At 56.1% G+C, this 57,671-nt stretch carries 52 protein-coding genes, 2 tRNA genes and 2 pseudogenes (1 of these 56 running past the window's edge); 25 read left to right on the top strand and 31 right to left on the bottom strand.

Going from position 1 to position 57,671, the window contains the following annotated elements; translation table 11 throughout:
• The 4 genes from Q0N43_RS08995 to Q0N43_RS08980 form a co-directional block, all read left to right on the top strand.
• On the top strand, positions 1–220 hold the final stretch of the coding sequence (locus Q0N43_RS08995) for a protease modulator HflK (protein WP_295445555.1). It extends 899 nt beyond the left edge of the window; only the last 220 of its 1,119 coding nucleotides appear in the window; its start codon lies off the left edge, out of view; its stop codon occupies positions 218–220.
• Complete coding sequence (locus Q0N43_RS08990; RefSeq protein WP_295445553.1) at positions 217–1,062, top strand: protease modulator HflC; 846 nt, start codon at positions 217–219, stop codon at positions 1,060–1,062. Before Q0N43_RS08995 ends, Q0N43_RS08990 begins: the two co-directional genes overlap by 4 nt.
• Before the next feature lie 116 nt (positions 1,063–1,178).
• The gene (locus tag Q0N43_RS08985; protein WP_366845959.1) at positions 1,179–2,675 is read left to right on the top strand and encodes a trypsin-like peptidase domain-containing protein; all 1,497 of its coding nucleotides are present in this window, start codon (positions 1,179–1,181) and stop codon (positions 2,673–2,675) included.
• A gap of 39 nt (positions 2,676–2,714) precedes the next feature.
• Positions 2,715–3,920 carry a M20 family metallopeptidase gene (locus Q0N43_RS08980; protein ID WP_295445550.1) on the top strand — a complete coding sequence of 402 codons (1,206 nt, stop codon included), beginning with the start codon at positions 2,715–2,717 and terminating at the stop codon, positions 3,918–3,920.
• A 1-nt stretch (position 3,921) separates the two neighbouring features.
• Here the strand turns inward: Q0N43_RS08980 and Q0N43_RS08975 are convergent, their stop codons facing one another.
• The 3 genes from Q0N43_RS08975 to Q0N43_RS08965 all read right to left on the bottom strand — a co-directional run bounded on the left by Q0N43_RS08975 (position 3,922) and on the right by Q0N43_RS08965 (position 7,721).
• On the bottom strand, positions 3,922–5,130 hold the full coding sequence (locus Q0N43_RS08975) for a dipeptidase (protein ID WP_295445548.1): 1,209 nt from the start codon (positions 5,128–5,130) through the stop codon (positions 3,922–3,924).
• 99 nt (positions 5,131–5,229) lie between these two features.
• Entirely contained in the window at positions 5,230–6,804 is a 1,575-nt protein-coding gene (gene nadB, locus Q0N43_RS08970) for an L-aspartate oxidase (protein ID WP_295445545.1), read from the bottom strand.
• Positions 6,804–7,721 carry an ABC transporter ATP-binding protein gene (locus Q0N43_RS08965; protein WP_295445543.1) on the bottom strand — a complete coding sequence of 306 codons (918 nt, stop codon included), beginning with the start codon at positions 7,719–7,721 and terminating at the stop codon, positions 6,804–6,806. Before Q0N43_RS08965 ends, nadB begins: the two co-directional genes overlap by 1 nt.
• A 138-nt stretch (positions 7,722–7,859) precedes the next feature.
• Between Q0N43_RS08965 and Q0N43_RS08960 the strand changes: the two genes are divergently transcribed.
• On the top strand, positions 7,860–8,054 hold the full coding sequence (locus Q0N43_RS08960) for a zinc-finger domain-containing protein (protein ID WP_295445541.1): 195 nt from the start codon (positions 7,860–7,862) through the stop codon (positions 8,052–8,054).
• Positions 8,055–8,084: 30 nt separating this feature from the next.
• Here the strand turns inward: Q0N43_RS08960 and Q0N43_RS08955 are convergent, their stop codons facing one another.
• From Q0N43_RS08955 to Q0N43_RS08925, 7 genes are all read right to left on the bottom strand, one after another.
• On the bottom strand, positions 8,085–8,786 hold the full coding sequence (locus Q0N43_RS08955; RefSeq protein WP_295445539.1) for a helix-turn-helix domain-containing protein: 702 nt from the start codon (positions 8,784–8,786) through the stop codon (positions 8,085–8,087).
• A gap of 93 nt (positions 8,787–8,879) precedes the next feature.
• Positions 8,880–8,956, bottom strand: a tRNA-Met gene (locus Q0N43_RS08950).
• A 76-nt stretch (positions 8,957–9,032) separates the two neighbouring features.
• On the bottom strand, positions 9,033–9,539 hold the full coding sequence (locus Q0N43_RS08945) for a 2'-5' RNA ligase family protein (RefSeq protein ID WP_295445537.1): 507 nt from the start codon (positions 9,537–9,539) through the stop codon (positions 9,033–9,035).
• A gap of 215 nt (positions 9,540–9,754) precedes the next feature.
• Positions 9,755–10,432 carry a 50S ribosomal protein L9 gene (gene rplI / locus Q0N43_RS08940; protein WP_295445535.1) on the bottom strand — a complete coding sequence of 226 codons (678 nt, stop codon included), beginning with the start codon at positions 10,430–10,432 and terminating at the stop codon, positions 9,755–9,757.
• A gap of 11 nt (positions 10,433–10,443) precedes the next feature.
• Complete coding sequence (gene rpsR / locus Q0N43_RS08935) at positions 10,444–10,668, bottom strand: 30S ribosomal protein S18 (protein WP_125229746.1); 225 nt, start codon at positions 10,666–10,668, stop codon at positions 10,444–10,446.
• Between the two features lie 3 nt (positions 10,669–10,671).
• Positions 10,672–11,121, bottom strand: a complete 450-nt coding sequence (rpsF, locus tag Q0N43_RS08930) for a 30S ribosomal protein S6 (RefSeq protein ID WP_295445533.1) — start codon at positions 11,119–11,121, stop codon at positions 10,672–10,674.
• Positions 11,122–11,282: 161 nt separating this feature from the next.
• Positions 11,283–12,677 carry a Mur ligase family protein gene (locus tag Q0N43_RS08925; RefSeq protein ID WP_295445531.1) on the bottom strand — a complete coding sequence of 465 codons (1,395 nt, stop codon included), beginning with the start codon at positions 12,675–12,677 and terminating at the stop codon, positions 11,283–11,285.
• Positions 12,678–12,845: 168 nt separating this feature from the next.
• Between Q0N43_RS08925 and Q0N43_RS08920 the strand changes: the two genes are divergently transcribed.
• The 7 genes from Q0N43_RS08920 (at position 12,846) to mltG (ending at position 19,015) form a co-directional block, all read left to right on the top strand.
• The gene (locus Q0N43_RS08920) at positions 12,846–13,682 is read left to right on the top strand and encodes an LD-carboxypeptidase (RefSeq protein ID WP_295445529.1); all 837 of its coding nucleotides are present in this window, start codon (positions 12,846–12,848) and stop codon (positions 13,680–13,682) included.
• A gap of 35 nt (positions 13,683–13,717) precedes the next feature.
• Positions 13,718–14,656, top strand: coding sequence for an ACP S-malonyltransferase (gene fabD, locus Q0N43_RS08915; RefSeq protein ID WP_295445527.1), 939 nt, complete (start codon positions 13,718–13,720; stop codon positions 14,654–14,656).
• Positions 14,656–15,459: a crotonase/enoyl-CoA hydratase family protein gene (locus Q0N43_RS08910; protein ID WP_295445525.1), complete on the top strand. Its 804-nt coding sequence runs from the start codon at positions 14,656–14,658 to the stop codon at positions 15,457–15,459. Before fabD ends, Q0N43_RS08910 begins: the two co-directional genes overlap by 1 nt.
• A gap of 1 nt (position 15,460) precedes the next feature.
• Entirely contained in the window at positions 15,461–16,198 is a 738-nt protein-coding gene (gene fabG / locus Q0N43_RS08905; RefSeq protein ID WP_295445523.1) for a 3-oxoacyl-[acyl-carrier-protein] reductase, read from the top strand.
• A gap of 92 nt (positions 16,199–16,290) precedes the next feature.
• Positions 16,291–16,524 (top strand): acyl carrier protein, encoded by a 234-nt coding sequence (locus Q0N43_RS08900; RefSeq protein ID WP_125229739.1) that lies wholly within the window; start codon positions 16,291–16,293, stop codon positions 16,522–16,524.
• A 146-nt stretch (positions 16,525–16,670) separates the two neighbouring features.
• Positions 16,671–17,930: a beta-ketoacyl-ACP synthase II gene (gene fabF / locus Q0N43_RS08895; protein WP_295445519.1), complete on the top strand. Its 1,260-nt coding sequence runs from the start codon at positions 16,671–16,673 to the stop codon at positions 17,928–17,930.
• Between the two features lie 86 nt (positions 17,931–18,016).
• Positions 18,017–19,015 carry an endolytic transglycosylase MltG gene (mltG, locus tag Q0N43_RS08890; protein ID WP_295445517.1) on the top strand — a complete coding sequence of 333 codons (999 nt, stop codon included), beginning with the start codon at positions 18,017–18,019 and terminating at the stop codon, positions 19,013–19,015.
• A gap of 5 nt (positions 19,016–19,020) precedes the next feature.
• Here mltG and Q0N43_RS08885 read toward each other — a convergent pair whose 3' ends face one another.
• Both Q0N43_RS08885 and Q0N43_RS08880 read right to left on the bottom strand, forming a co-directional pair.
• Positions 19,021–20,967, bottom strand: a complete 1,947-nt coding sequence (locus Q0N43_RS08885; RefSeq protein WP_295445514.1) for an alkyl sulfatase dimerization domain-containing protein — start codon at positions 20,965–20,967, stop codon at positions 19,021–19,023.
• Positions 20,968–21,050: 83 nt separating this feature from the next.
• On the bottom strand, positions 21,051–23,228 hold the full coding sequence (locus Q0N43_RS08880; protein ID WP_295445563.1) for a primosomal protein N': 2,178 nt from the start codon (positions 23,226–23,228) through the stop codon (positions 21,051–21,053).
• 147 nt (positions 23,229–23,375) lie between these two features.
• On the opposite strand from Q0N43_RS08880, the gene fsa reads away from it, so the two are divergent.
• From fsa to Q0N43_RS11525, 4 genes and pseudogenes are all read left to right on the top strand, one after another.
• The gene (gene fsa, locus Q0N43_RS08875; protein ID WP_125229735.1) at positions 23,376–24,029 is read left to right on the top strand and encodes a fructose-6-phosphate aldolase; all 654 of its coding nucleotides are present in this window, start codon (positions 23,376–23,378) and stop codon (positions 24,027–24,029) included.
• 183 nt (positions 24,030–24,212) lie between these two features.
• Positions 24,213–24,821 carry a GTP cyclohydrolase I FolE gene (gene folE, locus Q0N43_RS08870; RefSeq protein ID WP_295445561.1) on the top strand — a complete coding sequence of 203 codons (609 nt, stop codon included), beginning with the start codon at positions 24,213–24,215 and terminating at the stop codon, positions 24,819–24,821.
• A gap of 97 nt (positions 24,822–24,918) precedes the next feature.
• Positions 24,919–25,767 (top strand): carboxylating nicotinate-nucleotide diphosphorylase, encoded by an 849-nt coding sequence (gene nadC, locus Q0N43_RS08865; RefSeq protein WP_295445559.1) that lies wholly within the window; start codon positions 24,919–24,921, stop codon positions 25,765–25,767.
• Between the two features lie 232 nt (positions 25,768–25,999).
• Positions 26,000–26,413 (top strand): annotated as a pseudogene (locus Q0N43_RS11525) (ribonuclease T); the annotation flags it as partial.
• Positions 26,414–26,491: 78 nt separating this feature from the next.
• On the opposite strand, the gene Q0N43_RS08860 reads toward Q0N43_RS11525, so the two are convergent.
• The 10 genes from Q0N43_RS08860 to Q0N43_RS08820 form a co-directional block, all read right to left on the bottom strand.
• Entirely contained in the window at positions 26,492–26,914 is a 423-nt protein-coding gene (locus tag Q0N43_RS08860; RefSeq protein ID WP_295445511.1) for a DUF4112 domain-containing protein, read from the bottom strand.
• A 19-nt stretch (positions 26,915–26,933) separates the two neighbouring features.
• Positions 26,934–28,388 (bottom strand): ABC transporter substrate-binding protein, encoded by a 1,455-nt coding sequence (locus Q0N43_RS08855; RefSeq protein WP_295445509.1) that lies wholly within the window; start codon positions 28,386–28,388, stop codon positions 26,934–26,936.
• 42 nt (positions 28,389–28,430) lie between these two features.
• Positions 28,431–29,990: a serine protease gene (locus tag Q0N43_RS08850; RefSeq protein ID WP_295445507.1), complete on the bottom strand. Its 1,560-nt coding sequence runs from the start codon at positions 29,988–29,990 to the stop codon at positions 28,431–28,433.
• A 5-nt stretch (positions 29,991–29,995) separates the two neighbouring features.
• Positions 29,996–32,101 carry a transglycosylase domain-containing protein gene (locus Q0N43_RS08845; protein ID WP_295445505.1) on the bottom strand — a complete coding sequence of 702 codons (2,106 nt, stop codon included), beginning with the start codon at positions 32,099–32,101 and terminating at the stop codon, positions 29,996–29,998.
• Between the two features lie 103 nt (positions 32,102–32,204).
• A complete protein-coding gene (locus Q0N43_RS08840; RefSeq protein ID WP_295445504.1) occupies positions 32,205–32,969 on the bottom strand; it encodes an ATP-grasp fold amidoligase family protein in 765 nt (254 codons plus the stop codon).
• Between the two features lie 199 nt (positions 32,970–33,168).
• Positions 33,169–34,161: a quinolinate synthase NadA gene (gene nadA, locus Q0N43_RS08835; RefSeq protein WP_295445502.1), complete on the bottom strand. Its 993-nt coding sequence runs from the start codon at positions 34,159–34,161 to the stop codon at positions 33,169–33,171.
• A 154-nt stretch (positions 34,162–34,315) separates the two neighbouring features.
• Complete coding sequence (locus Q0N43_RS08830; protein ID WP_295445500.1) at positions 34,316–35,230, bottom strand: MBL fold metallo-hydrolase; 915 nt, start codon at positions 35,228–35,230, stop codon at positions 34,316–34,318.
• A 218-nt stretch (positions 35,231–35,448) separates the two neighbouring features.
• Positions 35,449–35,721 (bottom strand): hypothetical protein, encoded by a 273-nt coding sequence (locus Q0N43_RS11520; protein ID WP_366845958.1) that lies wholly within the window; start codon positions 35,719–35,721, stop codon positions 35,449–35,451.
• Between the two features lie 75 nt (positions 35,722–35,796).
• Positions 35,797–36,648 carry a TonB-dependent receptor gene (locus tag Q0N43_RS08825; RefSeq protein ID WP_366845957.1) on the bottom strand — a complete coding sequence of 284 codons (852 nt, stop codon included), beginning with the start codon at positions 36,646–36,648 and terminating at the stop codon, positions 35,797–35,799.
• 164 nt (positions 36,649–36,812) lie between these two features.
• Entirely contained in the window at positions 36,813–36,956 is a 144-nt protein-coding gene (locus tag Q0N43_RS08820) for a hypothetical protein (protein WP_295445498.1), read from the bottom strand.
• 211 nt (positions 36,957–37,167) lie between these two features.
• Between Q0N43_RS08820 and Q0N43_RS08815 the strand changes: the two genes are divergently transcribed.
• Genes Q0N43_RS08815 through Q0N43_RS08800 form a run of 4 tightly spaced genes read left to right on the top strand, consistent with a single transcriptional unit; the run spans position 37,168 to position 42,171 of the window.
• Entirely contained in the window at positions 37,168–39,180 is a 2,013-nt protein-coding gene (locus tag Q0N43_RS08815) for an alpha-glucosidase (RefSeq protein WP_295445496.1), read from the top strand.
• Complete coding sequence (locus Q0N43_RS08810) at positions 39,177–40,208, top strand: LacI family DNA-binding transcriptional regulator (protein ID WP_295445494.1); 1,032 nt, start codon at positions 39,177–39,179, stop codon at positions 40,206–40,208. Before Q0N43_RS08815 ends, Q0N43_RS08810 begins: the two co-directional genes overlap by 4 nt.
• Complete coding sequence (locus Q0N43_RS08805; protein WP_295445493.1) at positions 40,205–41,107, top strand: aldo/keto reductase; 903 nt, start codon at positions 40,205–40,207, stop codon at positions 41,105–41,107. The genes Q0N43_RS08810 and Q0N43_RS08805 overlap by 4 nt, the downstream gene beginning before the upstream one ends.
• The gene (locus tag Q0N43_RS08800; RefSeq protein ID WP_295445491.1) at positions 41,104–42,171 is read left to right on the top strand and encodes an LLM class flavin-dependent oxidoreductase; all 1,068 of its coding nucleotides are present in this window, start codon (positions 41,104–41,106) and stop codon (positions 42,169–42,171) included. The genes Q0N43_RS08805 and Q0N43_RS08800 overlap by 4 nt, the downstream gene beginning before the upstream one ends.
• Positions 42,172–42,360: 189 nt before the next feature.
• On the opposite strand, the gene prfA is transcribed toward Q0N43_RS08800, so the two are convergent.
• On the bottom strand, positions 42,361–43,437 hold the full coding sequence (gene prfA / locus Q0N43_RS08795; RefSeq protein ID WP_295445488.1) for a peptide chain release factor 1: 1,077 nt from the start codon (positions 43,435–43,437) through the stop codon (positions 42,361–42,363).
• A 361-nt stretch (positions 43,438–43,798) separates the two neighbouring features.
• Entirely contained in the window at positions 43,799–45,067 is a 1,269-nt protein-coding gene (gene hisS, locus Q0N43_RS08790; RefSeq protein WP_295445487.1) for a histidine--tRNA ligase, read from the bottom strand.
• A gap of 201 nt (positions 45,068–45,268) precedes the next feature.
• Between hisS and ppa the strand changes: the two genes are divergently transcribed.
• Both ppa and Q0N43_RS08780 read left to right on the top strand, forming a co-directional pair.
• Complete coding sequence (gene ppa, locus Q0N43_RS08785; RefSeq protein ID WP_295445485.1) at positions 45,269–45,805, top strand: inorganic diphosphatase; 537 nt, start codon at positions 45,269–45,271, stop codon at positions 45,803–45,805.
• Positions 45,802–46,113, top strand: a complete 312-nt coding sequence (locus tag Q0N43_RS08780) for a hypothetical protein (protein WP_295445482.1) — start codon at positions 45,802–45,804, stop codon at positions 46,111–46,113. Before ppa ends, Q0N43_RS08780 begins: the two co-directional genes overlap by 4 nt.
• Before the next feature lie 14 nt (positions 46,114–46,127).
• On the opposite strand, the gene sppA is transcribed toward Q0N43_RS08780, so the two are convergent.
• Both sppA and Q0N43_RS08770 read right to left on the bottom strand, forming a co-directional pair.
• Positions 46,128–48,002, bottom strand: a complete 1,875-nt coding sequence (gene sppA, locus Q0N43_RS08775) for a signal peptide peptidase SppA (RefSeq protein WP_295445480.1) — start codon at positions 48,000–48,002, stop codon at positions 46,128–46,130.
• 437 nt (positions 48,003–48,439) lie between these two features.
• Entirely contained in the window at positions 48,440–48,985 is a 546-nt protein-coding gene (locus tag Q0N43_RS08770) for a hypothetical protein (RefSeq protein ID WP_295445477.1), read from the bottom strand.
• A gap of 49 nt (positions 48,986–49,034) precedes the next feature.
• Between Q0N43_RS08770 and Q0N43_RS08765 the strand changes: the two genes are divergently transcribed.
• Positions 49,035–49,775 (top strand): TlyA family RNA methyltransferase, encoded by a 741-nt coding sequence (locus Q0N43_RS08765; protein ID WP_295445474.1) that lies wholly within the window; start codon positions 49,035–49,037, stop codon positions 49,773–49,775.
• A gap of 42 nt (positions 49,776–49,817) precedes the next feature.
• Here the strand turns inward: Q0N43_RS08765 and Q0N43_RS08760 are convergent, their stop codons facing one another.
• The 4 genes from Q0N43_RS08760 to Q0N43_RS08745 all read right to left on the bottom strand — a co-directional run bounded on the left by Q0N43_RS08760 (position 49,818) and on the right by Q0N43_RS08745 (position 54,756).
• Positions 49,818–51,629, bottom strand: coding sequence for a long-chain fatty acid--CoA ligase (locus Q0N43_RS08760; RefSeq protein WP_295445471.1), 1,812 nt, complete (start codon positions 51,627–51,629; stop codon positions 49,818–49,820).
• Between the two features lie 95 nt (positions 51,630–51,724).
• On the bottom strand, positions 51,725–53,470 hold the full coding sequence (gene ggt, locus Q0N43_RS08755; RefSeq protein WP_295445468.1) for a gamma-glutamyltransferase: 1,746 nt from the start codon (positions 53,468–53,470) through the stop codon (positions 51,725–51,727).
• 44 nt (positions 53,471–53,514) lie between these two features.
• On the bottom strand, positions 53,515–54,552 hold the full coding sequence (locus tag Q0N43_RS08750; RefSeq protein WP_295445466.1) for a quinone-dependent dihydroorotate dehydrogenase: 1,038 nt from the start codon (positions 54,550–54,552) through the stop codon (positions 53,515–53,517).
• Positions 54,553–54,597: 45 nt separating this feature from the next.
• Positions 54,598–54,756, bottom strand: coding sequence for a hypothetical protein (locus tag Q0N43_RS08745; RefSeq protein ID WP_295445463.1), 159 nt, complete (start codon positions 54,754–54,756; stop codon positions 54,598–54,600).
• Between the two features lie 115 nt (positions 54,757–54,871).
• Here Q0N43_RS08745 and Q0N43_RS08740 point away from each other — a divergent pair.
• Together Q0N43_RS08740 and Q0N43_RS08735 are read left to right on the top strand one after the other, a co-directional pair.
• Positions 54,872–54,946 (top strand) — tRNA-Thr (locus Q0N43_RS08740).
• 117 nt (positions 54,947–55,063) lie between these two features.
• Positions 55,064–55,174, top strand: a pseudogene (locus Q0N43_RS08735) (pyruvate, phosphate dikinase); the annotation flags it as partial.
• Positions 55,175–55,440: 266 nt separating this feature from the next.
• Here the strand turns inward: Q0N43_RS08735 and Q0N43_RS08730 are convergent.
• A partial coding sequence (locus Q0N43_RS08730; RefSeq protein WP_295445460.1) for a glycosyltransferase family 41 protein occupies positions 55,441–57,671 on the bottom strand: 2,231 nt, incomplete at its 5' end.

Below are 57,671 nucleotides of genomic sequence, written 5' to 3'. Positions count from 1 at the left end.
TGAAACCGCCGAGTTCGATAAAATCTATGTGCAATATCGTGCCGCACCCGAGGTGACGAAGCGCCGGTTATACTATGAAACCATGGAGCAAGTGCTGGGTAAGGTCGACAAGACGATTGTCGAAACGGGCGGCGTAACGCCTTACCTTCCTATTCCCGAATTCCAGAAAAGATCGGCTCCAAAAGCCGAACCCTTGACCGTTACAGGGACAAAGCAATGACCAGCAGCCTCCTTCGCAACCCGATTTATCTCGCTTTTGGCGCAATAGGCGCGCTCATATTGATGAGCATGTCGGTGAATGTCGTTCCCGAAACTCAGCAGGCCATTATCAGCAGCTATGGTAAGGTCGACCGGATCGTGAACCCCTATAAGCCCGGCGAGAAATTCGGCGAGACACGCGCTGGACTTACCTTCCGCATTCCCTTTGTTGAACAGATCCAGATGATCGACAAGCGCGTCTTAAGCGTTCAGATGGAACAGCAGGAAGTGCTTTCCACCGACCAGTTGCGCTTGCAGGTGGATGCCTTTGCCCGGTTCCGCATTACCCAGCCCGCTGTAATGTACCGCACAATCCGAACCGAGGATCGCCTGCGTGACCAATTGCGGACGATTTTGGGTTCATCGCTGCGCAACGAGCTCGGCAAGCGGACCTTTGCCGCCTTGTTGAGCGCCGAACGCGGCGAAGTGATGGAGAATATCCAGACTGCGTTAAACCGCGAAGCGCGCAAATATGGAGCCGAAGTCATTGACGTGCGCATCAAGCGTGCCGACTTGCCAGCCGCAACATTACAGTCGGCTTATAACCGTATGCGCAGCGCGAGAAACCAGGAGGCCATCGCCATCGACGCAGAAGGCCAAAAGGAAGCGCAAATTATCCGCGCTGACGCTGAAGCCGAAGCCGCCCGCATCTACGCCATAAGCTATGGCAAGGACCCGGGTTTCTATGATTTCTATCGCGCGATGCAGAGCTATCGTCAGACGTTCCAGAATGGTGAAGGTGCAAGCAATATCATCTTGTCACCGCAAAACGCCTATCTGGAAAAATTCCGTAAAGGCATTTAATCGAAGGACAAATGCTGTTGGTCGGAGGAATGGCATCCATTCAATCGGCGTTCAGCTTTACCGGGTCAAAGATGAACAGAATTTCTGGGCGTTGCCCAATTGAATAAACGAGAGGAATGATATCCGTGCATTACGCTTATGCAGTTACCACCGCGCTTTTGATGGCTGGCGGCACAGTTGCTATAGTCAATGGCAACCCCGTGACCGCGCAAACCGGACTGGCTGTTTCGGAACAGGTCAATCTTGCCCCCGGCGGCGCGCCGTCGAGCTTTGCGGATCTTGCCGCGCAATTGCAGCCAGCAGTCGTCAACATCGCCACACGTCAAAAGGTGCAGGTAGCCACCAGCCTGAACCCGCTGACGGGCGAACGCCGCCCCGTCACGCAGGAACAAGCCAGTGGCGGCTCAGGCTTTCTTATCTCAAGCGATGGTTACATCGTCACAAATAACCATGTGGTTGCCGGTGGCCCGGCTGGCGAAGCTGTTGACCGTGTCACGGTAACGCTTTTCGACGGCAAGGAATTTGAGGCCGAAATCGTAGGTCGCGACCCATCCTCAGATATTGCTTTGCTAAAAATTCGTGCTTCCGACCTGCCCTTTGTTAAAATGTCAGAATCCCGGAAAAGCCGCGTGGGTGATTGGGTGATCGCCATTGGGAACCCGCTTGGCCTTGGCAACACAGTAACCGCGGGGATCATTTCAGCGCTGCAGCGTAACATCGGCGCGGGCGGCGCCTATGACCGCTTCATTCAGACCGACGCCGCCATCAACCCCGGCAATTCCGGTGGTCCTTTGTTTAACCTGAAGGGTGAAGTTGTTGGCATCAACAACCGCCTGATTTCGCCCGTTGGCGCGAATATCGGCGTTGGCTTTGCCATCCCGGCTGAAGAAGCTATCCCCGTTGTTGAGTCGCTTAAAAAGGGTGTTCGGCCAGAGCGTGGTTATCTTGGCATCAGCATCCAGCCGGTGAGCGAACAGGTTGCCGACGCCCTTGGTCTTGAAAAGAACCGTGGCGAGTTTGTTGCACGCGTCGTCCCCGAGGAGGCCGCAGACAAAGCTGGCCTGAAAGAAGGTGACATTATCCTTCGCGTCAATGACCGTGAAGTAACGCCTGAAGTGACCTTGTCCTATATTGTCGCCAACATCAAACCCGGCACGCGTATACCGCTCGACATTTTGCGCGAAGGCAAGCCTATGAAGCTGACGGCTACGGTTGGCGCGCGTCCACCCGAAGAGAAGCTGGCGCAACGCAACTTCAACCCGGAAGAAAATAAAGACTTCGACAAGCAAGTTGATACGCCCGATTCCAAAGTCATTCGTGATGCGCTTGGTCTCAGCGTCATCCCGCTCGACGCCGAAATCGGGCGTGCGCTTGGCGTGACAGCCGACGTAAAGGGGGTTGTCATCGACGTTCCGGGTGCTGGCACTGGTGCGCAGGTTGGTTTGCGGCGCGGTGACATCATCGTGTCCGCAAATTATCGCGAGTTGAATACAGCCGCCGAACTCGCCGCTGCCGTTAAGGAGGCAAAGACAGCCGGTCGCAGCGCGATCCTGCTGGGCGTAAAACGGCGTGGAGCGGCAACGCAATATGTCGCTGTGCGTTTGGAAGATTAAGACTGTTGTCGGTCGCGCCAGGCTGGTGCTAGTTAAGCTATGGACTTAATCAGCACAGACTGGCGCGCCGACGCCGAAAATATCCTTCCCGACCTTATTGACCTCCGCCGGGCCATTCATGCCGAGCCGGAATTGGGTCTGCAAAATCCCAAGACATTGGCAAAAATAAAGGCCGCGCTTGCCGGCCTTCCGCTGGAGCTGCGTGAGGGGCCGTCAACCACTGGGCTCATTGCGACCCTCAAAGGCCCTGCCAATGGCCGTAATGTGCTTCTGCGTGGCGATATGGACGCCTTACCGCTCCATGAAGATACGGGCCTTGAATATAGCTCGCAAACCGACGGCGCGATGCATGCGTGCGGGCATGATACCCATGTTGCGATGCTCGTTGGCGCGGCAAAGATGCTGTGCGCCAAGCGCGACCAATTGGCGGGCACGGTCCAGTTCATGTTTCAACCGGGTGAAGAGGGCTATCATGGCGCACGCTTCATGCTCGACGACGGTTTGATTGATCCGCTACCCGATGCCGCCTTTGCCTTGCACACCATGCCCAACGCGCCGCGCGGGGTGTTTAGTGGGCGAAGTGGTCCGTTACTGGCATCTTCGGACGTGCTGACTATTACCGTGAAGGGCGCTGGCGGCCACGCCTCCATGCCGCATGACGCCATTGACCCAATCCCCGTCGCTTGCGAAATCGTATCGGCGATCCAAACGATGGTGACCCGCAAGATTTCGGTGTTCAATCCTGCCGTTGTCACCATCGCCAAAATCTCAGCGGGCACCACCAACAATATCATTCCCGAAACAGCAGTTTTGCTGGGTACTATCCGCACATTGTCCCCACAATCGCGCGCACGCGTGGCCGAGGAGCTGCACCGCCTTGCCCCCGGCATCGCCGCCGCCCATGATTGCAGCGCGGAGGTGCATATCGAACAGGGCTTCCCCGTCACCGTCTGCGACGACCGCGCCGTTCAGTTCGGCAAGGCGGTTGTCGAGGATATGTTCGGCCCCGAAAGCTGGATCACGCTCGACACGCCCATCATGGGCGCAGAGGACTTTGCCTATGTCCTCGAAAAAGTCCCCGGCGCGATGTTCTTCTTAGGCGCGTCACACGAAGGCGACGACTGGCGCACCTGCTGTGGCCTGCACTCCAACCGCATGGTCCTCGACGACAGCATTATGGCAAAAGGCGCCGCCCTTCACGCCGCCATCGCGGAACGTTTTCTGGCCGACGGGTTTGCTTCCTAAACTACGAACCCGCCGCCTTCTCCACACCGCGCATCACGCGAAGGACATTTCCTTGCGCGATTCTGGTGAGGTCCGCCTTCGAATAGCCACGACGGACGAGCTCGGCGAATAAGGCGGGATAGGTTGAGACATTTTCCAGGCCAACTGGCAGTTCGTCCACGCCGCCAAAGTCACCGCCAATGCCGATATGGTCAACCCCTGCCACCTTGCGGATATGGTCGATATGGTCGGCCACTTGCGCCAGTCTTGCCTTGGGTTGGGGGTTGGCGGCAATCCATGCCTCAACAGTGGCCTTTTCGCCAACTGGATTTCCAGAAAATTCAGTCTTAGCGCGCCCTGCAACGGCGGAGCGTGCATATTCCCACTGACGCCGCTCGGCCGAGGTAAAGCCCGGCACGAAGGTAACCATCACCACACCGCCATTTTCCGGCAAGCGCTTCAAGACCGAATCGGGCACGTTGCGCGGGTGCGGTGTGATGGCGCGGGCGTTGCTGTGCGTGAACAAAACAGGCGCCGTGCTCTTATCCAACACATCGTGCATCGTTGCCTCTGACACATGGCTGATGTCGGCAATCATCCCTAAATGGTTCATTTCCGCGAGTACTTCAAAGCCAAAGGGCGACAATCCGTCATGCTTTGGCGCGTCGGTAGAGCTGTCCGCCCAATCGGTGGTCAGGCTATGTGTGAGGGTCATGTAACGCGCGCCAAGCGCATAAGTCTGCCGCAGGATTTCCAGCGAACTGCCAATGGAATGGCCACCTTCCATACCAACAAGCGATGCGATTTTGCCCTTTTTCATCGCCGCCTCAACCTCTGCCGCCGTTGCGGCATACGTAAATGTTTCGGGATATCGCGCCATCATTTGCCGGACGACATCAATTTGCTGGATGGTTCGTGTTACCGCCTCATGCTTGGGCAAAGCAGCGTCGACATAAACCGACCAATATTGCCCGCCCAAAAATCCGGCGCGCGCCGTTTTTATGTCGGTGTGGGTTTTGGCGAGCACGTCCGCTGGTAATGCAGTCAAGTCGAATTTCGAAAAATCGCGGTCAAACAACTCGGCAATCTGGTGCGGTGTGTCATTATGGCCGTCGATGATAGGCGATTGGGCCAGCACCTCGCGTGCGGTTTCCTCAGGCGTTGCGGCGGCGGCAGGTGTCGTTATTGCTCCCAGCAGCGCCAACACCGAGTAGTGCAAAAATTTAACCATGTGAACAGCCGCAACTTGATTTCGAACGTCCATAACAGCCTCCAAATAACCAGCAGCGACTCCGCCTGAAGTTACTATCAGTAGGAAAGTGTTTTGTGGCTAGGGCAGCAAAATCGTGTCGCGCGCTTCGTCGGCCATTTTGGGAAAATCGAGCGTAAAGTGCAGCCCCCGGCTCTCATGCCGGGCCAGCGCCGACCGGATAATCAAGGCGGCAACCTCGACCAAGTTGCGCAGTTCAATCAAGTCAGGCGTGACGCGGAAATGGCTGTAATAATCCTCTACCTCATGGCGCAGCAAATCGATGCGATGCTGCGCCCGCTCCAACCGCTTGGTCGTGCGCACAATGCCTACAAAGTTCCACATGAACTGCCGGATTTCGCGCCAGCATTGGGCAATCACAACCTCTTCGTCGCTGTCGGTCACCCGGCTTTCGTCCCACTGCCGAATCGGCGGCGGCGGCGGCAGTCTGTCCCAATTGGCGTCGATATGGCGGGCGCACGCATCCCCGAAGACGAAGCATTCAAGTAAGGAGTTGGATGCCAGACGGTTTGCACCATGCAGGCCGCTTTGCGTCACCTCGCCTGCGGCATATAGGCCAGGCGCGTCGGTTCGGCCGTCGAGATCCACAATCACACCGCCGCAGGTATAATGCTGCGCTGGCACCACCGGAATTGGCTCGCGCGTGATGTCGATACCAAGCCCCATGAGCTTTTCATAAATATTCGGGAAATGCGCTTTTACAAATTCCGGTGGCTTATGGCTGATGTCCAGATGGACATAATCCAGACCGTCGCGCTTGATTTCGGCGTCATTGGCGCGGGCAACAATGTCACGCGGCGCAAGTTCTGCACGATCGTCATAATCGGGCATGTAACGATGCCCCGTTTTCGGATTTTTCAGGATACCACCCTCTCCGCGCACCGCCTCTGTTATCAAGAAATTCTTGACCTCAAGATTATAGAGGCAGGTCGGGTGGAATTGCATGAATTCCATATTCGACACGCGGCATCCGGCGCGCCACGCCATGGCAATGCCGTCACCAGTCGCACCGCGCGGAGCCGTGGAATAGAGATATGTCCGGCCAGCGCCGCCACTCGCAAGAATGGTTGCGCGCGCAGTGTAGGTCTCGACGCGGCCCGTTTTGCGGTTGAGCGCATAAACGCCGTGAATACGGCCTGAGGTTGAAAAGCGTTCCTGATGCCGGCCCAAAATCAAGTCAACGGCGACCATGTCCGGAACCAAACTGATGTTCGGATGCGCTCTGGCGGCTGCTTCCAACGCTTGTTGGACAGCCCAACCGGTGGCGTCGTCAACATGGACGATACGCCGGTGGCTATGTCCGCCTTCGCGGGTCAAGTGCCAGTCATTGCCCTCCAAATTGAACGGCACGCCAAGCTTTGCCAGCCGTTCAATCGCGAGCGGCGCATTCTCCACGACAAATTCAACCGTGGCGCGGTTATTCAGACCTGCGCCTGCAACCATCGTATCCTCGATATGGTTTGCAAAATTGTCACCGGGTTCAAGCACGGCGGCAATCCCGCCCTGCGCCCATGCTGTTGCGCCGTCGGAAATGGAACCCTTGGCCAGCACCGCAACCTTGCGCGTCGCCGCCAATTGCAACGCCGCGGTCAAGCCCGCAGCGCCCGACCCAATGATCAGAACATCGACTTCCATCAAGCGGCGCTGGTCAGGCGGAGGAAGACGTCTTCGAGGTCGGCCTCCTTGGTGGTTACGTCGACAATGCCCAACCCAAGGCCTTGGATCACTAAAAGCACTTCGCCTGCATTCATGCGGTCTTTGTTGTACGTAATCTCAATTGTGCGCTCGCCAAGCAGTTCCGTTTTTTCAAAGGCTTCATGCGTTGGCGCGCTGGTTACATCGCGGTCGAGCGTTAATAATACTGCCTTCTCGCGCGCCATGCCGACCAATTCGCGCGTCGGCTTGTTGGCAATCAACTGCCCATGGTTGATAATCGCAATACGGTCGCACAACTGCTCGGCTTCTTCGAGATAATGGGTGGTGAGCACAACCGTTACGCCTTGGCGGTTCAGTTCCTGCACATAATCCCATAATTGCTGACGCAGTTCGATATCGACACCAGCCGTCGGTTCATCAAGCACGATGACGGGCGGCGCATGCACCATGGCTTTGGCGACCAGCAAGCGACGCTTCATCCCGCCCGACAGTGTCCGCGCATAGGCATCGGCTTTGTCCTCCAACCTTACGGCTTTCAACAATTCCATCGTCCGCCGTTTCGACTTGGGCACACCATACAGACCCGCTTGCAATTCAAGCGCTTCTTTCGGTGTAAAAAATGGGTCGAACATAATCTCCTGCGGCACAATGCCGATGGACGCCTTGGCGTTGCGCGGATGGGCGTCGATGTCGAACCCCCATATAGACGCGCTGCCCGATGTCTTCATCACCAGCCCGGCCAAGATGTTAATCAACGTGGATTTGCCCGCGCCATTGGGGCCAAGAAGGCCGAAAATCGATCCTTGCGCAACGTCAAAACTAACATCGCTTAACGCTTGTTTGCCACCTGCATATTTTTTGGAGAGGTTTTGGATCGAGATAGCTTGTTCAGACATGTCGGTGCGATAGCGAACGCATGGTGTCAGCGCAATGACGTGGAATCCATCCGCTGGTATTTAGTGACCGCGCGATTATCCTTAGTTCCCTATTTTTCAGCCGTTGCAGCCACGTTGCGGCTTTGCTAAGCGGCGCACATGAAAAACAGCGACCCCGAAACAATCCGAGTCCGCGAACCGCGCGTCGCTTGCGACGGCAGTGGAGATATTCCCGCCGCATTGGGCCACCCGCGAGTCTGGCTTCAAATCGATGAAAAAGGCTATGTCGATTGCGGCTATTGCGACCGGCATTTTGTGCTCATCGGCAGCCCTGCGGATAATATTCCCGGCTAAGCCACACCCAAGGCGTTCGTAAACTACCGTTCAGGCAGCAGCCGACAGGTACTGGAGCCGCGCCCGGTCGCGTATGGCGACGGTCCGGCGATCTGGCAGATGGATAACACCATCGGCTTTCAATCGAGAAAGCTGACGGCTTACGGTTTCAATCGTTAGCCCTAGAACGTCGCCAATTTGCTGGCGATCAAGCGGCAATTCAAATGCGTCCAATGCGCCATTGTCAACCGTGCAGCCCGTTTCGCCGAGCCGAACAGACATTTCGAGCAACAAAGTCGCGATCCGTTCGGTCGCGGTTTTCTTTCCGAGCCGCAACATCCATTCATGCGCACGATCAAGTTCATTCAACGTCCGGCGCAGCAGCTTGTGTTCCAGCTCGGGATGCTGGCGCGCGAAGTTGTTAAAGGTGGATCGCGAAAATATGCACAATTCGGCATCAGTCAGCGCAGTCACGCTATGCAGGCTTTGCTGGCCAAAGGGCCGGCCAATAAAGTCCGATGAAAAAACGATGCCGACAATCTGCTCCCGGCCATCGGACATGCTCATCGAAACCTTCAGCACGCCTTCAATGACATTGGCGACGACGACGGCGTCGTCACCTTCCCAAAATATAGTTTGCCCCTTGGAAAATTTTTGCTTGCGGCCAAGCCGCCCCAGCACCGCAAGCTCGTCTGTTTCGAGCCCGACGCAAACTGCACGGTTACGTATAATGCATTGGGTGCAATCCTTCATGCCTTAAGTGTAGCCGACGCTGCAAAGCGCGGCAACCGCACAAAGCGCGGCATGGCGCCACCGACCAACCAGTGAGATCACCCACTTTGCCGATGGTAGCGAAGGAGGGACTTGAACCCCCGACCTATGGATTATGATTCCACCGCTCTAACCAGCTGAGCTACTTCGCCATCCAAGCGTGAACCCCACCATTTGTGGGGAAGCACTGGGCGCTATAAGCGCGGGGGTCATAGGGGTCAAGCATTGTCAGCCACGAAATGACCATCTGCCAATATGCTCCCACGGCCCGCCGCGATAATAATGCGCAGATAGGCCCGAAATGGCGAGCGGACGCGGACGGAAGCTGTTCAACAGATGCGCGTGCAGTGCCTTGGCGGTGGCTTGCTCCACCTTGTTCTGGACCGTTATGTGCAATCGGGGCTGGGCCTGATCTTGCGGGATCAATAGCCCGCGAAAACTGTCGGCCAACTCCTCGCGCAGCCCGAGCAGTTCAGGGCTGTCCACGCGGAACGCCACGGCTTTGCCCAGCAACATAACATCCCTGAGATGCGCCACAGGCGCTGGATAGTCCTGAACCAACGCCGCAAGTCGCGATTTTATCTCTGGTAAATGGCTTGGCGGCAAATGGTGAAACAGTGTAATATGCGCATCGACAAAATTACGCTCCGCGGGGAAATGCGCGCGGCGTAGGCCATTGGCCCATGCTTGATCCGTTTTGCCCATGTCGGCGGTGATGATGATGGGTGCGTTCATGGGGTGGGTGCTAGCACGTGTTCCTCACAATGAAACAGCACATTAAAACCAGACGTCAACCTGAACTTGTTTCAGGGTCCATCGCGCCCCATCGCCCATCGGTTGAGGCGCATGAATGGATCCTGAAACAAGTGCAGGTTGACGTGCAGTAGAGGCACAAAAAAGCCGCCCTGTCTTGCAACAAGGCGGCGTTTTGTATGCAGCACTCGAGCACTTTATGCGTCGTCGCTTGCCTCAGCTGAAAGGCCGGCGGCTTCAGCAGCAGCCTTGGCAGCAGCTTGATCTTCGCGGCGCTTTGCGTTGGCAGCAGCTTCGGCAGCATCGGCTGCGTCGGATGCGACTTCGGCTTCAACCTGCGCTTCAATGACTTCAGCAGCGATCTCGGCCTGTTCGGCTTCGAACATCTGGTCAAGAACGTTAACGCCGTCCTTCTGCAACTCGGCTTCGTCGTCCGAACGGGCCACATTGACCTGAACATTGACGGTAACTTCGGGGTGCAGAACAACCTTGACGCCAAATACGCCAAGCGTTTTGATTGGGCGTTCAAGCACGATCATGTTCTTGGAAACCTTGGCGTCCTGGGCGACCAGACCGTCAACGATATCCTTGACCGAGACCGAACCGTAAAGCTGGCCAGTTTGCGAAGCCGCACGGATCAGAATGATCTGCTTGCCTTCGACACTGCCCGAAGCTTTTTGCGCTTCATCACGGCGGCTTGCGTTATCGCTTTCGATTTTTGCGCGGTTGGCTTCGAAAACCTTGCGGTTCGCGTCGTTTGCACGGAGCGCTTTTTTGTTTGGCAGCAAGAAGTTACGGGCATAGCCATCCTTCACGGTGACAACGTCACCAATTGCACCAAGCTTTTCAACGCGTTCGAGAAGTATGATATCCATGTTTCGGCTCCTTACTTCACGATGTACGGCAGAAGGCCGATGTGACGAGCGCGCTTGATAGCTTGGCCCAGCTCACGCTGCTTCTTTGCCGAAACGGCGGTAATGCGAGATGGGACAATCTTGCCGCGCTCTGAGATATAGCCTTGAAGCAGGCGTACATCTTTATAATCGATTTGCGGCGCGTCTTTACCCTGAAATGGGCAGGACTTGCGGCGACGGAAAAACGGACGTGCCATGTGTTAAGCCTCCTGCTCTGCGCGCGGTGCGCGGTCTGGACGGTCGCCACGATCTGGACGAGGGGCACCGCGATCACGGTCACCACCACCAAAGCCGCCACGCTCACCGCGTTCGCTGCGCTCTGGACGGTCGCTCTTGCGCATCATGACCGACGGGCCGGCTTCATGCGCGTCCACGCGGACAGTCATGTAACGAATGATATCTTCGTTCATGCGTGTCTGACGCTCAAGCTCAGCAATCGTGTCGCCCGAAGCATCAATGTCGAGCATCACGAAATGCGCTTTGCGGTTCTTTTGAATTTTGTATGTCAATGTCCGAAGACCCCAGGTTTCGGTCTTTACGACCTTGCCTTTATTGTCTTCTACAATCTTGGTGGCGTTTTCAGCCAGCGCATCAACTTGGGCCTGTGAAAGGTCCTGACGCGCCAAAAATACATGCTCGTACAGAGACATGGGCGTTTCCTTGTTCCTACCGATCGCTGACGCAGCACCATGCATACGCCCCTCCGGCCTTCTTCGATTTCAGTCAGGCGGGCCTGAGCAAAGCGGAGCGCTTAGGGGGAATTGGTGCGGAATGCAAGCGATTCGCAGGATTGCGAATGGGGTCGGACGCCTTAGCCCACCAGTCGCTGCAATATGTTTACCGCAAACGCGCTCAACGTATCATCCCGCGCGCCCATTATGACGATGCGGTCGCCTCGCCGCGCTAACTCCACAATACGGTTGCCGCATTCTTCGCGGCTGGGGATATATTCGGCGTTGCGGTCAGCGGCGGTGACCGCGTCGGTGATGCTTTGGCTGCCGATGCTTTTGTCCACGGTGCCGCCGAAATAGACGGGGTCGCAGAGGATCAGATGGTCGTCCGCGCCAAGCATGTCCGCAAACACGTCCGCGAGTTCAGCGCCCATGACGCGGATGGGGCCGTAGCCATGGGGTTGGAAGAAGGCGATGATGCGGCCGGGAAACGCCTTCATCGTCGCGAGCGTTGCGGCGATCTTGTCGGGGTTATGGCCGAAATCGTCGATGACCGTTATGTCATTGGCGGTGCCGACAATGTCGAAACGGCGGGCGAGGCCACAAAAGCTTTCAATGCTGTGCGCGGCTTGCGCAACGGACACGCCAAGTGCGACGCTGGAAGCAATCGCAGCAAGCGCGTTGGCGATATTGTGCCTGCCGGGGACGATCAAGGTGACGGGGTAAGCTTCGCCCATCGCATGCAGCGTAAAGCGGCTGCCGAGCGGGAGGTCGGTAATGTCTGTTGCACGGAAATTTGCGTCAGCGGAAAAGCCAAAATTAATGGCGTCCGCCAACGCCATCGGCGCGACCAACGCCACAGTCTCCGCATCATCGGCGTTCCAGACACAGACTTTTGCCTTGCGCGCAAAGTCGCCGAACAACTGCCGCAGTTCTTCTAGGCTTCTGTGATCAAGGCTGACATTGTTGAGCACCGCGACTTCGGGCGTGAACAGGGCGATTGAGCCGTCACTTTCATCGACTTCGCTGACGAACACGTCACCCTGCCCCACACGCGCGCTGGCAAAGGGCGCGTCATCAGCGACGAAATTCTTCATCACCGCGCCGTTCATGATCGTTGGGTCATGTCCAGAATCGGTCAATATCCAGCCGATCATGCCCGTTACGGTTGACTTGCCGCTCGTCCCGCCAACCGCAACGCTGCGCGGGGCAGCGTTGAACAAATCGGCGAGCAATTGCGCGCGCGTCATGCGGGTGCAGCCAAGCGCGATGGCTTTGGCAATATCGGGCACGCTGTCCTCAATGGCCGCAGAGGCAATGAGTATCTGGTCGCCGCTGACAAGGCCGCTGCCGTCTTGTGAAAACAGGTCAATGCCAAGGCTTTGCAGCCATGCGAATTTCGGTCCCAACCGGCCTTGGTCCAGCGCGCGGTCGGAACCGGCGACACTTGCGCCTGCATCATGGACGATATTGGCCAAGGGCAACATGCCCGATCCACCAATGCCGCAGAAGAAATAGGATTTGTTTTTGTGCATCAGTGGCGGTTATGGCCGGAAGATGATTTTGGCAATGGTCCTGTATATACAAAACTGCGTCACCCCCGCGAAGGCGGGGGCCCAATACCCGACTCGTAGAAACATCACGGCCCGGAGTTGGATTCCCGCCCGCGCGGGAATGACGAATTTTGCGGAAGCGCGTGAAATATGCGGATAGCCATCTGCGCGCCATCGACGCCATTTACGCGGGAGGACGCGGCGCGGGTTATCGCGCTTGCCGCCACTACACACCCGACGGCTGAACTCATCTTTCACGACCAATGCTTTGCGGAGGTTGGCCATTTTGCCGGGCTAGACGATATGCGCTGCGCCGCGTTTGTGGACCTTGCCAATGACCCAAGTTTTGATGCGATCTGGTTTGTGCGTGGTGGCTATGGGGCTTGCCGGATCGCACAAGACGCCGTGGCCGCACTCACATCGGCGGCGGGGGACAAAATCTACATGGGATATAGCGACGCCGGCAATCTGCTTGGCGCTTTGTACGCCGCAAAAATCGGCCGCGTGTGCCATGGGCCGATGCCAGCCGATATCCGGCGCGAGGGCGGTGAGGCCGCCGTCCTGCGCGCGCTCGACTGGATGCTGCACGCGTCGCCACAGGTGCTTGAACCACAACTGCAAGCAGGCGGCAAATATGCGGCGTTCAATCTGATGACCTTGGCGATGATGGTCGGCACGCCGTTAATGCCGGACCTGAAAGACCATGTGTTGCTATTGGAGGAAATCAGCGAATATCTCTATGGTTACGACCGCGCGTTTTTCCACGTCACCAGCCATTTGCAAACCGCAGGGCTGGCCGGATTGCGGCTTGGTCGCGTCAGCGATGTGCCTGTCAATCACCGCCCCTTTGGCGAAGATGCCGAGGAGATTGCTCGGCGCTGGTGCGCAAAAACGGGGATCAATTATCTGGGCCGCGCGGATATTGGCCATGATGCTGACAATCGCATCGTGCCGTTCGGGCTTGCAACATTCAGCGCTGCGCCATAGGCGAATTGCCAGAACACGGACGAACAGGAGCAGTTATGCGCGCATTTATATTCCCCGGGCAAGGCAGCCAAGCCGTTGGCATGGGCAAAGCGCTCGCCGAAGCCAGCCCGATTGCGCGCGCCGTGTTTGAGGAAGTCGATGAGGCGTTGGGCCAGCATCTTTTCCGCCTGATGTGCGAAGGACCCGAGAGCGACCTCATACTGACCGAAAATGCGCAGCCCGCGATCATGGCCAATGCCATCGCCACCTTGCGCGTTTTGGAAAAGGAAGGCGGCGTTCGGTTATCGGAGAAATGCAATTTCGTCGCTGGCCATTCCTTGGGCGAATATACCGCGCTCTGCGCCGCAGGCGCTTTGCCTTTGTCGGTGACCGCTGCGCTGCTGAAGCTGCGCGGGCGCGCGATGCAGGCGGCTGTGCCCGTCGGCGTCGGCGCGATGGCCGCGTTGCTTGGGGCAGACATCGAGAAAGCCGAAGCATTGGCGGCGGCGGCGGCTGAGGGCGAAACCTGCACCGTCGCAAATGACAATGACCCCTCGCAGGTCGTCATTTCAGGGCATAAAGGCGCGATTGAGCGCGCAATTGAGCTTGCAAAGGACCATGGCATCAAGCGCGGAATATTGTTGCCAGTGTCCGCACCGTTTCACTGTCCATTGATGCAACCCGCCGCCGATGAGATGCAAAGCGCGCTTGGCACGACGACCATTCATGCGCCGCTGGTTACCCTTTTTGCGAACGTCACGGCAGCGCCGGTATCCGATCCCTACATCATCGCCGCGCAATTGGTGCAGCAAGTGACTGGCCGCGTGCGCTGGCGCGAGTCCGCAATCGCGATGGCGGAGACTGGCGTTACCCATTTCGTTGAATTCGGCGGCAAAGTGCTATCACCCATGGTGAAGCGCAGCACGCATGAAGACATCACCACATCAACCGTCATCAGCATGGATGACATCGAAGCCTTGTTGAAAGCGATTTAATGAACGACCAAATTCTCCAGTCGCGCGATGGCGGCATACTGACCATCACGCTGAATATGCCCGAAAAACGTAACCCGATCTCGGATGTGTCTGTCGTCGAACAGTTGTGCGATGCATTCATGGCAGCGGATCAAGATATGTCGGTGCGCTGCGTCATCCTGACCGGCGCAGGGACGGTGTTTTCCTCCGGCGGTGACTTAAAACAAATGCGTCCGGATAGTGGTGGCCTGCGCGCAGGATTGCCCGCAGAAACCCGGCGCAACTACAAATATGGTATCCAGCGTCTGCCGCTGATGTTCCAAGCGCTAGAGGTTCCGGTCATCGCGGCGGTTAACGGTGCGGCCATTGGCGCAGGGCTTGACCTTAGCACGATGTGCGACATTCGGATTGCAGCGTCTTCGGCCAAATTTGCGGAGAGCTTCGTTCGGCTCGGCATTACGCCGGGCGACGGCGGCGCATGGCTGTTGCCGCGCATCGTCGGTTTTTCAAAAGCGACCGAACTTGCCTTAACCGGCGAAACCATCGACGCTGCCGAAGCGTTGCGTATCGGGCTGGTTACGCAAGTGGTGGATGATGCCGACCTGATGACCGCCGCGCGCATGATTGCGGACAAAATCGCCGCAAACCCGCCACATGCCGTCCGTATGACGAAGCGCCTATTGCGCGAAGGGCAGACGGCGGACCTTAAAAATATCCTCGAAATGTCCGCCGCGATGCAAAGCCTTGCCCACGCCACTGCGGACAATGACGAAGCGATCACCGCGTTTCTGGAAAAGCGCGCACCCGAATTTAAGGGAGAATGATATGTTTGATCTAACTGGCATGACCGCGCTGGTAACCGGCGCTTCGGGCGGGATTGGCAGTGCCATCTGTCACGCGCTGGCGGGCCAAGGCGCACGGCTTGCGGTTTCAGGATCCAACGTGGAAAAGCTCGAAGCATTCCGGGCGTCCTTAAGTGGCGACCATGTTGCGGTTCCCTGCGACTTGGGTGACAAGGACAGCGTTGAGGCGTTGGTTCCCGCTGCGCTGGAGAAACTGGGCCAGATCGACATTCTTGTGAACAACGCGGGCGTTACCCGCGACAATTTGACGATGCGTATGAAGGATGAGGAATGGGATGACGTCATCCGCATCAATCTTGAGGCAACATTTCGCCTGATGCGCGCCGCCACGAAACCCATGATGAAGGCGCGCTTTGGCCGTATCATTGCGATCACCAGCGTCGTCGGTACCACGGGCAACCCCGGCCAAGCCAATTATGCCGCGTCCAAAGGCGGCCTTACGGCGATGACAAAAGCAATCGCGCAGGAACTCGCCAGCCGCAATGTGACGGCCAATTGCGTCGCACCCGGCTTCATCGCCACCGCGATGACCGAAAGCCTGCCTGACGCGCAAAAAGAGGCGCTGAATGCGCGTATTCCGATGGGCCGCATGGGCGAAGGCGCCGACATTGGTGCCGCCGTTGCCTATCTCGCCTCAAGAGAAGCGGGTTATGTTACGGGCCAGACAATCCATGTAAATGGCGGCATGGCGATGCTTTGATGCATAAGCGTCGCTTGCCACTTGCCAGCGGCTATTCTGCACATTAGGGCAATAGCAGAAATTCAACATCCCAAACAATAAGGGGCACAAAAATGAGCGATACCGCGGAACGGGTCAAAAAGATCGTAGTCGAACATCTGGGCGTTGAAGCCGATAAGGTCACAGAAGCTGCAAGCTTCATTGATGATCTTGGCGCAGATAGCCTTGATATTGTTGAGCTTGTTATGGCGTTTGAAGAAGAATTCAACGTCGAAATTCCTGACGATGCTGCTGAAAAGATTGCTACCGTCAAGGACGCGATCGATTTCATCAACAGCAACGGCTAAGCCGTTACGCGCAATACTGCGCGGCCAGATAAAAATTCAAACGGCTTTCCGACCAGCGTTAAGTGCGCTTCTGTCGGAAAGCCGTTTGCTTTTTGGCTCCTATTCGCGGTAATAGGCCGTAAAGATTAGATTTTGGAGATAACGCAATGCGTCGTGTCGTGGTCACTGGATTAGGTCTGGTTACACCCTTGGGTGCAGATGTTGAAACCACTTGGTCCAACCTGATTGCCGGAAAATCCGGTGCTGGCATGATTACGCATTTCGACGCCAGCAACCAGAAATGCCTGATCGCGTGCGAAGTGAAGGCAAAGGACCATCCATGGGGCTTTGACCCCGATAAGCGCGTGGACCACAAGGTCCAACGGCAGGTCGATCCCTTTATCATTTTCGGCATTGATGCTGCTGGCCAAGCATTGGAAGATGCGGGTCTCACCGATTTGACCGAAGAACAAAAAGTGCGGGCTGGCTGCTCCATCGGGTCCGGGATCGGCGGTTTACCCGGCATTGAAAGCGAAGCGTTGCTGCTGGCAGAGAAAGGCCCTAGCCGCGTTAGCCCGCATTTCGTGCATGGCCGGTTGATTAACCTGATCTCGGGCCAAGTCAGCATCAAATATGGCCTAAAAGGCCCCAATCACGCCGTCGTCACCGCTTGTTCCACAGGCGCACACTCGATTGGCGATGCCGCCCGCATGATCCGCGATGATGATGCCGACATCATGGTCGCTGGCGGTGCAGAGGGCACCATCAACCCGTTGGGTATCGCAGGCTTTGCGCAGGCTCGCGCGCTCAATATGAGCTATAACGACCGTCCAGAGGCCGCCAGCCGCCCTTATGACAAGGACCGCGACGGTTTCGTGATGGGTGAAGGCGCAGGCGTTGTTGTTTTGGAAGAATATGAACATGCCAAGGCGCGCGGTGCGAAGATCTACGCCGAAGTCGTCGGCTATGGCTTGTCGGGCGATGCATATCACGTAACTGCGCCGCATCCCGAAGGTGACGGCGCGTTTCGGTCCATGCAGATGGCGCTGAAAAAGGCCGGAATGACGCCCACCGATATTGATTATATCAACGCGCATGGCACATCGACCATGGCCGATACGATCGAGCTAGGCGCGGTAAAGCGCTTATTTGGTGATGCCATGGCAAATGTGTCAATGAGCTCGACCAAATCCGCCATCGGCCATTTGCTGGGCGGCGCTGGCGCGGTGGAGAGCATTTTCTGCATCCTTGCGCTGCGTGACCAGATTGTGCCGCCGACGCTCAATCTCGACAACCCAGATGAAGGCACCGAAGGCGTTGACCTTGTCCCACATGTCGCCAAGAAACGCGAAGTGAAAGCTGTTTTGAACAACAGCTTCGGCTTTGGCGGGACGAACGCCAGCCTCATCATGAAATTGGCTGAATAAACAAACGTGATAGCACCGCCGCATATCTCTCATTTTGTCATTCCAGCGCAGGCGGGAACTGACTGCGGGAATGAGGAGGGCTAATTATGGTGAAGCGGTATGGAAAACAGGCAAACCGCCGCCTCGCCAAATGGGCGGTCGTTGCGGCGGCGCTGCTGCTGGCGGTAATTGCCGGTAACTTTATCTATGGATGGACGGCGCCCGGGCCGCTGCAGCGCGCGGCAACTGTAATCATTAAGCCGGGGTCAAGCATGATGTCGGCTGCACGGCAGCTTGAGAAAAGCGGCGCGGTCAAATCCGCCGAGGCATTTGTGAGCCGGGCAAAGATTTTTGGCGCGTCGAACACCATCAAGGCGGGCGAATTTGTTATTCCGGCAAAGGCCTCCAATTCCGACATATTGTCCATCCTGACAGATAGAAAAACCGTGCAACGCATGGTCACTATTCCCGAAGGCATGCCTTCGATCATGGTGTACGAACGCCTCATGGCCAATGACCAGCTCACTGGACGCATTTCCATACCAGCCGAGGGTTCGGTTTTGCCTGACAGCTACGCCTTTGACAAAAACGAACCGCGCGCTGCTGTCCTGAAACGCATGCAGGATGCCAGAGCAAAAACAATGGCCGAGTTGTGGCGAGAGCGCAGCCCTAACACGATGGTCAAAACACCATTAGAGGCGCTGACGCTTGCGTCGATTGTCGAAAAGGAAACGGCGCTCAAATCGGAATTGCGTATGGTCTCCGGCGTGTATTCCAATCGCTTGCGCATTGGAATGCGGCTGCAGGCCGACCCAACGATCATTTACCCCATCACAAAGGGGAAGTCGCTTGGCCGGCGCATTCGCAAATCCGAAATCCGGGACGTGAACGACTATAATACTTACGCCATGGCTGGCCTTCCCAAAGGACCAATCGCCAACCCGTCACGCGCCGCCATTGCCGCCGTGCTGAACCCGCAAAAGACGACCGCTTTATACTTTGTTGCTGATGGCAGGGGCGGGCATATCTTCGCCGACACGTTGAAACAGCATAATGCCAATGTCGCAAAATGGTATGCCCTGCGCCGCCAACGCGGGGAGATGTAGCCCCTTTACGGCTCTACAATGTTGAAGGCACCCGGCATGGGGTCAAGCGCGGCCTGAAGCTTTTCAATCGCCGCCCTGTCACCCTCGATTTTCAGTCCAGCGAACTGTAGCTGTGCCGCCGGCATTTTCAGGAACAATAACGCCAGAAACAATTGGCGCGGGCCAGTGACCGTCACGGCAGGCGCGGCGTGGACCTTCCCCATTTCGCTGAACATCACCGAATTGCCAACGGTGACTTTCGCGGTCTCTTTTCGGTCCGAAATGACGAAATTCAGCGCCAGTGTGGCATTGCCAATGATATTCGGGTCCAGCCGGGTCGACACCGAATCCAACAACAAACCAGTTGGTATCGCCGAAATCATGTCGATGCTTTGCGCGTTAATGCCCGCCTTCATGCCCTCACGCAGGTCGTGCGCGCCAGACAGGAACATGTTGCGCCAGATCGCGGATTCCGACTGATAGCCTTGCTGTTCATAGCTGTCAGCAAGCAAGGCCCGCCCCTCAACATTTTTGGGTTCCGCAAAGATGAGTTGGTTCAACAGGTCGGATGACCAGCGATAATCCCCCGCTTTCATTGCCTTTTTCGCCTCTGCCAAGACCTTCTTCGCGCCGCCCATCGCCGCGACCATTTTGCCTGCGCGCACCTCCGGCGGATGCGGGTTAAGATTGGCGGGGACGGCATCATACCAACCCAGATAATATTGATAGATCGCCTTCGAATTATGGCTGTAGGTGCCGTAATAGCCCTTGTTAAACCATTTGTCGCCAATAGCTGGCGGTGCCTTCAAAACTTCTGCGATCTCGGCCTGAGTCATGCCCTTGTTCATCATGCGCACCGTTTGGTCGTGCATATACCGATAATTGTCGCGCTGCCCCGCTAGCCAGCCCTTGACCTCCGACTGGCCAAAGCGCGGCCAGCAGTGGCTTGAGGCGATGACGTCGCTCCGCTCGCCATATAGGTTGACGGCTTCGTTCAGAAACCCGGACCAGCCCAACGTATCACGTACTTTCGCACCGCGCGGAGTTAGGATGTTATGCAGACTGCAGGTCGCAATTTCAGCGGCCAGAAACGTGCGCGCCGCAGGCATATAGACGTTCATTTCGGCCGGTGCTTCGGTCTGCGGCACCATTTGGAACTCCAACGTCACGCCATCGACTTCGCGCTGTTCGCCCGTTTTGCGAATGTCGATTGTAGGCGGGATCAGCGTGATATCACCCCCGCCAATGCCTTTGCCGATGCCACTGCCCATCTGCCCCTGCGGGCCAGGCGTCAGGTTATTGCCAAATTGAAACGTCGCGCGCCTGCCCATCGCAGGACCGGCCATAACATTTTCAGACGCCGTCTCGGCCAAAAAATGCTCCGGCGCAATGATCTCAACCTTGCCCGCTTTTACGTCGGCCTCATTGATGATTCCGCGCACACCGCCGAAATGGTCGGCATGGCTATGGCTATAGATCACCGCAGTGACTGGCCGTGCTCCAAGCTTTTCATTCACCAGTTTCAGCGCTGCCGCTGCGGTATCCCGGCTGGTCAGCGGGTCGATGATGATCCAACCCGTTTGGCCTTTGATCACCGTCATGTTCGACACGTCAAAGCCGCGCACTTGCCAGACATTGTCCGTCAGCGCATATAGCCCATGTTTGCGCAACAGGCCCATATGCCGCCACAGGCTTGGGTTCACCGTATCGGGTGATTGGCCATCCACCATCCAGTCATAAGCGCCAAGGTTCCAGACAGGCTTGCCATCCTTGTTGGTGATGACGGGGTCGGACAAAGTGCCGATAAAGCCCCTGTCCGCAAAATCGAGGTCACGGCCATCTTCGGCGGGAAGCTGCGCCGCGACGCTGCGTTGCGCAGTGACCGTTGCATCAGAGGCTGGCTTTGCGTCTTGTGCCCACGCGCCTGTTGCCGACGCCGTGCTTAATAACGCTGCCCATAAAATTTTGTGCATGTTGTTCTCCCCCAATATTTTGACGGCACGATGCAGCATTAGACGCATTAGGTAAATCCGCTATTTGCGGCTCTAACGGCGCATCACAGGAAACTATAAGGATCAACATCGACCCCAACCCGCACGCCACGCGGGAATTGTAGGCCGCCAAGCCATTCACGGATGATATTCTGCACCTCGACCGAGCGCTGCGCATGGACCAAAAGGCGTTGTCGATAACGCCCACGCAACATGGCGAGCGGTGCTGGCGCGGGGCCATAGACATGCATTCCGTTCACCTGCGGTGCAGCGCCACCCACGGCGCGCGCGGCCTCTATGGCTTCGCGTTCATCTTCGGACGAGATAATGATGGCCGCAAAACGCCCGAAAGGTGGCGCACCAGCCGATTTGCGTTGCTCGGTTTCAGCATCATAAAATGCATCGCGGTCACCGGCGACCAAGGCGGCGATGACGGGATGATTGGGATTGCGTGTCTGGATGAACACCTCACCTAGCTTCTCGCCGCGCCCTGCCCGGCCAGCGGCCTGCGCAATTTGCTGAAAGGTGCGTTCGGCGGCGCGCAAATCCCCGCCCTCAAGCCCCAGATCGGCGTCGATCACCCCGACCAACGTCAGTTCGGGGAAATGATAGCCCTTCGTCACTAATTGCGTGCCGATGATGATATCCACCGCCTTATTTTCTACAAGGGACACGAACTCCGCCGCCTTTTCCGGCGACCATAAAGTGTCCGATGTCGCAACGATGGTCCGCGCATTGGGTAGCAGGCGGTTCACCTCGTCACTGATGCGTTCAACGCCGGGGCCACAGGCAACCAATGTATCGCTTTCGCCGCATTCAGGACAATCCTCCGGCGGTGGCATAACATGACCACAATGATGGCAGGCGAGACGGCGCACGAGGCGGTGTTCCACCATCCAGCTTGTGCAGTTGGGACATTGGAACCGGTGGCCACAGGTCCGGCACAAGGTCAAAGGCGCATAGCCACGACGGTTGAGGAACAACAAGCTCTGTTCGCCGCGTGCGACGCGTTCTTCCAAGGCTTTCAGCAATGTCGGTGCAATCCAATGCTGTGATTCGGGCGCGTCGAGCGTCAGGTCGATGGCCTTGATTTCAGGCATTTTGGCCGCGCCAAAGCGCGACGGAATTTCAAGGCCTTTGTAGCGGCCAATGGCCACCATATGCCGCGATTCCAGCGCTGGTGTTGCCGATGCCAGAACCACAGGGAATCCTTCAAAATGGCCACGCATGACGGCAACGTCGCGGGCATGATAGCGCACGCCATCTTCCTGTTTAAAACTGGTCTCATGCGCCTCATCGACGATGATCAGGCGCAAATTGGCAAAGGGAAGGAAAAGCGCCGAGCGCGCGCCCACCAGCACCTTTGCACTGCCATCGGCGACGGCACGCCAGACACGGCGGCGCTGGGTGGATCGCAGATTGCTGTGCCAAACAGCTGGCTCGACGCCAAAGCGCGCTTCGAAGCGGGCAAGGAATGGCGCGGTCAGCGCGATTTCGGGCAGAAGCACCAGAACCTGTTTGCCCAGCCGTAACGCCTCGGCCACCGCCTCAAAATAGGTTTCGGTTTTGCCTGATCCTGTGACGCCATCAAGGACGAATGTGTCAAAGCCACCTTTGCGAACCGCATCAACCATGCTGTTTGCTGCCAATTGCTGCGCGTCGTTCAATTTTGGCGTGTCAAAGTCCGCCAGCGGTTCGGGCAGCGGCGAATCGACGCTGATGGTAACTGGTTCAAACGCGCCAGCTTTGATCAGCCCGCGGATGACGGCGTCGCTGACGCCAGCTTCTGCCGCTAGCTCGCGCACAAGGCCTTGCGCGCCCTCCAAGGCGTCCAGCGCGGCCGCGCGTTGTGGTGTCAACCGTGCAGGCTCAAAACCAGTGCGGCGATATTCGGTAATGGTTCCCGTCGCCGTGAACGCAGCCGACGACGACAACACCATGCGCAAGACCGCCGCATGGTTCGTGAGATAATAATCCACAACCCAGTTGATCAGGCGACGCAAGCTAAGCGCAACCGGCGGACAATCCAATATTTCAAGCACAGCGCGAAGTTTGCTGGCATCTAACGCCGCATCGCCAAAAACATCATCATCCCAGATCATGCCGGGCAATTTGCGCGGGCCAAGTGGCACCATCACGACGCAGCCCGGCCCGGCGACCATAGCATCGGGCAGCCGGTAATCGAGCGGACCAATCGCTTGCGTTAACAAAACAACACGGACGCGGTTGGTGGTCAAGCTCATATGGCGGGTATAGGCAATGATGCGGCGAACGTCACCATCTGGATGATCATCGCGCATCATCGCAGATCTGGTTCCAATAGGTCTGTTGTTTTGGCCGATATTTTGCCAAGAGACATGAAACCGAATCTCCAATCAGGAAACAGTGCCATGAAATTCTTCGCCGATACCGCTGACATTGCCGATATTAAGGATCTGGCGGCGACTGGTTTGCTCGATGGCGTGACCACCAACCCGTCGTTGATCGCCAAATCCGGCCGGGACTTTATTGAAGTCACGCGCGAAATCTGCGCCTTGACCGATGGCCCGGTGTCGGCAGAAGTCGTTGCACTTGATCACGCGACAATGATGAAGGAAGCCGAAATCCTGCGGAAGATTGCCGACAATGTCTGCATCAAGGTGCCATTGACCATTGACGGCCTGAAGACGTGCAAGGCGCTTACGTCCGAAGGCACATTGGTCAATGTGACCTTATGTTTCTCCGCCAATCAGGCACTATTGGCCGCAAAGGCTGGTGCGACATTCGTATCGCCTTTCGTTGGCCGCCATGACGATAATGGCTTTGATGGTATGCAGCTTATCAGCGACATTCGCCTGATCTACGACAATTACGCTTTTGATACGGAAATCCTCGTCGCCAGCGTCCGTCACGGTGTCCACGTTCTTGAAGCCGCGAAAATTGGTGCTGACGTGATGACTGCACCGCCATCGGTCATCAAGGGCCTGTTCAAGCATATCCTGACGGACAAGGGCATTGAGGGCTTTTTGGCCGATTGGGCCAAAACCGGTCAGGCGATTGGCTAATTTTTTGCGCAACAAATTAGCATTTCCGCCTCGGATGCTATATCATCATATATAGCGATGCAGGCCCTATAGGCTATTATCCGTATGGTTTTTAGAGGCGGGTAGACTTATCTTTATGGTTGAATACGCGGGCACTTCGCCTGCCGGAGCCTAAAGATGAACAAACCCGAAAAGGTATTTCCCATGGCTCATATCCATTATGAAGACGAAATCGGTGCGAACGGCAAACTTGTCGTTCCTGATGACGTTCAAGACGCAATTCGCACCCTAATCCGTTGGTCAGGCGATAATCCGGAGCGGGAAGGCCTGCTCGATACGCCCGCGCGCGTTGGCCGCGCATGGCGCGAATATTGCTCTGGCTATGCCGACGATCCGGCTGCGCATTTGTCGCGAACCTTTCAAGAGGTGGGCGGTTATCACGAGCTCGTCTTGCTCAAGGACATTCCGTTCCAGTCGCATTGTGAGCATCACATGGCACCCATCATCGGCAAGGCGTCGATTGCCTATATGCCAACCGACAAGGTTGTGGGCATTTCGAAACTTGCGCGTGTTTTGCACGGCTTTGCGCAGCGGCTTCAGGTGCAAGAGCGCCTAACCGCAGAAGTCGCAAACTGCATCTGGGAAAATTTGAAGCCAGAGGGCGTTGCTGTTGTGATTGATGCGCAGCATGGGTGCATGACCGGACGCGGTGTGAAGGTTCACGGCGTTGGCATGGTAACGTCAAAACTCATTGGCTGTTTCCTTGACGATCAATCGAGCCGCAAGGAAGTCATGAGCCTAATGGGCTATTGACCCCGCCATAAAAGGTTTTCAGTTATTGTTGGCGATAGCGAACTTACCTATATTTGGGGCATAGTCGCCAATCATGCTCAGGCCGGATAACATCAACATGCCTTTTAACATTCCCTCGTTTGATATGAACGCTTTCGTCCGTGCGACGCTTGCCGAAGATTTGGGTCCGACGGGCAAAGATGTCACGTCCGAAAGCGTCATTCCGGTCGATGTCCGCTTCGACGGGGTGATGGACAGTCGCGATGCCATAACCGTGGCTGGCTTACCTATCGCCGTCGCATTTTTCCATGCGCTCAATCCGTCGATGGAGATAGAGTTGTTAGTCGCGGAGGGCGCGCAAGTGCCCGCGGGCACTGACCTCATGCGCTTAAAGGGCCATGCACGGGCCATGCTCACTGCGGAACGCTCCGCGCTGAATACAGTGCAGCATCTGTCGGGCATTGCCACAATGACACGGCAATATGTCGATGCCATCGCAGGGACGGGTTGCATCCTTTTGGACACCAGAAAGACAATCCCCGGCCTTCGGCTGCTTGAAAAATACGCAACGCGCATAGGCGGCGCTACGAACCATCGCATGGGCCTTTGGGACGCAGCCATGATCAAGGACAATCATGTTGCCGTTGCCGGCGGCGTAGCTGAAGCGGTTGCCCGCGCGAAAAATGCAGGGGTTGAACGCATCATCCTTGAGGTGGACAGCATCGCGCAGATTGAACCCGGCTTGGCGGCAGGGGCAAGCCATTTGCTGCTCGACAATATGGACGCAGATATGTTGCGCGCGGCGGTAAAGCTGATCGCTGGCCGCGTGCCGACTGAGGCATCGGGCGGGGTGACGTTGGAAACGATCCGCGCCAAGGCGGAGACGGGTGTCACCTACATCTCGGTTGGCCGCCTGACCCAAAGCGCGCCGGCAGCCGACATCGGACTGGACTTTGCGCAAGCTTAAGCTTTTCATATTTTTAGCTGTCGTGGCGGCTTTCCAACCTGCACCAACCATGGCGCAAGCGTGGCAATGCCAACCACCACGATTTCTTCCGCGCCCGGCCCTGGAGTTGCCTCCGTCCGGCCAGATAAGGCGCACGGCCATAGACGGCTATGTGCTGGCACTGAGTTGGAGCCCGGAATATTGCCGTGGTCGAATAAGTGATCCTGCGGCGCGGTTCCAATGTTAGGGTGAAATTGGCGACTTTGGTTTTGTCCTGCATGGGCTATGGCCTGAGGCCAAAGGGGCCAATTACCGGCAATATTGCCGCACGGTTGGCGTGCTGCCCCGGCAAGCAGTCTCAGATAATATCTGCCTCAGCCCGTCCCCCCAATTGCTGCAACACCAATGGGCAAAACATGGCAGTTGCATGGCCACAACGCCCGCCGCTTATTTTGCGGCAGCGCGGTTGCTGTTCAACGCGATTGAATTTCCCGACATGGCGCGGCTGTCCCGCGAACCCGAACGCGAGACGCACCTGACGGCAGAAACGCTGGCCGAAAGATTTGCTGATCTGAATGATGGCCTGCCCGCGCATGCCATTAATGTGAAGACCAATAGCAAAGGCTGGCTAGAGGAAATACGTATCTGCCTTGGCAGGGATTTCAAGCCCCGGCAGTGTCCGGCAGTGTCCGGCATTTACCCGCCGCGCCCCGGCCACGGCGCAGATAAAAATCTGGCGCGGGCGTTAGGCTTCAATAATCCGCGTCGCAGGGTGATGTTTGTCGAGATGTTTCTTGATAATCCGCAAATTCTTGCTGTTGGAACGCCAGACAAGGTCGAACGCGTCGCCGACAAAGGGAATTGCACCAATCGCAGTATCAATACCGACATTGGCGGTCATGCGGATTAACTGCCATTTGGACATGCCCAGATTGCGGGCTTCCCACACCATATACGCGCCCATACAGGCGGTCACGAGGTCACCCAACACGGGCACAAGGCCAATCACACTATCCAGCCCAAATGGAATTTTCGTGCCCGGAAAAACGAAGGCGCGCTCCAATATCCTTTCAAGCGCCTCAACACGGGCGCGCACGGCGACTGGGTCATTGCCCATACCCGGCAAATCCCTGGCAATACGCGCAAGTTGTTCCTGCGAAATCGGCACTGAAGTTACTCCTTTGTGCCTATGTCGGGTCACGTCCAAGATATTGCAACAGGTGCCAGCCACGACCATTGGCAAAATGCCCCAGTAGGCCGGGCCGGACGACCGACCAACGCAAAGGATTTGCAATGGGGATGAAGGCAACACTGGCCTGCAATTCGGCCTCTGCCTCCCCCAATAGCTGCGCGCGCTTCGCGCTATCGGTCGTTCGGCGCACTTCGGCCACAATCTCGTCCGCCCGCGGGCTACAGATTGCGGCAAATTTGCACGATAGCTGATCCAGATACCATATGGGACTCGATTGCTGCGCGGTTCGGTCAACGAGCAGCAAGTCATGCGGTCGGTCCATCGTCACACGCTCAATATCAATGCCGATGGTTGCAAGGTCAGCCCGCAAACGCGCAAAGAATATCCGGCTGCCATAACCACGCGGCAAAGCAACCCGTAATGCGCGGAGCGCGCCATTCGCATTTTTCCAATTGGCAACCGTCGCAGCGGCCATCGCCCTGCGTTCTTCCATCGATGGCACTGACCATGCAGGCCGGGCTATGCCCGCACGATTTGGCAGGTTTTCGGGAACCAAGGTGACCGTTTCCTGCCACGCCACAATGTCGAACGCCGTCAACAATTTAGGGCGATCAATAGCCATGGCAATCGCCGTCCGATTGGCCGTATCGGACAGAAATGGACCGCCATTAACCACTTGCAAACCGAATAATCCCGGGACCGCGTCAAATTGGATTTGATCAGCCCGTATGTTTGCCGCATCGAGCAAGGGATAGCTGTCAAACCGTCCGCCTTCGACAAGGTCGCTTTGTCCCAGTGCATAACGGGCAAGCACCGTTGATGCCGCACCGCGTTGCAATGTTACCATCGCACTGCTCAGGGATTGCGCGCCATCGTGATCGGTTTCATTGTGCCGCAACTGCATAACCTGTCCATATTTCTTGGCTTGCATCGGACCCGATCCAGCGCTTTTGCTGAGCAACCCGAACTCGGGCAAGGCGAGCAATTCCAGCAGATAGGGCATAGGGGCCTTCAGCCTGATTTCCACCACCTTACCCGTCATGGCGACGACACGGTCAATGACACCCAGTTCGGCACCAAGGCGCCCCTTGCGCAATTCCCGGATGCGGGCAGTCAGCAGACGGGCAACCTCGCCTGAATCTATCTCACGCCCGTCATTCCAGAGCGCTTTATTCAGGCGAAAGATATAACTCATGCCGTCTTCGGTAACGATCCAGCGATTGGCAAGGCCAGGCGCAACGCGTCCTTTTTCATCGAAAGTGACTAGCCCTTGGGCAGTTGCAGCGCGCAGATAGGCAGACGCCAAAGGCAGCGGCGTTGACGATACATTCAAAGGCCGGGGACGATCTTCGATAACGTCAACCCGGACGCGTTCATTGTCGACACCTTCGGAGCATCCGGAAAGTGTTGCGGACAATAGCAACAACAAAATCGACAGCGAACGGATCATGCCGCCACCATAAGCCCTAAGTTCCCACGCACAATCCAAGATTCAGCGGTCAGCGCATGTGAACAGCAATATCTCGTTCGGCGCGGGCGGCAATTGCGCCGCGATGGTGTTGGTCATATTCTCAATGTTGGTGAGCTGGCTATGGTCAGTGGTGCAGGTTTTCACGTCGTAAAGTTGCCGTGCCGCACGTGCAGATTCCATGGCGGCATTGCCCGGCAAGAAACGTTCAATGCGGTAAATGTCGGTTTCTGGTGTGTAACTTATGACGGAAATTTCCGCGTCATTGTTGGGCACAAAGCTTCGGACCCACCGGCCGCCGCTTTCGATATATTGCATACGCCCGTTGATGCAACCATTGGCCTGCCACGTAAATTCAACGTCCGCAGTATCAGACATCGTGACGCGGCTACGTTGGGGTTGCAATACGCAGATTTTCGACTGCGGTTCGGCAGCAGCGATCCCCTTTTGGGCAATCGCATCGTCTGGCCTATCGGCAGTCAACGCAGCGCGAACCCGGTCATCGACTTCGTTGAAAGACGGACGGGCCGCAAAAATCCCTACTGCCATTACAAAAAGCACGGCGCCAGCGGCGGTTGCGGCTTTAAAGCGGTCGCGCTGTTCACGTTCGGAAAACTGCCATGCAGCACCGCCTGCGACGGCACTTAACACCAGCAACAGCCCGGCCAGTGCCAGATGGTTTTCCCGCTCGCCAATGACGGCATGTTCGGCGTCGCTGCGCACTTTGCCTTCGCGGCTGCGTTGTAGTTCGGAGGCAACACGCGCCTCTTGCTCCATCTTGGCGCGTGTGGATGCCTCAAGTTCCGCCTCGGCGCGCGTCAATTCGGCGACGGACCGGCAATCGCCTCGCACAGAACGGAATGCGACACCGCGATTGGCGAGAAATGCCGACAATTCGCGCGCCGATATGGCGAAGTAAAATTCCGCGCCTCCATCCGTGGGCACTGAACCGAAACTGTTGATACCCAGCACCCGTCCGCAGGCATCAACAATCGGCCCGCCGCTATTACCCGGTGCAATGGGCGCGGTATGCAAAAGCGACTCGACGGACTTCGACGTCCGGCCGGATGAAACCGTTCCCCGCGTTTTGACAGGTTGCTGTGGACGCAGCACATCGGCTTCGCTCTGCTCCAAAGCGACATCGACGCTCGCGGGATAGCCAATGGCAAAGACGTCCGCGCCATCCTCTGGCGTTCCTGCAAAAATACTTGCAGGGACAAGCGCGCCAGATGTCAGTTGCAACAAGGCAAGGTCTTTACCCGGCAGGCTGGCAGAAAACCGTGCGCGATAGCTTTGCGTGCCATCGGAGGGTACGATGACGATCTGCACGCTGTCATCAACGCTGGCCATTTCAACGACATGTGCATTGGTGACGATTTTATCGCGCGCAACAACCACGCCAGAGCCGATGCTAACGATGCTCTGCTGACCTTCGGCAGAGCTGTATACGATGACCCGCACCACGCTGCGTGATGCGGCGCTGATGTCACTTGCATCGGCAAATGCGGGTGCAACCCATGAAGGAGACAGAAACAGGCACAATGCCGCAAGATATCGCATGAAGTTAGCCCAAGAAAAAAACATGCGCATCACCGTGGTTCCGGCGCGGGACGTTCCGCAGGTGGAGCAGGCTGAATATTGACACCATCGCGATCAAGCGTAATTTCAAACGGAACGCCGTTGACATCCGTGTTCACGGTGACGCCCTGCCCTTGTTCAAGGCGAATGTCCGAATTACCAATATCGATTGGCAATTCCTGCAATTCAGGCAGGTCAAGCGGTTCAATCGGACCTTCCGGATCTGGCATCTGCGGGGTTTCTGGTCTGTTCACTGGCGCTGCATTGCGGATAGACTGCGACATGAAATCCCGCCAGATCCGCGCTGGCAAGCCGCCGCCGTTAATGCCCTTTAGCGATCTGTTGTCGTCATTGCCGATCCACACCCCAACCACCAAATCGCCAGCAAAGCCGACAAATAATGCGTCGCGATTATCCTGACTGGTCCCGGTTTTGCCATAAGCCGGAATCGAAAGCTGCGCGGCCCGTCCCGTGCCTTGCTTCACCGACGCCCCCAATAAATCCAGCAGCATCCCGTGCATTCGTCCACTGAAAGAACGCGGTCCGGAAAACAACCACTCAATCCAGCCTTGTTCCTCTTGTTTAAAGGCGTGCGGTTCAACAGGCCATTGGTTGCCCGCCACGCCCGCAAAAGCCGCCGTCAATTCCAACAAAGTGACGCCTGAACTGCCAAGCGCAAGGCTTGGGTCCAAAGTAAGCGGGCTGCGGATGCCAAGGTCTTGGGCCGCTTTCTCCACCTCTTCGTCGCCTATTTTTTGGTACAGCCGCACGGCCGCGACGTTGCTCGATTGGGCAAAGGCTTGCTCCAACGTGATATCGCCTCGGTAGCGCAAGCCGGAGTTTTTCGGGCGATAACTGCCTTCATTAATGGGGGTATCGGCAATCATCGACTGCGGCGTCATGCCCGAACGAAGCGCCGCCAGATACACAAACAGTTTGAATGTCGATCCGGGCTGCCGCTTGGCCTGCGTCGCACGGTTAAACGCCGACTGTTTGTAGCTTTTGCCTCCAACCATAGCGACAACCTCACCATTTGGACGCATCGCGACCAACGCGATTTGCGCGTCAACGACCCCTGCGCGGGCGACAACCTTGCGGGCAATATTCTGCAAGCGGGCATCAAGGGTCGTGGTTATCCGCACGTCGGAATATCCGTTTTCGGTCAGCAGCCGTGCCTGTGGAATGGCCCAGTCGGCGAAATAGGTACCGGTTGGCAATGTCTCGCGGACACGCACGTCCAATCGCGCCACAGGGGTGGCATCCGCCTTGGCTTGCGTTATGGCCTTATTGGCCACCATGGCCCTGAGAACGAGCCCAGCGCGCTTTGCAGCACGTTCGGGGTTCTTGGTCGGGGCCAGGCGTGACGGCGCTTGCACAAGGCCAGCCAGCATCACCGCTTGGCTAAGCGTTAAACGCTCCGGCTGGCGATAAAAATAATGCAGAGATGCGGCGCGCAGACCGTAGACATTGTCACCAAAATAGACGTTCGACAGATAACGTCCGAGGATTTCGTCCTTGGTAAGGCGCCCCTCAAGCCAGAAGGCGATGAGCATTTCCCGCGCCTTGCGGGTGAGGCTGCGTTCGGGCGTCAGAAAGGTGAATTTAGCAAGCTGCTGCGTAATCGTGCTGCCGCCTTGAGTCATGCCGCTGCCAAAGGCGTTCGACCATGCAGCCCGCGCTAGACCGCGCGGATCAATGCCCCAATGCGTATAAAAACGGCGATCCTCGATCGACAAAAAAGCCTGCACCACATGCGGGGGCAATTTGGTGACATCGACGGGTTCATCAACGATTGCCCCGTTACGCGCAATGGGTGTGCCGTCTGACGCCAGCAATGTAATGCGCGGCGGCGCAATCGGCTGAAGCGATTTTGACAATGGTGCGGTGACCGCTAGCCAAAGCAACAGCAGAACGAACAGTGCGATCATGCTCGCGACCGTTCGTCCAAACCACCACCAGCGCGTCTTGCCTAAAAACAGTCGCTTGCCCCCGGGGGGGGTGGCGTTATTCCATGGCTGCGGATCGTCGGAAAAACGCTGCGCATCATTATCATCGAAAGCGGCAAGCCGACTGTCGGTATTCGTATTTTTATCAGAAGAAGAGCGCCAGAAAAGCATCGCGTCGCTGTGTTATATCGATATAACGGTGAAGGCGAGTATATATTTGAAAAATTGCGTGGACCAAAGATGAAGCGGAATCACTGCGCCGGAAACCCGCACTTTAACGTCCGCCTGCGTCCAGCCAATAGCGCCCGAATGCGACATCAAGGGTGATGGGATTGAACTTGTCGAGACCGGAGCCCGGGTAGAATGTCATCTCACCAAATTTTGGCATTCCGCCGATCTCGTAAAAATCGCAACGCACAAAATCAAACCCGCGCGATAATCTTTCCGCTGCCTCCAACATGTGCTGAAGCGATTTGGGCGGCGCTGGGTCCGGATCGCTGGTGATAGCAGATACCCGTGTCCAGTTGCGGTCAAACACGATCCAGCGATGGCCTTTTTCGCGCTCAAGGTGGACTTGAACATGCGTAGCTACGCCACCGAACACGAAAATCTTATAATCAATGGGCAAGTTATCTCGATCACCAACAAATGGTTCAACCAAAATCCCGCACGGAATATGGGCGTAAAGCCATTCGTCCAACCACTGCCCATATGGCTGGCGCATCCATTTTGCGGCACGCGCCTGTAAAACAGGCCAACTAAAGTTGTCATCGCGCACATAGATATTCTGGTTGCATCCATGCCGCGATTTGATCACGAAAGGGCCGGGCCAGTCGGGTATGTCGGGCAGCGCCGCGCCATGCCACAATGTTGGAATGACCCACTCCGCCCCTAATGCATCAGCGACCATGTCCTTCACCGCGACCTTATCAGCGAGCGTAACCATACGCATATCGCGATTTTGCAGCTTTCGCCGCTGGACCAATTCGTTGAATGTTGTTGGCGTATTGAGATCGACCCATTTCCGGTGCCGGACCAAATAACATATTCTGATGCGCAGCCTTGCAAACGCCCCGGCATTGCTATCGCCCAAAACCTCTTTACCGCCAACTAGTGCATCCTGTGTTTTCAGATTATTGCCTCAAATACAGACTATTATTCAATTTTGGCGCCTAAAACGCAGCCAGGCGGCTGATGCGATCCGCATGGCGACGGCTGGCGAATAACATATATCCTTATCAAGCCCGTCCAAGATCACCTTTACCAACCGTTCCGCTCGCCATCTCCAGCATTCGGTCGAGGCTTTTTTTCGCGGCCAGCCTTACCGTTTCATCCATCTCAATCTGCGGCGTCAAATCGCGCAGCGCGAGGTAGAGTTTCTCCATCGTATTGAGCGCCATATAAGGGCAGATATTGCATGCGCAATTGCCGTCTGCGCCGGGCGCGCCGATAAATGTTTTGTTCGGCTCGGCCTTTTCCATCTGGTGGATGATGTGCGGCTCCGTGGCGACAATCAAGGTATCGCCCTCCATCGTCTGCGCATATTGCAAGATGCCACTCGTACTGCCGACATAATCCGAATGGTCGATAATATGCGGCGGACATTCGGGGTGCGCGGCAACGGGAACACCGGGATATTTGGCCTTAAGCTTCAAAAGTTCGGTTTCCGAAAATGCCTCATGCACAATACATACGCCCGGCCACAACAGCATTTCGCGGTTGAACTTGCGGGCAAGATAGCCGCCCAAATGCCGGTCAGGACCAAAAATGATTTTCTGCTCTGGCGGAATTTGGCTTAGGATCGTTTCGGCGCTGCTACTGGTCACGATGATATCAGACAGCGCCTTCACTTCGGCGGAACAGTTTATGTAAGTTAGCGCGATATGGTCAGGATGGGCCGCGCGAAACGCCTTGAACTTACCGGGCGGGCACGCATCTTCCAATGAGCAGCCAGCGGCCATGTCCGGCAGTATGACGGTTTTTTGCGGACTTAAAATCTTTGCAGTTTCCGCCATGAATTTTACGCCGCAAAAGGCGATGACGTCGGCGTCGGTCTCTGCCGCGCGCTTGCTCAACTCAAGGCTGTCGCCCACAAAGTCCGCCAAGTCCTGAATCTCGGGTTTTTGATAATAATGCGCAAGAATGACGGCATTGCGTTCTTTTTTCAGCCGTTTGATTTCTGCGAGCAGATCGAGGCCTTGCAAGTTTTCGCGGGGCGTTGGGGCGTTCATGCGGTGCTACCTTTGCCATGCCGAACCTATTCCGGCAGCTGAATTAAACGCCTATGTGGTCGATTTTGGTGCACGAAACAAGGCTAGCTTGGGGCTCTGATCGGTTTTTTGTCGCGGTGTGTGCACAAAGCCTTGGCATGCCATTATGTCGCCTTCACGTTTCCGTGACGAGATGCCAACCACCGTCTTGCGCCGCCACACGCCCCTGATTTTGCAAATCGATAAGATGCGCAAGAACCGAGCGACCCGCAGCGCCAATAAGGCGCGGGTCTAAGCCCCTATACATCACCGCCACCATATTGGGAATGTGTCCCTCGCCGCTCTCCAGCAAGGTCACGATCTGACGTTCGCGTTGGCGGCGATGGCCGATCATGCCACGGACCAATTGACTTGGGTTGGTAACAGCCGGGCCGTGGGCCGGGTAATAAATGCGGTCGTCGCGTTCATATAATTTCTGCAAGCTCGCCAGATAATCGCTCATGTCGCCGTCTGGCGGGCTGACAACGCTTGTCGACCATTTCATCACATGGTCGCCAGTGAACAAAGCGCCGCTTTCGCGCAAGGCAAAGCACAGATGATTACTGGTGTGTCCCGGCGTCGCAACAGCCTGAAGCGTCCAACCATCGCCCGAAATGGCCTCTGCGTCCTTCAGGATGCGATCCGGCTGGTAATCGGGGTCAAAGGCGCTATCGGCGCGCGGGCCATCATCGCGCAGCACCAGCGGGGCGCAGCCAATGATCGGCGCGCCCGTCGCAGCTTTCAATGGCGCTGCTGCTGGCGAATGATCGCGGTGGGTATGCGTACACAGGATCGCGGTGACCTTTGCATCGCCCACTGCGCGCAAGATCGCCTCCACATGGCCCTCGCCATGAATGTCGGCGGGGTCACCAATGCTTTGCCCGCTACCAGCGGGGCCAGGATCAATTACGGCAAGTTCTTTGCCATTGCCGACAAGCCATGTTTGCGTTCCGGTATAGGTATAAGGCGATGCATTGGGCGCAAGCACCCGGCGCACGAGCGCCTCATGCTGTTCAGTTTCGCCGGCTTTGATTGTGTCGGGCCATTTCATTCCAGCGATATGGCGCATGAAGGACAAAAGAGAAAGGGGTGGCTTTCCTCAGGCGCCATTATTGGTCTATCAAATCTCTGGAAACGGGGACCAACGGGCCGGTTGCTAATGGCCTTACGCTGCCCGTCCTTGGTTGATTGACCCAAAACTTTACCCAAAATAAAGGCTGAAACCCGATTTGGATTCCAGCCCTTTCATTGTAATTTATCGCGTTCAGATTAATTCGCGCCGAAGTTGATTTTCGCTGTTACGCCAAAATACCGGTCGGCTTCGCGGGGGATGATGTAGCGATATGCACCGCCAGGGCCACCCGATACGATCGACGATGCAAAGCTCTTGTCGAACAGGTTCTTAACCTGAAACGCAAGTCGCCAGCCATCGTTGGGATCAACCAAAGCTGCGCACAAATCGACAATCGCATAGCCATCAACGGTCGAACCAAGGCGGACCGCCGGGTTCGCACTTGCCTCGTAAATCTGGTCTGACTGCATCGCAATCTGGCTTCCCTATTCGATGTTCGCAAAGCCCGAAGTTTCGATGTCATATTGCGCGCCAAGCGACATTTTCTATTTCGGTGCATTCGCCAGCGGCGTGCCCTTGGCAATCAATTGTGATGCATCCGCACCCGGCGGCAAGCGGAAAGTCTCAACCTGTGCCTTGTTGTAAGCAACGCCCCCCGAAAGAGTGAAGTTACGCGAGGGGGTAGCGACAAAATCAAGTTCGAAGCCCTTGGTGGAGACCGAACCTGCCTTTGTCAGGCGCCTGGTACGCACACTGGCCACAAAATCGGGGCCGTTTGCCTGATAGTTGTTATATTTGGCATAATATGCCGCAAGGTTAACAATCAGATCGCCGTCAAGGAACGTATTTTTCAAACCCACTTCATACGCGTTGACCGTTTCTGGTGCGATAACACCCGCGCCCACCGTCGTTAGGTTGTAGAAGATGTTATAGGCTGGTCCCTTGTAACCGCGGGTATAGCTTGCATAAGCCATATTATTATCAGTGATATCCGCCTGCACGGCAGCCTTGCCCGAGAGGTTATTGTTACTCGTGCTGGTGGTGAAGGGAACGCCGTTTGCCGTGCCAGCCACAAAGCCTGTCGCTGGCGCAGTTGCCACAAGACCATTATTGTCAACGCCAGCGTCGAAGTTTCCTTGCACACTTGGACCGGCAAGCGAGGTCCGGCGGATATGGTTTACGTCCAGCTCGTCATTTGTGTAGCGCAGGCCACCAATCAAACGCAGGCTGTCGGACAGGTTGAACGTCGCCTGACCAAATACCGACATGTTTTTGAAAGTCGAACCAAAGTCAGCCGTTCCAGCAGGGGTTGTGATCGTCGATGCCCCAGCAGCGGTTGAACAAGGTGTGAGGCACGGCACAACCGCAGCAAGCGTTGATGCCGAAAATGTAACCACATCGCGCGTGAAGATACGATCCGATTCCGCCTTCGAATTATATGCCCCGACAACATATTCGAGGAATTCGCCGGTCAGCGAAGCAATCCGAATTTCCTAGCTAAAAGTGTTCGATGTTTGCGGCCCATTATCGTGCAATTGGTTCAAATCAATATAAGGCCGGTCTAGCCAGTCACCGTCGCGGAATCATCTTCTGCCGGAGCAGTCTGCGCCATCGCAGGCTGTCTGACACCGGCCATCATCGCGGCGCTTGCCAACAACGAAGCGCGGATGAAAGACGCTTTCTTAAGTTCAGAACTGAACATCATATACCTCCCTAAAAATGGCCATCCTTTTCTCAACTAAATTACTTGAGTTTTTTCAAGCAATAAAAGCTTTATCGGGATATGCCTTATCAATATCTGAGTTGTTACAACATTGACTCAATATGTCTAGCGGTGTCATATGCCTCCAATATTTTGGCAGCAACTGTTGCAGTGTTGTCATATATGCCGTTTTGACCAACCAAAGAGACCGACCTTGCCATTTAAGATCATCATGCAAGCAGACGGCTTTGACCTGCTGCGCGATGACGTCTGCATGATGTCTCATCGCAATAAAGCGCCTGCGATTGACGTCGGCATTGGATTACCGGACCTTGAAATGGTTCGTGGCAATTTCCGCATCGACGACATCGTTGAGACACGATTAATGCTGGATTGCTGTTCAGAAACAGATGGCGTCATCCACCTTTGGAATGCGGCGCGCCCTGATGTGGTCGTTACGCTCAAGCTGACACAGCGTGCGCAGCAATCGGCGCTTGAACTGCGCTGCAGTGACCCCGCCTTCAACCGTCTTTGGATAAATATGCAGTGCGCCACTTCCGAAGCCTTTTGGGGTGGCGGCGAGCAAATGTCTTATGTGCGGCTTAACGGGCGTCGCTTTCCGTTCTGGACGTCGGAGCCTGGGGTTGGCCGCGATAAATCGACCGCGCTTACGCAGACCATGGATGCCAATGGCTTGGCGGGCGGTGATTATTGGACCACCAATTATCCGCAGCCGACTTGGCTAAGCAGCGCGCGTCATGCGGTGCACCTCGAAACAGCAGCCTATTGCGTCCTCGATCTGACTGAAGCGGACCGGTTTGGTGTCGAATGCTGGTCGGCCAATATGGATTTGGAGCTATTCGACGCGCCATCTCTGCCAGATCTGGTGACAAAATTGTCCAACCGTTTCGGGCGTCAACCGCCCTTGCCCGACTGGGCGATTTCTGGCGCAATTGTCGGCCTTAAGCACGGCGTGGACACATTTGACCGCTTTGAGACCATAGCTGCCTCTGGCGCAGCCATTAGCGGACTATGGTGCGAGGATTGGGTTGGCATCCGCCAAACAAGTTTTGGCAAGCGCTTGTTCTGGGACTGGAAATGGAATGCCGCGCGCTATCCAGATCTACCTGCGCACGTCGCCGCGCTGGCCAAACGTGACATTCGCTTTTTGGGCTATGTGAACCCTTATCTGGCGGTGGATGGCGCGCTCTATCAAGAGGCGCTGGCCAAAAATTATCTCGCATTGCGGCAGGACAGCGACGCAGCCTATGCCGTCGACTTCGGAGAATTTGACGCAGGCATAGTGGATTTCACCAATCCCGACGCCGCTAACTGGTTTGCCGACCGCATCATTGGTCAAGAAATGCTCGATTTCGGGCTGTCGGGGTGGATGGCTGATTTTGGCGAATATCTGCCAACTGATGTGCGGCTGTTCGACGGATCGGACCCAATGGAGGCGCATAATCGCTGGCCAGTGCTTTGGGCCAAGGTCAACGCCGATGCCATCGCCGCCCGCGGGAAAACGGATGACGCGACCTTCTTCATGCGCGCCGGTTTTTCGGGCGTTCAGGCGCATTGCCCTTTATTATGGGCCGGTGACCAATGCGTCGACTTCACTCGACATGACGGCATCAACACCGTAATCACCGCAGCCTTATCGTCCGGGTTGTTGGGCAATGCCTACCACCATAGCGATTTGGGCGGGTATACCAGCCTGCATGGCGTGGTCCGGACCGCAGAACTCATGCATCGTTGGATCGACTTGGCCGCATTTGCCCCCGTGATGCGCAGCCATGAAGGCAACCGCCCGGCGGACAATCTGCAACTCGACAGCAGCCCCGAAATCCTGCGCCATTTTGCACGGATGAGCCAAGTCCATGCGCAACTTGCCCCTTATGTCCGCGTATTGTGCGACGAAGCAGTGGCGACTGGCCTACCGCTGCAACGGCCCATGTTCCTGCATTATGACGACCCAGCATATTACGATATTCAGGACCAATATCTATATGGAGCTGACATGATCGTGGCACCCGTCGTTGAACAAGGCCAAGACAGCCGCCCGGTGGTGATACCCGATGGCGACTGGGTCCATCTCTGGTCGGGCAAGGCCCATAACAAGGGCACGCACGCCATAGCCGCGCCCAACGGCCAACCACCTGTATTCACCCGCGCCGATAGCATATATGCGGACCTATTTGCGTCCATTCGCACAGCGTTCGCTGCATGAACCCGCGCGCCAACATACGTGATGTTGCAAAGCTCGCTGGTGTGGCGGTGAAAACCGTCAGCCGCGTGCTCAACGACCATCCTTATGTGAGTGCGGCCACCAAGGCCAAAGTGGACGCCGCAATGTCGGAGCTTGGCTTTAGCCCAAGCATCGCCGCGCGCATATTGGCGGGCACCAAATCCGGACAGATCGCTTTAATCTACGACAATCACAGCCCTTATTATATGCACCAGATCATGCAAGGATGCTGGGACCGTTGCCATCAAGAGGGCATGCGCTTAATCGCACAGCCTGTCGATATTGCAGACCCGGGCGTGGGTGAACAGGTGCGCGGCATGGTGCGTCAAACCCATGTGGATGGCGCAATACTCTCCTCCCCCGTCACCGATTGCGTGCCCGTGCTGAACGCGCTTGAGGCGCTCAACATCCCCTTTGTGCGTATTTCGCCGGGCACCAACCATGCGTTGACCAGTTCAGTCTTCATGGATGACATGCAGGCCGCTGACGACATGACGACGAAGCTCATCAACATCGGGCATCGGCGGATTGGCTTTATCAAAGGCCACCCAAATCATAAGGCGAGTACGGAACGACAAGCGGGTTACGAACGCGCATTGGGACGCGTCGGCATATCGGTTGATTTTGACCTGATTGCCGAAGGGCGGTTTGATTTCGAAAGCGGCGTATCTGCCACCGAGCAGTTCTTGTCTCTGAAGCATCCACCCACCGCGATTTTCGCATCAAACGACGACATGGCATCGGGCGTGCTTGCGGTCGCGCATCGGCGCGGCATTCAAATCCCAGTGCAGCTTTCGGTTGTAGGCTTTGACGATACCACGCTGGCGCGTGTTGTCTGGCCGCCCTTGACGACTGTGCGTCAGCCTGTTCGCGACCTTGCATCGACCGCCGCCGACCTGTTGTTTGGCGAAGGCGGAATTGAGCATCGTCGCCTGCCCCACGAACTTATCAGCCGCGAATCCGTAGCCCCGCCCTATGTCCCTTCTCCAAAAAAGAGCAAAAAATCATGACGCTTCCCCGCACACCCCACACACGCTTATTGGGCAAAAGTGGCATAGAAATCTCGTCCCTGGCATGGGGCATGTGGCGCTTTGCCGGACTGGAATTGTCCGCAGCTAGAGCCGCCATTGATGCTGCGTTTGAAGCTGGCATCACCCTGTTTGACACCGCCGATATCTATGGTTTTGGCGACCACGGTTTTGGCAAGGCCGAAGAACTGCTTGGCCACATATTTGCGCAAGCCCCTGAATATCGCGACCGCATGGTCCTTGCGACCAAAGGCGGCATTACGCCGCCAACACCCTATGACAGCAGCGCGGAATATCTGACAAAAGCCATTGATGACAGCCTGACCCGTTTGCGCACTGACCGCATTGACCTGTGGCAAATTCACCGGCCAGACGTGTTGACCCACCCGCAGGAAATCGCCCGCACCATCGAAAACGCGCATATAGCAGGCAAAATTCGCGCGTTCGGCGTGTCCAACTTTACGCAAGCACAGATTTCGGCGCTGGCGCAATTTAGCCCAGTTCCCATCGTTTCGACACAACCCGAACTGTCGCCGTTGCGGATCGACACCGTCGAAAATGGCGAGCTGGATCAAGCGATAGCGATGAACCTTGCGGTGATGGCATGGTCGCCTTTGGGTGGTGGCCGCATTGGCGACCCCCAAAATGCGCGTGAGCAAAATGTCGCTGCTGCGCTTTCGGCGGTTGCGGCGGCGCATGGCGTTTCGCGCACGGCGGCGGCCTGTAGCTGGATCATGGCGCACCCCGCCCAGCCCATCCCGATTATCGGTTCGCAAAACCCGGCGCGCATAACCGAAGCTGCCGACGTGTTCAAAATTCAATGGACCCGCGCGGATTGGTACAGCGTCCTTGTGGCCGCAAGAGGAGTGCCGCTGCCATGAACAAGCCTGTCGAAGTGAGCTGGTTCTCCGCGCTTTGCGATGACGACTATGAATTTTTGGGCGTCCCCGACACCAATCTGGCGTCCAGCTGGGAACATTGCCGTAATATCGTTTTGGCTGCCGAAAAAGGTGGGTTTGACAATATCTTGCTGCCATCGGGCTATACCCTTGGCTTAGACACAACTGCCTTCGCCAGCGCAATTGCCGCACTAACCTCACGGATCAAATTGCTGATGGCTGTGCGCATTGGTGAAAGCTGGCCGCCACAATTGGCGCGGCAGATCGCGACGCTGGATCAAATTTCGGGCGGGCGGTTGAACATCAACATCATCTCGTCGGACTTGCCCGGCGATAAGATGGATTCCGAACCGCGCTATTGCCGTACAGTTGAGGCGATGCAGATATTGAAGACATTGCTAAACGGCGAGCATCTGTCGATTGACGGCGAGCATTACAAAATCGACATCGACCCGCCGCGCATGAAAACCGTTAGCGGCAAATGCCCGCCGCTCTATTTCGGTGGCCTGTCGCCAGCCGCCAAGGACGCCGCTGCCGAAGGGTGCGACGTATATCTGATGTGGCCCGAAACGGTGCAGGGTGCCAAGGACTTGGTCGACAACATGACCGCCCGCGCCGCCAAATTCGGTCGCACGCTGAAATACGGCTTCCGCGCGCATGTCATCGTCCGCGAAACCGAGGCGGAGGCGCGCGCTTACGCCAACCGCTTGCTGTCCAAGCTTGATGCTGATCAGGGCGAGGCGATCCGCAACAAATCGCTCGACACCCAAACATTCGGCGTTGCGCATCAGGCCGAGCTGCGTGCGCAAGCTGCGGCAAATGATGGTTATTTAGAGGATAATCTGTGGACCGGCATTGGCCGCGCCCGTTCAGGCTGCGGCGCGGCAATCGTTGGCGACCCCGACCAAGTGCTCGCCAAAATCAACGCCTATCGCGAAGCGGGTATCGAGGCGTTCATTTTGTCTGGCTACCCCCATATCAATGAATGCGACATGTTCGCGCGTTATGTGTTACCCAAGTTGGATCATGGGCGGTTGGAAGTTTAGTCGGCTTGCAAAACGGAAAACCGTGCCATTCCCGCGAAAGCGGGAACCCATGGCCTGACGGGTCAGCCTAAACCGACAGATCAGACCATGGATTCCCGATCCAGTCGGGAATGACAAAGCGTCACTTCACGTGGCTCAGATGCTTCAACCCGCCCCCGACCCCTCCCGCCTACGGGAGGGGAGACGTGGTTACTCCCCCAGCCCGGCCATGCGCTCGGCCTGATCCTCGGCGATCAATGCGGCGACGAGTTCGGCCAATCCGCCGCCCTCCAATATTTCAGGCAATTTATGCAGCGTCAGGTTGATCCGATGGTCGGTCACGCGGCCTTGCGGGAAGTTGTAGGTGCGGATGCGTTCGGAACGGTCGCCGGAGCCAACCATGGCCTTGCGGGCTTCTGCTTCGGCGCCTTGGGCCTCCTCACGTTCTTTTTCGTACATGCGCGCACGCAGGACCTGCATCGCCTGTTCCTTGTTCTTGTGCTGGCTGCGCCCGTCCTGACACGTCACCACAATACCAGTGGGCAAATGGGTAATGCGCACGGCTGAGTCCGTGGTGTTGACGTGCTGCCCGCCGGCGCCCGACGCACGATACACATCAATTTTCAGGTCGCGCGCCTCGATCTGGATATCGACTTCCGTAGGCTCAGGCAGGACGGCGACAGTCGCCGCGCTGGTATGAATCCGTCCGCCGCTTTCCGTCACTGGCACCCGCTGCACACGGTGAACGCCGCTTTCATATTTCAGCTTGGCAAATACGCCCGTGCCCTTGATCGCGACCACCACTTCCTTAAATCCACCCACGTCGGAGGCGCTGACCGAAATCGGCTCAATCTTCCATCCCTGCCCCGCGGCGTAACGTTCATACATGCGATACAGATCGCCCGCGAACAATGCGGCTTCGTCACCGCCCGTGCCCGCCCGAATTTCCAGCATCGCTGGCCTGTCATCCGCAGAGTCGCGGGGCAGTAACGAGATGGCTAGCGCCGTTTCCGCGTCCGATAGCTGCTGCGTGACCACGTCCAGTTCCTCGACCGCCATCGCATGCAAATCTGGGTCAGAATTATCCTGCGCCATGACCCCAAGCGTTTCGATTTCCGCACGCAAACGCCGGACTTCAGCGGCGGCCTTGGCTACTGGCTCCAACTCAGAATATTCGCGCGAGGCGGCTACAAAAGCGTCACCCTCCAACTGCCCAGAAGCCATCCGTGCCTCCAACTCGGAAAAACGCGATTCAATTTGCGCAATGCGGTGCGGAGAGATTTTCAAAGGGCCAACCCCAAAATCCAAACATTGTCATTCCCGCGAAAGCGGGAAACCATGGCCTTATATTTCCGCGCGCGATACGTTTTTAGTTCGCACGAAGACACTAAGACCCAAAGCAACTTCTTTATGCCTTCGTGCCTTTGTGCGAACCATTTTACCGATACGTGTGATAGGCCCCAGCCTTCGCTAAGTCGACGAAAATAGGGTTTCACGCAGAGGCGCAGATGACGCAGAGAAGCATTCCCCTCAACGTCATGCTGAACTTGTTTCAGCATCCATCGTGAAGCCGACACCGAAGGGCAGAGAGGCAAAATGGACCCTGAAACAAGTTCAGGGTGACGGCGGACATTTATGGTAGGACGGATCATTCGCCGTCGCCACTGGCAGTCTGATAACCGTCAGGGACATGCGCCAGAGCTTTGGCAATCAAATCTCTCAATGCGTATGGAGACCCCTGAACAAGCGTGATGTGCAATTGCTGGCCAGGCCGAATGAACAGCAGACCGTCAACGCTGGCTTTCCGGGCAGATTCGATTTGCCGCTTTGGATTGGTTTTAAATGAGCGAAAAACGGGTACGCCCTCGCGGCGAAGTTTATTGGCTACTCGCTGGGCTTCCTCGTCTAGTTCTGGTGCATCGGCGACGACTGCAAAAGTCATTTCACGACCTGTTGGCGCATCCAATAACATCGCCAACCGCTCAATGCCCGCAGCCCAGCCGACCGCTGGCGTCGCGGGACCACCTAAATTCTCGATCAAGCCATCATAACGCCCGCCGCCAAGCACAGTCCCTTGCGCGCCAAGCCTGTCGGTCACAAATTCAAACGCAGTATGGCGGTAATAATCGAGGCCGCGCACCAATGCGGCGTTGCGGGTCCATGCGACCCCTGCGGCATCAAGGCCTGCGGTGACCGCACCGAAGAAATCCTGCGCTTCGCCCGATAGATAATCGTCGATAACAGGCGCAGCGTCGGCAATCGGGCGATCTTTGGGGTCTTTACTGTCCAAGATACGCAGCGGGTTTTTCTCCAACCGCGACAGGCTGTCTTCGGACAACGCGCCCTTATGGTCGTTGAAATAGCCAACCAAAGCGGCGCGCCATGCGTCTCGGCTAGGGGTGTCACCCAGCGTGTTCAACTGCAACGTCACGCCATCATCTATGCCAAGCTCCTTCAGCAACTGGTCCGCCATGACGAGCAATTCGACATCTGCCGCAGGCTCCGCCGCGCCAATGATTTCGGCGTCAATCTGGTGAAACTGCCGATAGCGGCCCTTTTGCGGGCGCTCATAGCGGAACAATGGCCCATGCACCGACAGCTTCATGGGCGCAAATTGCTGCCAGCCATTGGTAAGGTAAGCCCGCGCAATGCCAGCGGTGAATTCGGGCCGCAACGTAATAGAATCGCCGCCGCGATCTTCAAACGTATACATTTCCTTGGAGACAACATCGGTCGCCTCACCCAGGCTACGCGAAAACACCGCAGTGGGTTCAATCACCGGCAGTTGCATGCCCTTAAAACCATAAAGCTTGCGCACGCGTTCGAAGGTCGCGACCACATGCGCAAAGCGTTCCTCGGTTTCACCGAACATGTCTTGCGTGCCGCGCACGGCTTGGGGTGTCTGTATCTTTGCCATAACAAAGCGCCCTAGCGGCTAATTGCGGTGAGTGGAATAGGGCTGGGCTCAGCAGTACAAACGTTTTGCGCAAATAGACATCGCATATTCAGGTAGTTTGCGCTATCCGCGCCTCGAAGTCACAGGCCTAGGCAAGACGGCGATTGATCGTCTACTCGGCCCGCGACAGACCAAGCTATAACAATTTGAAAGCATTCTCCCATGCGTATTGATCTCATCCCGGCGGGCGACAATGTACCCGAAAGCCTCAACGTCCTGATCGAAGTTCCCATTGGCGGCGAGCCCGTGAAATATGAATTCGACAAGGCATCCGGCGCTTTATTCGTCGACCGCTTCCTACACACGCCCATGCGCTATCCAGCCAATTATGGTTTTGTGCCACACACTTTGGGCGAAGATGGTGATCCCTTGGACGCTTTGGTCGTGGCACGTTCGTCCATCATCGCGGGCGCAGTTGTCAAATGCCGTCCGATTGGCGTGCTCATGATGGAAGACGACAAGGGCGGCGATGAAAAGCTGCTATGTGTTCCGGTCAACGAAACCTTCCCTTATTATTCCGATGTCGTCACCTACAAGGACATGCCACCTATCGTCCTGCAACAGATTGAGCATTTCTTCACCCATTATAAAGATCTGGAGCCTGGAAAATGGGCGAAGCTAAATGGCTGGGGTGATGAAACGGACGCAAAACGTATCATTATAGAATGCGTGGAACGTGCAAAGGAACAAGGTGTATGAAACGAATTGCGCTAGTTGGTATTTTATCACTGGCGCTTTCGGCTTGTGCCACCCCCGAAACCCGCGTCCGCACGGCATTGATGGATGCGGGACTTTCGCAACCGATTGCCGCGTGCATGGCCGACCGGATGGTCGACCGCCTTTCGCTGATCCAGCTCAACAAGTTGAACGGTCTGAAAAAATTGCGCAGGCAAGATATGCGTAAGGTCACGGTTGAGGAGTTTCTGCGGCGCACCCGTGCATTGCAAGACCTTGAAATATTGGGTGTTTCAACCTCCTCTGGACTTATCTGCGCGGTAAAGGCTTAGCCTTCACCGCCAGCTTAGCTAAAGGCTTTCAGTAGAACCGATAGCCATGTTTTGTCCGCTGCGGCTGGCGCAGGCGGCGCGAAGTCGCCGCATTCCAAACATCTCGCCTGAACACCCTTCACACCCGTCAGCATGTCGAGGTCAGCCGCGACGCGCTGGATGAACAGGCTTTGCTGCCATGCGGCATGGGCGAATATATCCATCGGTGCGTTCGATTGCGCCTTCTTTGGCATCAACCCCTGGAGCAGCGTGCCGGCGAAGCTTGTAGACTGTTCGATATATACCGCATGCCAATCATCCGGTTTTAGTCCCGCCCGCTTTGCTGCTTCTGCCAGAGCATCATTCATATTGCCGGACCGGTCTACTAAGCCAAGCTGACGCGCTGTGCCACCAGCCCACACGCGCCCTTGGGCGACGGCGTCGACCTGCTCTGGGGTCTTTTTGCGCGCGGTCGCAACACGGGTCAGAAACTGGCGATAGCCGTTTTCAATCGCGCTTTGCGCCACACGGTCAAATTCAGGGCTAAAGCCGTTCAGGACATCGGGCTCACCCGACAATGGCGTTGTCTTGACCCCATCCGCATTCACACCAATTTTCGCTAAGCCAGCCTCGGCGCTTGGGATCACCCCGAAGATACCGATAGAGCCGGTGATCGTCGAAGGGGCGGCAAATATCACATCAGCGGGCAGCGAGACCCAATAGCCACCACTTGCCGCCAGATTGGCCATGGAGACAACAACCGGAATATTTTTGGCTTTAGCCGCAGCGATCGCGAGCCGGATTTTTTCCGATGCGGTCACGGATCCACCGGGCGAATCCACCCGCACGACAAGGGCCTTCAAATCCTTAGTATCCAATGCCTCATAAATCAGATTGCTGATCGTATCGCCAGCCGCTGAGCCTGGGCCGCCTTCACCATCAACGATGGTGCCCGCAACCGTCACAACGCCAATCTGCTCGCCTGCCGATGGCGGACCGTAGCTGGCCAACAAAGCATCCATAGGCGTATGCGCAAAGCCGCCTGTGGTTTTCTTTTCATCAGCGCCCACTTTGCTGGCGATGAATTTTCCAAAGGCGATTTTGTCGCCCAATTTATCGACCAATTTTGTCGACAGTGCCAACTGACCAAGGTCGCCCTTCGCCCCCTCAACCGCATCAGCGGGGTTGGTCAGCAATTGATCCAATTGTGCTTGCGGGCGGGCTTTGGCCACGTCGGCTTTCCATTGCCCCCATATCTCATCATACACGCCCTTGATCGCCATTTTCGATTCAGCTGACTGGTCAGATCGCATAAAGGGTTCGACGGCACTTTTGAACGTACCCACGCGGTAGATATTGGCCTTTACGCCTAATTGGTCGAGCAATCCCTTATAATAAGGCTGCGACCCTCCGGGCCCCGCCAGCAAGGCACCACCAAGCGGGTCCATCCAGATCTGCGTTGCATGGGCAGCCAGTTGATAGCTGTCATCGGTGTAGGCAGTCGCAAAAGCGTAAACGGGCTTGCCCGCCTTTTTGACGGCATCAATGCTATCCCCAATTGCGGCAAGGCTCGCTTGCCCGCCGCCCATGAAGCGTTCCATGTCTAATACGACCAATTTTACGCGCTTGTCGCTTTGGGCAAGCTTCAACGCGCGGATGATGTCACGTTGACGGATTTCACCAACAGGGGCCGCCGCCGAGGTCAGCGCCATCAGCGGGTCGATTTCAGCCGGCTGTTCGGCCACTACGCCATCCAGCTTGAGCAGCAACGCACCATCGCGGACCATCGCCGGATTCGGATTTGCATTTAGCAGCGCGAAAATGGCGGCAAAGAAAAGCGCCAAAAACAGCAATACAAACAGGTCCTTCACACCGACTAAAATTTTCCAACTAAGGCGCATAAACTGCATTTTTGATATCCTTCAGAACCTTACATCAAATGTAAGCATTTCATCAGCAATTGCCACCAATGTTCGACAAAAAGCATGCGCACAACATTAAGCGGGCATGCCATGGACAACAGAAAAGGGCCGCTGGAGTTAACCAGCGGCCCTTAAACATGGGTCAGCGGTCGGACGCCCGCTGCCGGAAGTTGCTTTCATGCCGTGGCCGGCATCGCTGATTTGCTCAGCGGCCGATCTCCCGAACGGAATTGTCCGACCTCTTAACTGAACCATGAGACATCGGATCACCTCCTTTCGTTAAATAAAATTTGCTTGCATCAAACATTTATTTGCCCTCCGCAGTTCGCACGATGAATCAAACTGCGATCACAAACAAGTCTTGTAATAGATTTATTTCTGGCTAAAATTATAGGTCTGCGCTGCGATAAATCGCGCGTTGATTTTCATCTGCAATCTTCAACTATTCGGGCGATTTCCGCCCATGTTGGCAAAATGACCGGCTGCTGCCCCTCCATGTCAACCAACACGCGGCCACGGCTAAAGGCCATGGCATCCAGGATCGGATCGGTGGTTGCGATGTCGGCGGTCAGATAGGTCGAATTTGCATCACTTGTCGTCGCTGCCATTGTTTTTGTTATGGTCGACGTGCGGATGACCAAGCGCGCGCCGGGTGCCGATGCCTCACGCGATAATGTGACGCGGCGTTTCTCTACATCACAACGAAAGCTTATCATCGGGTTGCGTCCCGACGCGCCGAACTGCGCCACCGAACCGCGGCCATCGCGGCGATACGTCCAATTCCCGGGTGTAAAGGGCCAGTCATTCCAATCGCCAGTTAATCGCGGCGGAGGCGGCGCAGCCAAAGGCGGCGGAGGCGGCGCAGCCAAAGGCGGCGGCGCGGAAATAATCTTTGGCGCAGACGGCGGCGGCGGCGCAGCACACGCGGCGAGGCCCAGAACGGCGAACAAGGTCAGGTAACGAATGTGCATGGCTTTGCCTTATGGCCAAATCATGCAAGCTCCGCTAGCGCGTTGCGGCATGGCGACCAAAAAAACACGATTAGATCAAATCATCGTTGATCGCGGCCTAGCCGACAGCAAAACCCGCGCCCAGGCGCTCGTCATGGCGGGCCATGTCTATATTGGCGATGCCAAGGCGCAAAAGCCGGGACAGCAAATCGCCGAGGATGCCGTGATCAGCGTGCGCGGCAGTGACCATCCATGGGTGTCCCGCGGCGGCATTAAGCTTGCCCATGCACTGGAGGCGTTTGCCATTGATGTGACCGACCATGTGGCTATCGACGTCGGATCATCGACGGGCGGCTTTACCGATGTTTTGCTGACCAACGGCGCAGCCCGCGTTTACGCCGTCGACAGCGGCACTAACCAGCTGGCTTGGAAACTGCGGCAGGACCCGCGCGTCATTGTTCATGAACAAACAAGCGCGCGCATCTTGACTGACGCGCACATAACCGAGGCAATCGACCTGATCGTCTGCGACGCCAGCTTCATTGGCTTAGCCAAGGTGCTTGAGCGCCCATTATCCTTTGCAAAAAGCAAGGCGCAACTCATCGCGCTCATTAAGCCGCAATTTGAAGCAGGCCGCGAAGAAGTAGGCAAAGGCGGCGTTGTGCGGGACGCAGACGTTCACACACGCGTATGTGACGAGATTAAAATGTGGTTGGTCGAAAAAAATTGGACAGTGCACGGCCTAACGACCAGCCCAATAACTGGGCCGCAAGGCAATGTCGAATTTCTGATATGGGCGCAAAATGCATAAAGGCCATATCCAAACGACCCCGCCCTTTTCGGGGTTCTAATATTAGTCCTTATACATGCCGTTGACTCGCGCCGTGTAACGCGCGCGGATGACATGACGGCGGATTTTCATGCTTGGCGTCATCTCGCCATTTTCGATGGAAAAGGGCTCATCCGCAAATTCGAACTGGCGCACTTTTTCAGTGACCGAAACATCCGCATTCACGCGATCCACAGCTGCGCGCACAGCGGCGCGGAATTGGGGATTGGCTTGTAGCTCGGCAAAGTCATATTTCATGTCCTGCGCCTGCGCCCATTCCAACGCCCATTCGGGATCTGGAACGATCAAACCGACAATATAGGGCCTTTTGTCGCCTGACACCATGGCCTGCAATATTTCGGGCTGAAGCGTGAGCATGCCTTCAATCTTTTGCGGCGCGATATTGTCGCCCTTGTCGTTTACGATCAGGTCCTTCTTGCGATCGGTAATGGCAATGCGGCCTTGGTCATCAATATGACCAATATCGCCGGTGTGCAGCCAGCCATCAATGATAACGCGATCTGTTTCGGCCTGATTGCGCCAATATCCCTTCATGACCAAAGGTCCGCGCACCAATATTTCGCCATCCTCGGCGATTTTGACCTCCGTATTTTTCAACGGCGGACCAACGGTGTCCATTTTGATGCCAGCGCTTGGCCGGTTGCAGCTGATGACAGGGCCGGACTCGGTCTGACCATAGCCTTGCAACATAGTGATACCCAAGGATTGGAAAAACACGCCGATGTCGGGGTTCAGCGGCGCGCCGCCGGACACCATTGCTTTCATCCGGCCGCCAAAGCGCGCCTGGATTTTTGGCTTGATTGTGCGCGATAAAATCAATCGCATCGGCGCATCGATAAGCCGTTTGCGCCCTGAATAGTCACGCTCCCCGATGGTCAGTGCCTTATCGAGCAGATAATTGGGAAGCTTGCCCTGCTTTTCGACAGCCTTGATCATCCGTTGACGCAGCACTTCAAAAAGACGCGGGACCACCACCATAACTGTTGGCCGCGTTTCTTCAATGTTGGCGGCTAGCTTCTCCAGCCCTTCGGCATAATAGATTTGCGCGCCAACGCCGATTGGCAGGAACTGCCCACCACTATGTTCATAGGCATGCGATAAAGGCAGGAACGACAAGAAAACTTCTTCTTCGTCTAAGCCGAAGTCTTCCCGAAGGACTGCCGCTGCGCCGTCAGCGTTATGCAAAATTGCACCATGATGCTGCATCACGCCGCGCGGGGCGCCACCAGTGCCACTGGTGTAGATAATACACGCCAAATCGTCACGGGTAACCGACGCCATCGCCGCTTCACAAGCGCGCACATCAGCATCTGTGCCTTTGACCATATCGGCCCAGTGATGCATCGATAACTGGCCCTTTTGCATCGCTGGCTGGGGATCAATGGCAATGATGAATTCCGCCTGCGATGACCGCAGCGCCGCTGGCATCAATATCTTGGCAAGCTTGGCCGTCGATATGATGACCGCGCGGGCGTCGCTATTGTCCAAAATATGTTGGTGGTCGCGTTCGGTGTTGGTGACATAGGTCGGCACGGTGACGCAACCTGCCGCCATGATACCCAAATCGGCGATGCACCATTCGGGCCGGTTTTCCGACACCAGCATGACCCGGTCGCCCTTTTGAAGCCCCAGTTGACGCAGCGATTTTGCAAAGCCGGCAACTTGCCGCGCAACGTCCGACCAGCTGATCGAATGCCAGGCATCGTCGTGCTTTGCCCATAAAAATGGCGTATTCCCGCGGTGGCGCGCGCGCGCAAAAAACATTGTTACAAGATTAGGGAAGCTGTCAAAGTCATCAAACTGTTCAGCAGCCATATATGCTCTCCTGCAAATTTCTCGCCACGCCACGGCCTGTTTTTGATATTCTATTTCCGGTAGCGCCACTGGCAATCTGGCCCAATGTGCGACTTTTATCCAACGCTTGGCAAAGGCACTTCCGCAGCAGCGGGGGGACCGATGATCGTGACCTTACCCTTTGCATATATGATCGCCGATGTCCCTTCACTCCGTGGATCTGCGGCACCTGTCCAAGCGCCATTAAGATATTGCGCACCATTCACCTTAGACCCGAGGTCAGCCACACGCACTTTTTGTCCGAACGTAGCAATCTGCTCCGCCATTGCCGCGAGCGGGGTGTCCTGTTCCAACTCCAACTGACCGCCACCAAAATAGATATTCGGCAGCTTTATCGCTTGATCAAGCGGCAAGCCGAAGTCCAGCACGCCAATCAGCGTTTTGGTAACATGCATAATGATCCGCTTACCACCGGCCGAACCAAGCGTCAGTACCGCCCGACCATCGCGGTCAAAAACCATCGTCGGCGACATCGAAGACAAAGGCCGCTTTCCGCCAGCAACGCGATTTGCCACCGGTGCCCCGTCCTTTTCAGGGGCGAAGGTAAAATCCGTGAGCTCGTTGTTCAAAAAGAACCCACCTGCCACAAGCTGGCTGCCAAACGGACCTTCAATTGTGGACGTCATATTGGCGATGTTGCCGTTTGCATCGACCGCAGTGAAATGCGTCGTGCCAGCAAGTTCGCTCGAAATCGCAGCAGTACGAGGCGCAGCACCGGGTGGCTTGCCCGCAGGATAGTCGCTACGCGCTTTTTCCGGATCAATCAGCGCTGAGCGTTCTTGAATATATTCGGGGTTCAATAGCCCGGCGACCGGCACGTCGACAAAGGCATCATCGGCCAGATATTTTTCGCGGTCTGCATAAGCTAGCTGCATCGCTTGGCCAATCAGATGCCAGCTTTTGGGGCTATCCTTGCCCGTTGCGGTCAAATCAAAACGCTGCAACGTACCCAAAATCTGAAGCACGGTGGTTGCGCCCGACGAAGGCGGCGCCATGCCGCACACAACATAGACCCGATAGGGCGCGCACACAGCCTGCTGTTCTTTGGCACGATATTGCGCGAGATCGCTCATCGTCATGTCACCGGGGCTGAGCTTGCTGGTGGTGACAGCCTGCACAATCTGGCTTGCAATCGGCCCTATATAAAAAGCTTCAGGCCCTTTTTTTGCCAACAGCTTCAACGTTGCTGCAAGTTTTGGATTTTTAAGCTTCATGCCTGCCGTAACGGGCTTGCCATTACGCCAATAAATCGCGCGGACTTCATCGAAATTCGGCCACAGCCGCGCATAAGCCTGCAACCGTGATTCCAGCGTTTTGTTAACAATGAACCCCTTGTCCGAGAGGCGGATCGCAGGCTTAAACACGGTTGCCCAAGGCAGTTTGCCCCATTTGGCGTGCGTTTGCGCCATCAGCTGGATGTTGCCCGGTACGCCAACCGAATGCCCGCCCTGAAACGCTGCGAGAAAGGCCAGTGGTTTGCCATCTGGTCCAACAAAACGATCGGCCTTCGCCGCCGCTGGTGCGGTTTCGCGTCCGTTAATTGTCGTCAACACGCCCTTCGCGCTATCTTGATACAATAAGAAACCACCGCCACCGATACCGCTCGATTGTGGCTCGACCACGGTCAAGGCAAGCATCATAGCCATCGCCGCATCCGCAGCAGAGCCGCCTTGGCGCAGCATTTCTATTCCCGCTTCTGTGACCCGAGGATCGGCAGAAGACGTGACGCCGACATTTTGGGCGGTCGCAGCTTGGGTGAAGAGGATGGCTGATGCGGTGAACGCGAGCAATGATTTTTTCATGCCCGCAACTTAGCCGCCTTGTGTAGCGAAAGCCAAGCGCAGATTTATCCGTCGACGCCAATGGCCTCGGTTATATTGGAGAATCCATCGGCCTGTAAAAGGCGTGCAAGTTGCGTATTGATCCTGCGCGCGAGGCCTGGCCCTTGATACACCAAAGCGCTGTAAATCTGCACCAAAGACGCGCCGGCGCGGATGCGCGCATAGGCATCTTCAGCCGACATGATGCCGCCCACGCCAATCAGCGGGAGTTGCCCGCCGCTTGCCTTGCGGAAATCAATCACGCGTTGCTGCGCCATATCGCGCAAGGGTGCGCCCGATAGACCGCCCGCCTCTCCCTTATGGCGTGAGATAAGCGCAGGGCGCGATATCGTTGTGTTCGACACAATCAACGCAGCGATGCCCCGCGACATGGCGACGCCGACAATATCATCAATGTCCGCAGGCTGCAGATCAGGCGCGACTTTCAAGAACACCGGCGTGTCGCGCGTTCGCGCCGCCATCACCTGCGCCAGCAAATCGTCCAGTGCCGCCTTGTCCTGCAAAGCCCGCAGGCCCGGCGTATTGGGCGAGCTGATATTGACGGTCAAATAATCGGCCAGCGCCTCCATGTTGCGCACGCCAATGACATAATCCGCCACGCGGTCGGCGCTGTCCTTATTGGCACCGATATTGATGCCGATAGGTCCTGTCCGCGCCTGTTCGGGAATGTTGCGCAGCAGATCAATTGCCGCCTGCTGCCCTGCATTGTTAAAGCCCATGCGGTTGATAACCGCTGCATCCTCTAATAAGCGGAACAGACGCGGCTTTGGGTTGCCCGCTTGCGGTAACGGTGTCAGCGTCCCCACCTCCGTAAAGCTAAAACCGAGCCGCAGGATTTCAACCGGAACCTCCGCGTTTTTGTCATAGCCAGGGGCAAGGCCAACGGGGTTCGCAAACCGCAAGCCCGCAAATGTCTGGGCAAGAACCGGAGACTGTGAACCAAAAGAGGGAATAGGCATAAGCCGGAGCGCAGCCAGCGACAGATTATGTGCGGTCTCGGCGTCGGCTTGAAACAAAAGGGGGCGTGCGAATTGGTATAACATGTCGGGTTCTATTCACGACAATCACGTGCGGTGCAACGACGATACTTATGCCTTGGAGTGGTTTTTCTCCGTTACCGGCTTTGCTGCATTGTCTTCGGCTTTAGGCGCTGAGGGCTTTGCCTTGCGCCGGCGCAAATTGGCACGCAGGGCTTCGCGCAGCCGCTCTGCCTTGATCCGCTCTTTGTCCTCTGCATCTTTTGCCAATGCCGTTCTCCTCTGCGCGCTATTGCGATGTCGGCGCGATGCCAAATGGCACGCCAGCGCGCAAGCCGCTTGACATTAAGCCCCAGCCTTCGCATAGGGCCGCACCTTCGGTATTGCTGCTGTAGCTCAGTGGTAGAGCGCGTCATTGGTAATGACGAGGTCGGGAGTTCAATCCTCCCCAGCAGCACCAGGTATTTTTCCCTTTTACGTCATATACTTAACTCTACACAAAGACGCTAGGTTGGTCGCGCAAATTCCGCGAGTTACCCGTAAATATTTTAACATTAGGGAGCCCAGAGACGCTGCGCCTGCCGATGCCTACTTCGGCAGGGCGGAAGCCATCATCAAACAACGTGAAAGGATCAAACGAAACACTATCGAATATCGGCGCTTGCATCACCGCAAGATCGCCGCATAATATTAACCAACCGGATGAGCCCAAACACTCGCCTGTTTTAAACTGCTATATGTCTCAAATTATCTGACGACGGACACAGTATAGTCCCCCCGCATCCCTATCGCTCCAGGCATCGCAAACCTCCTTCAGCTTGCGACACTGGAGCCGAAGGCGTGCAGAGCACAATCAACGTCGCAACCCTTATGCAAGCATTTAATAGGTCCTGAGCCTAATGTGCAACTGTAATGCTAAGCCAACAGTGTTTAGAGATTTTGGAGGCACCCAACTCATTGCCCATAGTCAGCAACCCAGATATCTCTAGGCTGTTGCCCCTCAAGATGGATCTGGTGGGCTGATTGAAGGCCCTTCTCAAAATTACGCGTATATCGTTTTGTATCGAAGAGAGGAGTTGTAAGCCTATTTGAAGATAGTTTATGCCTTATATCAGCAAGAATCATCGGATCATTCGCAATATCGATTATCTTGGCTTCGTAACTTTCTTCAGTGTCTGTTATCAACTCTGGAATTCCAACCGCTGTTAGAAGACTTGCCGCTACGCGAGCTGAAAACTGCTTTCCTCGCTTCGTAACGACGGGCAGCCCGGCCCACAGGGCATCACTTGCAGTCGTGTGCGCATTAACGTTAAACGTATCTAGAAATAGGTCAGCATGCTTGTGACGTGCCAAATGTTCAGCAATGGGCGCTTTTTCGGCAAACACGAGACGATATGGATGAACGCCGCGCAGAATCGCTTCTTTCCTTAGATTCCCTTGCGACCAAGTGTTTCCTTTGAGTAACCAAAGAACGCTTCCTTGCATATTATTCAATATTCGCATCCAAATATCAAATTCTCGTGATGTTATTTTATAATTGTTATTGAAACAGCAAAATACAAATCCGTTCTCTGGCAAGCCATAACTTTTACGGGTACTATAATCATTTTCTATTTCTCGGTCAGAATCATTAGGCTGGTAGCTGTGGGGGAGATAGATAACGCTTTCCGTATAAAATCCGCGCTGATCTTCCGGTATGACCTGCGGATCAGCAATAATATAATCGATAAAATCAGCACCCATTGTGCCAGGGTAGCCAAGATAGTTTATCTGTATGGGAGCAATTCTATATCTGAATATACCAGACCGTGTTTCTTGAGTATACCCCTTCAGATCAATAGCAATATCGATTTCGTGCGAACGGGTGAGTTCATAAATTTCTTCGTCAGACAATTTTGAAATGTCAAAAAAGAAATCAACGCTTTGCTTTACTTTTTCTTGAAAATTGTCGGAACGACGCCCGTAACTATAACAAAACACTTCAAACTGCGTCCTATCATGACATCTGAGCATGCCTGCAATTAGAAAGAATGTGGCATGATTGTGAAAATCCGCACTAAAGTAGCCAATTCTTAGACGGCCAGAGCGATTTTTTATGGTGGCAGGAGGCGCGATGGGCGATTGGCCATAACTCATTTGGGCAAATTTTAACGAGCGCTGCAACTGCAGTGAGGGCGCATCTGCCCATGTCAACGCAGTAAAGGGGGCTATTGCATCGGTTAGAATACCGAGACGAGCCGAAACTTCGTCCATCTGGGTCGTAACACTGAAGTCGCAGACCATGTACTGCAGAAATATCAATTGCGCTTCCGCATCGGCCCAAGTCGGCTTTATGGCGAGTGATTTGTGAAAGGCAGCGATGGCCTGATCAAGCTTGCCCTGCTCGCTGAGCGCGGTGCCCAGGTTGTAGTGCGCCTCGGCGTCATCGGGCTTGAACGCAAGCACCTGCCGGTAGGCAGAGATTGCCTCGTTAAGCTTGCCTTGCTGCCTGAGGACATTGCCGAGATTGTTGTGCGCATTGGCGTCGATGGGTTTCAGCGCCAGCGCACTGCGGTAAGCCTTTATTGCCTCGTCGAGTTTGCCCTGCTGCTTGAACGCGTTGCCCAGATTGTTGTGCGCGTCCGCGTCGATGGGCTTAAGTGCCAACGCGTGCTGATAGGCCGAAATTGCTTCGTCGAGCTTGCCCTGCTGCTTCAGCACATTGCCGAGATTGTAATGCGCCTCGACGTAGGTTGGCTTGTGCTCCAGCGCCAGCTTATAGGCCTTTACCGCCTCATTGAGCTTGCCCTGCTCTTTGAGGGCGACGCCCAGATTGTAGTGTGCATCGGCATCCGTGGGCTTGAGCTGCAGCGCCCGCCGATAGGCGTCGATGGCATCGTCCAGCTTGCCCATCTGTTTGAGCACATTGCCCAGATTATAGTGTGCCGCATCATAGGCAGGGTTCAGCGCCGCGGCTTTACGAAAACCACGCTCTGCCTCGACGAGCTGCCCCATTGCGTAATGCCCAGCAGCCTGAAGGCTGTAGATCAAGAACGAGGACGGATAGTCCGCCAACAGATTTTCAGCCTGCTGAACCAGTTCATCGAAGAACCCCTCATCGTAGGCCGTGACCAAAAGGTCGAGCTTATCTTTAGGTGGCACTTTAAGCGCCTCTCTGACGGAAGTTTGTGAAGCGATTTTGGCCA

Origin of the sequence: Sphingorhabdus sp. EL138, from assembly GCF_945882965.1 — a bacterium.
In the GTDB taxonomy this organism is placed as follows: Bacteria; Pseudomonadota; Alphaproteobacteria; order Sphingomonadales; family Sphingomonadaceae; genus Sphingorhabdus_B.
The sequence above is the reverse complement of the archived record's forward strand: the minus strand, read 5'-3'. Positions and strand labels throughout refer to the sequence as shown.

Bases quoted from the DNA above. Each gene is read 5' to 3' on its own strand.
- Q0N43_RS08990 (WP_295445553.1), top strand. From the start codon at position 217: ATGACCAGCAGCCTCCTTCGCAACCCGATTTATCTCGCTTTTGGCGCA.
- Q0N43_RS08985 (WP_366845959.1), top strand. From the start codon at position 1,179: ATGATATCCGTGCATTACGCTTATGCAGTTACCACCGCGCTTTTGATG.
- Q0N43_RS08980 (WP_295445550.1), top strand. From the start codon at position 2,715: ATGGACTTAATCAGCACAGACTGGCGCGCCGACGCCGAAAATATCCTT.
- Q0N43_RS08975 (WP_295445548.1), bottom strand. From the start codon at position 5,130: ATGGTTAAATTTTTGCACTACTCGGTGTTGGCGCTGCTGGGAGCAATA.
- nadB (WP_295445545.1), bottom strand. From the start codon at position 6,804: ATGGAAGTCGATGTTCTGATCATTGGGTCGGGCGCTGCGGGCTTGACC.
- Q0N43_RS08965 (WP_295445543.1), bottom strand. From the start codon at position 7,721: ATGTCTGAACAAGCTATCTCGATCCAAAACCTCTCCAAAAAATATGCA.
- Q0N43_RS08960 (WP_295445541.1), top strand. From the start codon at position 7,860: ATGAAAAACAGCGACCCCGAAACAATCCGAGTCCGCGAACCGCGCGTC.
- Q0N43_RS08955 (WP_295445539.1), bottom strand. From the start codon at position 8,786: ATGAAGGATTGCACCCAATGCATTATACGTAACCGTGCAGTTTGCGTC.
- Q0N43_RS08945 (WP_295445537.1), bottom strand. From the start codon at position 9,539: ATGAACGCACCCATCATCATCACCGCCGACATGGGCAAAACGGATCAA.
- rplI (WP_295445535.1), bottom strand. From the start codon at position 10,432: ATGGATATCATACTTCTCGAACGCGTTGAAAAGCTTGGTGCAATTGGT.
- rpsR (WP_125229746.1), bottom strand. From the start codon at position 10,668: ATGGCACGTCCGTTTTTCCGTCGCCGCAAGTCCTGCCCATTTCAGGGT.
- rpsF (WP_295445533.1), bottom strand. From the start codon at position 11,121: ATGTCTCTGTACGAGCATGTATTTTTGGCGCGTCAGGACCTTTCACAG.
- Q0N43_RS08925 (WP_295445531.1), bottom strand. From the start codon at position 12,677: ATGCACAAAAACAAATCCTATTTCTTCTGCGGCATTGGTGGATCGGGC.
- Q0N43_RS08920 (WP_295445529.1), top strand. From the start codon at position 12,846: ATGCGGATAGCCATCTGCGCGCCATCGACGCCATTTACGCGGGAGGAC.
- fabD (WP_295445527.1), top strand. From the start codon at position 13,718: ATGCGCGCATTTATATTCCCCGGGCAAGGCAGCCAAGCCGTTGGCATG.
- Q0N43_RS08910 (WP_295445525.1), top strand. From the start codon at position 14,656: ATGAACGACCAAATTCTCCAGTCGCGCGATGGCGGCATACTGACCATC.
- fabG (WP_295445523.1), top strand. From the start codon at position 15,461: ATGTTTGATCTAACTGGCATGACCGCGCTGGTAACCGGCGCTTCGGGC.
- Q0N43_RS08900 (WP_125229739.1), top strand. From the start codon at position 16,291: ATGAGCGATACCGCGGAACGGGTCAAAAAGATCGTAGTCGAACATCTG.
- fabF (WP_295445519.1), top strand. From the start codon at position 16,671: ATGCGTCGTGTCGTGGTCACTGGATTAGGTCTGGTTACACCCTTGGGT.
- mltG (WP_295445517.1), top strand. From the start codon at position 18,017: ATGGTGAAGCGGTATGGAAAACAGGCAAACCGCCGCCTCGCCAAATGG.
- Q0N43_RS08885 (WP_295445514.1), bottom strand. From the start codon at position 20,967: ATGCACAAAATTTTATGGGCAGCGTTATTAAGCACGGCGTCGGCAACA.
- Q0N43_RS08880 (WP_295445563.1), bottom strand. From the start codon at position 23,228: ATGAGCTTGACCACCAACCGCGTCCGTGTTGTTTTGTTAACGCAAGCG.
- fsa (WP_125229735.1), top strand. From the start codon at position 23,376: ATGAAATTCTTCGCCGATACCGCTGACATTGCCGATATTAAGGATCTG.
- folE (WP_295445561.1), top strand. From the start codon at position 24,213: ATGGCTCATATCCATTATGAAGACGAAATCGGTGCGAACGGCAAACTT.
- nadC (WP_295445559.1), top strand. From the start codon at position 24,919: ATGCCTTTTAACATTCCCTCGTTTGATATGAACGCTTTCGTCCGTGCG.
- Q0N43_RS08855 (WP_295445509.1), bottom strand. From the start codon at position 28,388: ATGATCCGTTCGCTGTCGATTTTGTTGTTGCTATTGTCCGCAACACTT.
- Q0N43_RS08850 (WP_295445507.1), bottom strand. From the start codon at position 29,990: ATGTTTTTTTCTTGGGCTAACTTCATGCGATATCTTGCGGCATTGTGC.
- Q0N43_RS08845 (WP_295445505.1), bottom strand. From the start codon at position 32,101: ATGCTTTTCTGGCGCTCTTCTTCTGATAAAAATACGAATACCGACAGT.
- nadA (WP_295445502.1), bottom strand. From the start codon at position 34,161: ATGAACGCCCCAACGCCCCGCGAAAACTTGCAAGGCCTCGATCTGCTC.
- Q0N43_RS08830 (WP_295445500.1), bottom strand. From the start codon at position 35,230: ATGAAATGGCCCGACACAATCAAAGCCGGCGAAACTGAACAGCATGAG.
- Q0N43_RS11520 (WP_366845958.1), bottom strand. From the start codon at position 35,721: ATGCAGTCAGACCAGATTTACGAGGCAAGTGCGAACCCGGCGGTCCGC.
- Q0N43_RS08820 (WP_295445498.1), bottom strand. From the start codon at position 36,956: ATGATGTTCAGTTCTGAACTTAAGAAAGCGTCTTTCATCCGCGCTTCG.
- Q0N43_RS08810 (WP_295445494.1), top strand. From the start codon at position 39,177: ATGAACCCGCGCGCCAACATACGTGATGTTGCAAAGCTCGCTGGTGTG.
- Q0N43_RS08805 (WP_295445493.1), top strand. From the start codon at position 40,205: ATGACGCTTCCCCGCACACCCCACACACGCTTATTGGGCAAAAGTGGC.
- Q0N43_RS08800 (WP_295445491.1), top strand. From the start codon at position 41,104: ATGAACAAGCCTGTCGAAGTGAGCTGGTTCTCCGCGCTTTGCGATGAC.
- hisS (WP_295445487.1), bottom strand. From the start codon at position 45,067: ATGGCAAAGATACAGACACCCCAAGCCGTGCGCGGCACGCAAGACATG.
- ppa (WP_295445485.1), top strand. From the start codon at position 45,269: ATGCGTATTGATCTCATCCCGGCGGGCGACAATGTACCCGAAAGCCTC.
- Q0N43_RS08780 (WP_295445482.1), top strand. From the start codon at position 45,802: ATGAAACGAATTGCGCTAGTTGGTATTTTATCACTGGCGCTTTCGGCT.
- sppA (WP_295445480.1), bottom strand. From the start codon at position 48,002: ATGCAGTTTATGCGCCTTAGTTGGAAAATTTTAGTCGGTGTGAAGGAC.
- Q0N43_RS08770 (WP_295445477.1), bottom strand. From the start codon at position 48,985: ATGCACATTCGTTACCTGACCTTGTTCGCCGTTCTGGGCCTCGCCGCG.
- Q0N43_RS08765 (WP_295445474.1), top strand. From the start codon at position 49,035: ATGGCGACCAAAAAAACACGATTAGATCAAATCATCGTTGATCGCGGC.
- Q0N43_RS08760 (WP_295445471.1), bottom strand. From the start codon at position 51,629: ATGGCTGCTGAACAGTTTGATGACTTTGACAGCTTCCCTAATCTTGTA.
- ggt (WP_295445468.1), bottom strand. From the start codon at position 53,470: ATGAAAAAATCATTGCTCGCGTTCACCGCATCAGCCATCCTCTTCACC.
- Q0N43_RS08750 (WP_295445466.1), bottom strand. From the start codon at position 54,552: ATGTTATACCAATTCGCACGCCCCCTTTTGTTTCAAGCCGACGCCGAG.